The sequence below is a fragment of the Streptomyces sp. NPDC029836 genome (assembly GCF_055574495.1).
The window spans coordinates 167974-222161 of the sequence record NZ_JBVHZI010000005.1 but is presented as its reverse complement, the minus strand read 5'-3'; the positions used below and the strand labels follow the sequence as shown (position 1 = coordinate 222161).

Genomic DNA, 54188 nt, shown 5'->3' with positions numbered 1-54188 from the left:
TGATCGCCTCGGCCCGCTGGGCGACGTCGGCCGGCCCGGGGCTGTGGCGGCGCGGACGACAGCATCTGCCACGCCTCGTCGGGCCGCTCCTCGTCCAGTAGCTTCGCCGCCTTCGCGAGCCACAGGTCGCGGCTCGACTCCAGCCGGAAGTCCACGTACCCGCCGATCCGGAACCGCGAGAGCAGCGGCGTACGCAGCCGGGCGCGCGGCGCGCCGAAGGCGTGCGCCCGGGCGTACATCGCCGGGACGGCCTCACCCCGCCCCAGACCCGCGGCGTGCAACCCGAGCCACGCGTCGGCAGCCCCCGGATCGTGCCCGACGGCCACCCGGAAGGCCAACCCCAGCGAACGCAGGTCCTACGAGGGGGCGCCCAGCACCCATCCAGCACGGTGACGACGAAGGGGCCGACTCCCGCAGGAGCCGACCCCTTCTGACCTGCATGTTCGCCCCGTCAGCGACGTGGTGTTACTGCAGCCGCTCAGACGTTGAAGCGGAACTCCACCACGTCGCCGTCCTGCATGACGTACTCCTTGCCCTCCATGCGGGCCTTGCCCTTGGAGCGGGCTTCGGCGACCGAGCCGCATTCGACGAGGTCGGCGAAGGAGATGACCTCGGCCTTGATGAAGCCGCGCTGGAAGTCGGTGTGGATGACGCCGGCGGCCTCGGGAGCGGTGGCGCCCTTCTTGATGGTCCAGGCGCGGGTTTCCTTCGGGCCTGCCGTCAGGTAGGTCTGGAGGCCGAGGGTGGTGAAGCCGACGCGGCCGAGGGTGGCCATGCCGGGCTCCTCCTGGCCGACCGACTGGAGGAGTTCGAGGGCCTCGTCGTCCTCCAGCTCGATGAGCTCCTGCTCCAGCTTCGCGTTCAGGAAGATCGCCTCGGCCGGGGCGACCAGCGCGCGCTGCTCGTCCTTGAAGGCCTCGTCCGTCAGCTCGTCCTCGTCGACGTTGAAGACGTACAGGAACGGCTTCGTCGTCAGGAGGTGGAGCTCGTGGAGCAGGTCGCCGCGCTCGGTGCCCTTGGTGATGCCCTTCGAGAAGAGGGTGTCGCCGGCTTCGAGGATCTTCTTCGCCTCGACGACGGCCGCGAGGACCGCGACCTTCTCCTTCTGGAGGCGGGACTCCTTCGTCAGGCGCGGCTCGGCCTTCTCGATGGACTGGAGGTCGGCGAGGATCAGCTCGGTGTTGATCGTCTCGATGTCGTCCTTCGGCGAGACCTTGCCGTCGACGTGCACGACGTTCTCGTCCTTGAAGGCACGGATGACCTGGCAGATGGCGTCCGACTCGCGGATGTTCGCGAGGAACTTGTTGCCGAGGCCCTCGCCCTCCGACGCGCCGCGCACGATGCCGGCGATGTCGACGAAGTCGACCGTCGCCGGGAGGACCTTCTGGGAGCCGAAAATGCCCGCGAGGACGGCCAGACGCGAGTCCGGGACGCCGACGACGCCGACGTTCGGCTCGATGGTGGCGAACGGGTAGTTGGCCGCCAGCACGTCGTTCTTGGTCAGGGCGTTGAACAGGGTCGACTTGCCGACATTCGGCAGGCCGACGATTCCGATCGTGAGCGACACGTTGGCGACTTCCCGTAGCTGGAGGGGGCGGCGGCCCGGAGGTGGGCCACCGGACAGTTTACTTTCAGATGAGTGCCACTCGATGTACGCGTGTCCGGGCGGCCGAACGGGGGCCTCACGCCTAGTTTGGTGGGGTGGAGCAATACAGGATGCGTTCGGTACGTCACCCTCAGGCGCCCCAGACGCCTCAGCCGCCCCAGGAGCCCCCGGCGCCCCGGCGTGCGGCGCCCGTCGGCGGCGTGCCCGCGCAGGCACAGCGGTTCCGGCCCCGGGTGCCGGCCGGTCGCCGTCGTCGGATGCCCCGGCCCCGGCTGACGGGGCTCGGCGGCGGGCTGCTCGCGTGCACCGGCACGCTGTTGGCCGCCGGGATCTGCTGGCTGCTCTTCGGGGCCTCGCTGTTCGTGTACGGGCTGCTCTTCCTGCCCGTCGCCGCCGTGACCGCCCTGTGGGTGCGCCCGGCCGACCTGATCACGGCGCCGATCTCCGTCCCGATCGCCTTCGCGGTCGGGGTGTGGCCCGTCTCCGGCGGCTCCGGCGGCTTCGCCGGGGAACTCATGGGCGTGGTGTCCGCGCTCTCCCTGCACGCCGGCTGGCTGTACGCGGGCACCCTGATCGCCGCCCTCATCGCGCTGGCCCGCCGCGCGGTGCTGAGCGACCGCCGCCGCGCCGCCCGACGCGGCACGGCGGCCCACTGACGGCACCGGTCCGTACGCGCTACCCCGCCAGGTCCCGCGCCGCCATCGCCGCGCCGACGATGCCGGCGTCGTTCTGCAGCTTCGCCGGGACGATCTCGGCCCGGATGCCCTCGATCAGCGGGACGAACTTCTCCGGCTTGCGGCTGACGCCGCCGCCGAGGATGAAGAGGTCCGGGGAGAACAGCATCTCCACGTGGGCCAGGTACTTCTCCAGCCGGCGGGCCCAGTGCGGCCAGCTGAGGTCCTCGTCCTCCTTGGCCTTGACCGAGGCGCGGGTCTCCGCGTCGTGGCCCTTCAGTTCGAGGTGGCCGAGCTCGGTGTTCGGTACGAGCAGGCCGTCTCGGAAGACGGCGCTGCCGATGCCCGTGCCGAGGGTGAGCAGGATGACCGTGCCCGAGACGTCGCGTCCCGCCCCGTAGGTGATCTCGGCGATCCCCGCCGCGTCGGCGTCGTTAAGGACCGTCACCTTGCGGCCGCCCAGCCGCGAGGACAGCAGGGACGCGGCGTCGAGGCCGATCCATCCCTGGTCGACGTTGGCGGCCGACCGGGTGATGCCGTGCGTGACCACGCCGGGGAAGGTGACCCCGACCGGGCCCTTCCACGAGAAGGCGTCCACCACCTCGGCCACGCATCCGGCCACCCCCTCGGGGGTGGCCGGATGCGGTGTCAGTACTTTGTGGCGCTCCTGCGCCAGCTCGCCGCGGTCCAGGTCCACGGGAGCGCCCTTGATCCCTGAACCGCCGATGTCCACACCGAAGATCTCCATGGGATCACCGTACGAAGCCCGCGCGCCGGGAGCTAGTCGTCCGGGCCGATGGGCCCGGCGTTCGAGCCCCCGGCCTCAGCCCTGCGAGCCGCCCGCGACCAGCCCGGCCGCCTCGGCGCGCAGGTCGCGGCGCAGTTCCTTGGGCAGCGAGAAGACGATCGACTCCTCGGCGGTCTTGACGATCTCGACGTCCGCGTACCCGCGCCGCGTCAGCCACTCCAGGACCTCCTCGACCAGTACCTCCGGCACCGAGGCGCCCGAGGTGAGGCCGACGGTGGTGACGCCCTCCAGCCAGGCCTCGTCGATCTCGGACGCGAAGTCGACCAGGTGGGCGGCGCGCGCGCCGGCGTCGAGGGCGACCTCGACGAGGCGGATGGAGTTCGAGGAGTTCTTCGACCCGACGACGATGACCAGGTCGGAGTCGGCGCCCATCACCTTGACGGCGGCCTGCCGGTTCGAGGTGGCGTAGCAGATGTCGTCGCTCGGCGGCGAGACGAGCAGCGGGAACTTGGTCTTCAGCGCGTCGACGGTCTCCATCGTCTCGTCCACCGAGAGGGTGGTCTGCGACAGCCAGACGACCTTCGACTCGTCGCGCACCTCCACGTTCGCGACGTCGTCGGGACCGTCGACGATCGTGATGTGGTCCGGCGCCTCGCCGGAGGTGCCGATGACCTCCTCGTGGCCCTCGTGGCCGATGAGGAGGATGTCGAAGTCCTCGTTCGCGTAGCGGATCGCTTCCTTGTGCACCTTGGTGACCAGCGGGCACGTCGCGTCGATCGTCGCCAGCTTGCCGCGCGCGGCCTCCTCGTGGACGACGGGGGCCACGCCGTGCGCGGAGAACATCACGATGGAGCCCTCGGGGACCTCCTCCGTCCGCTCGACGAAGATGGCACCCTTCTTCTCCAGCGTCTGGACGACGTACTTGTTGTGCACGATCTCGTGCCGTACGTAGACCGGCGCACCGTACTGTTCCAGGGCCTTCTCGACGGCGATCACGGCTCGGTCCACGCCCGCGCAGTAGCCGCGGGGGGCGGCGAGCAGGACGCGGCGGGATGCGGGAGCGGGAGCGGGTGCAGTCATGCCCTCCATCGTACGGGGGCCTCCAGCAGGCCGTACGTCCCCCGTCCGGCACACACTTGCCCGAAACCCTGTCCCGCCTATCCCTCGGAGGACGGATGGCGTCCGTCACGGATTCCGGTACGCCCGCGCCCACCGCCCTGCGGCGGAGCCTCGGCTTCCGGGACCTGGTCGTCTACGGTCTGCTCTTCATCGCGCCCATGGCGCCGGTCGGGGTCTTCGGGACCCTGGACGCGAAGTCGCACGGGGCGGTGGCGCTGGTCTACCTGGTCGCGACGGTCGCGATGGCCTTCACGGCGTTCAGCTACGCGCAGATGGTGCGGGTGGCCCCGCAGGCCGGTTCCGTCTTCACGTACGCCCGCAAGGGGCTCGGGGAGGGGCCGGGGCTGATCGCCGGCTGGATGGCGATGCTGGACTACCTGCTGATCCCGGCGGTGGCGTACCTGTTCTCCGGGATCGCGATGAACGCGCTGGTCCCGGAGGTGTCCCGGTGGGTGTGGACGGCCCTCGCGGTGGTGATCACGACCCTGCTGAACCTGTGGGGCGTACGGGCGGCCGCGCGGGTCGGGTTCGCCGTGCTGGCCCTGGAGATCGTGGTGCTGTTGGTCTTCCTGGTCGCGGCGGTGGTGGCGCTGGCGGACGGCGGGGCGCGGCGCGGCTGGCTGTCGCCGCTGACCGGGGACGGCTCGCTCGGCTTCTCGACGGCCGCGGTGCTGGGCGCGGTGTCGGTGGCGGTCCTGTCGTACCTGGGCTTCGACGCCATCGCCTCGTTCGCGGAGGAGGTGACGGGCGGTTCGGCGCGGGTGGCGCGCGCGGTGCTGTTCTGCCTGGCGGTGACCGGGGTGCTGTTCATCGCGCAGACCTATCTGGCGGCGCTGCTGACCCCGGTGTCCTCGGCCGAGCTGGCCGCGGATCCGGGGCTCCAGGGGCCCGCCTTCTACGACACGGTCGAGTCGGCGTCGGGGTCGTGGTTGCACGACCTGGTGGCGGTGAGCAAGGCGATCGGGGCGGCGTTCGCGGCGTTGGCCGGGCAGGCGGCGGCGGGCCGGCTGCTGTTCGCGATGGCCCGGGAGGGCCGGCTGCCGCGGGTCCTGGCCCGTACGTCGGACGGCACCCCGCGGGCGGCGCTGCTGGTGGCGGCGACGGTGACGCTGGTGGCGGCGGTCTGGGCGGCGCGCCGCGACGACGGCCTCGACCATCTGGTGTCGGTGGTGGACGTGGGCGCGCTGGTCGCGTTCACGCTGTTGCACGCCTCGGTGGTGGGCTGGTTCGTGGTGCGGCGCGCGGGGGGTCCGCCCAACTGGTGGAAGCACCTGGTGGTGCCGGTGCTGGGGGCGCTGGTGACCGTCGCCGTGATCGTCGAGGCGTCCTGGGAGGCGCAGGTCGTGGGGGCGGTGTGGCTGGCGGTGGGCCTGGGGGTGCTGGTGGCACAGCGGGGCCGACGGACCCCCGAACGCTCCGACGGGCCCGGCACCGGTGTCGGCTCCGGCGGCTAGCCTGCCTGCATGGGTCTGAATACGTCGGCTGATGCGCCGCTGCCGGTCGGTCAGGTGTCCCGGCTCATCGGGGGCTGGATCGACCGGCTGGGTCAGGTGTGGGTGGAGGGGCAGATCACGCAGCTGTCCCGGCGGCCGGGCGCGGGGGTGGTCTTCCTGACGCTGCGCGATCCCGCGCACGACATCTCCGTCGGCGTGACCTGCTTCCGGCAGGTCTTCGAGGAGGTCGCGGACGCGGTGACGGAGGGCGCGCGGGTCGTCGTCCTGGCGAAGCCGGAGTGGTACGCCCCGCGCGGGCAGTTGTCCCTGCGGGCGACGGAGATCCGGCCGGTGGGCATCGGGGAGCTGTTGGCCCGCTTGGAGCGGCTCAAGCGGTCGCTGGCCGCGGAGGGGCTGTTCGCCCTGGACCGCAAGAAGCCGCTGCCGTTCCTGCCGCAGCTGATCGGGCTGGTGGTGGGGCGGGCCTCGGCGGCCGAGCGGGACGTGCTGGAGAACGCCCGGCGGCGCTGGCCGGCGGTCCGCTTCGAGGTCCGCAACGTGGCCGTGCAGGGGGTGCACGCGGTGCCGCAGGTGGTGCGGGCGGTCCAGGAGCTGGACGCCCGCCCCGATGTGGACGTGATCATCGTGGCGCGCGGCGGCGGCAGCGTGGAGGACCTGCTGCCGTTCTCCGACGAGGAGGTCGTGCGGGCGGTCGCGGCGGCCCGTACGCCGGTGGTCTCGGCGATCGGGCACGAGCCGGACTCGCCGCTGCTGGACCTCGTCGCGGACCTGCGGGCCTCGACGCCCACGGACGCGGCGAAGAAGGTGGTCCCGGACGTCGGGGAGGAGCTGGAGCGGGTACGTCAGCTCCAGGGCCGGGGGCTGCGCGCGCTGCGCGGGCTGCTCGACCGGGAGGATCGGGGGCTCGCGCACGCCCTGGCCCGGCCGGTCTTCGTCCATCCGCAGCGGATGGTGGAGACCCGGGAGGCCGAGGTGGAGGCCCTGCTGGCGCGCGGCCGGCGCACCCTCGGGCACCTGTTGGACCGGGCCGATTCGGAGCTGGCGCACACCCTGGCCCGGGTGGTGGCGCTGTCCCCGGCGGCGACGCTGGAGCGCGGGTACGCGGTCCTGCAGCGGGCGGACGGGCACGTGGTGGGTGCCCCGGGCGAGGTCGCGGTGGGCGACGTGCTGCGGGCGCGGGTGGCGGCGGGGGCCTTCTCGGTGTCGGTCGTGGACGTACCGGCCGAGGCGCAGGAGGCGGACGGGGCGCAGGAGGCGGAAGCGGGCGCGGGAGGCGTCCGGAACCCCGGCGGCGACTCCCTCTGAAGCGACACACTGCGGCAACAAATTCGATGTACGACACACATACGATGGGATCGGGAATGACTGACACCGAAACGGCGCTGGGCTACGAGCAGGCCCGTGACGAGCTCATCGAGGTCGTCCGCAAACTGGAGGCGGGCGGCACCTCGCTGGAGGAGTCGCTGGCGCTCTGGGAGCGCGGCGAGGAGTTGGCGAAGGTCTGCCGGCACTGGCTGGAGGGGGCCCGCGCCCGGCTGGACTCGGCGCTGGCCGCCCGGGACGCGGCGGACGTCCCCGACGGGGACGTCGGCTAGGACGGCCCGGAGTGATCTCGATCACCCCCCTACCAATTTAGTTGAAAATTCACCTACTTTCGCCCTAGAGTCGGAGACACCGCGCTTCACCTCCGTTAAAGAAGAAGGCTTTCCGATGTCTCTCGTTCTCGACGCCGCCGCTCAGGACCTGCTGTTCCGCGAGGCCCGTACCGCCAACACCTTCTCCGACGAGCCGGTGACCGATGAGCAGGTCCAGGCCATCTACGACCTGGTGAAGTTCGGCCCCACCGCTTTCAACGCCACCCCGCTGCGCGTCACGCTGGTCCGCTCCCCCGAGGCGCGCGAGCGCCTCGTGAAGCACATGGCCCAGGGCAACCAGGCCAAGACCGCCACGGCGCCGCTGGTCGCGATCCTCTCCGCGGACAACGAGTTCCACGAGGAGATCCCGCAGCTGCTGCCGAGCTACCCGCAGGCCAAGGACTTCTTCACCGAGCGCCCGGTCCGCGAGCAGAGCGCGCTGGTCAACGCCTCGCTCCAGGCCGCGTACTTCATCGTCGGCGTCCGCGCCGCCGGTCTGGCCGCCGGTCCGATGACGGGCGTGGACTTCGCCGGCCTCCAGAAGGAGTTCCTGGACGACGACCACACCCCGCTGATGGTCGTCAACATCGGCAAGCCGGGCGAGGCCGCCTGGTACCCGCGCAGCCCGCGCCTGGCCTTCGACGAGGTCATCACCACCGTCTGAGCCCCGCCCGGCAGACACCGCAGCACACCGAAAGAGGCCGCCCGCCCCGGAATCCCGGGGCGGGCGGCCTCTTTCGGCTTGCACGTACGCGCACGCGGCCCCTCGCGGGCCGGCGAACGACTACCGCGCGTCCGGACCCTGCTTGAACTCCAGCGCGCCCGCCATCCGCGCCAGCTGTTCGAAGGAGGCCGTCCCGGTCACGACGGTGACCCAGCCCTGCTCCTGCCGTACGAGGGCGTCGTACTTCTCGCCCTCCCAGCGCTCCCAGGCCCGGTCACCGATCTGCTCGGTCCCGCCGGCGGCCTTGGCGCCCTGGGTTACCTTCGCCAGGTACTTCGGCGAGACGTCGGTGGACTGCTCCACCGCCACGTACTCCTTGTCCGAGGCGAGGAAGCCCAGGTGCCAGGCGTTCGCGTTCTTGCGCTCGTACGTCACCGAGGTCGCCCGCCACTGCGCGGGCAGCCCCACGGGGGCCGCCACCGGGTACGGCGCCGCGCGCCGGGCCGTGACGGTCTCCACCCGGTAGTCCACCGTGCGCGTCGGATCGGCGTCGTCGTCGTGCGGGACGAAGATGTAGATCCCCGCCACGACCAGACCGATCACCGCCAGCGACCGGACCATGTCCCAGATCGTCTGCTTGCCCTTCATACCTGCCACGGCACCATCGTCCCGCATCGCGCGGGGGCGATCACCGCCGGGGTGGACGTGTCGGGTGAGCGGGGTAACGGGCCGCCCGAACGCAAGGCGTCCGCTCACGCCAACCCCTTGACCGATATTCCGCTCATACGTGACCCGCTCTGCTCAATATGTCGACGTACCGATAGAGTTCCAGCACCCTCACATCCCGGCCGTCGTCGTACAGAAAGGTGCGCTCCGATGACCGAGCACAACCTGCCGCCCCAGCTCGAAGTCCATCCCGACTCCCCCGACCGCAACCTCGCCCTGGAACTCGTCCGGGTCACCGAGGCCGCAGCCCTGGCCGCCGGCCGGTGGGTCGGCCGCGGCGACAAGATCGGCGCCGACGGCGCCGCCGTCAACGCGATGCGCACCCTGATCTCCACCGTCTCGATGAACGGCGTCGTCGTCATCGGCGAGGGCGAGAAGGACGAAGCGCCCATGCTCTTCAACGGCGAGCGGGTCGGCGACGGCACCGGCGCCGAGGTCGACATCGCCGTGGACCCGATCGACGGGACCACGCTCAACGCCAAGGGCATGCCCAACGCCATCGCCGTACTGGCGGCCGCCGACCGCGGCACCATGTTCGACCCGTCCGCGGTCTTCTACATGGACAAGCTCGTCACCGGCCCCGAGGCCGCCGACTTCGTCGACATCAACGCCCCCGTCGCGGTGAACATCCGCCGCGTCGCCAAGGCGAAGAGCATCGCCGTCGAGGACGTCACCGTCGTCATCCTGGACCGCCCGCGCCACGAGGGCATCGTCAAGGAGATCCGCGAGACCGGCGCCCGCATCAAGTTCATCTCGGACGGCGACGTCGCGGGCTCGGTCATGGCGGTGCGCGAGGGCACCGGCGTGGACCTGCTCCTCGGCATCGGCGGCACCCCCGAGGGCATCATCTCGGCCTGCGCCATCAAGTGCCTCGGCGGCACCATCCAGGGCAAGCTGTGGCCGAAGGACGACGCCGAGCGCGGGCGCGCGATCGACGCGGGCCACGACCTGGACCGCGTCCTGACCACGACGGACCTGGTGTCCGGCGAGAACGTCTTCTTCGTCGCCACCGGCATCACGGACGGCGAGCTGCTGCGCGGCGTCCACTACCGCTCGGAGACCGCGACCACGTCCTCGCTGGTCATGCGCTCCAAGTCGGGCACGATCCGACAGATCGACTCCACCCACCGACTGTCGAAGCTGCGCGCGTACAGCGGGATCGACTTCGACCGCGCCCAGTAGGAGCGGCCGGAGGGAACGGTCGCGGAAGCGGCCGACCCTGAGGGCGGTACGACGGTGAGGGGCGGTCCCGCGTGCGGCGGGCCGCCCTTCTCGCGCGTCCGTACGTCGTACCGCGCACCCGACCGGGGCCGGGGTGCGGCGGGGTCGGGCTCAGCCCGCCGCGGCGATGGGCCCGGACCCGGCGGCGCCGGGCAGCAGTTCGGTGGCGCGCCGCCGGCGCCGGCCAAGTACGACCCGCCGCTCGGCGGCGGTCAGGCCGCCCCAGACGCCGTAGGGCTCGGGCTGGAGCAGGGCGTGCTCCCGGCAGGCGACCATGACCGGGCAGCGCGCGCAGACCCGCTTGGCGGCCTCCTCGCGGGCGAGCCGGGCCGCGGTGGGTTCCTTGGAAGGGGCGAAGAAGAGTCCCGCCTCGTCCCTGCGGCACACCGCCTCCGCGTGCCAGGGGCCGTCCTCTTCCCTCGCCGGCACCCGCGGCTTCGGCACGGCGGCCGCCCGCGTCGGAAGGCTCTGGACGACGGCTGCCTGCAGGGACTGATGCGGCGGATGCGGCACGGTCTACTCCTGACGACGTATACGCGAGCGAGAGACGATGCACCAGTCCCTACCCGCTGGGCGTGCCGCTATGCCGCACGGGCCGTCGGGCGCGGGAGGTTCGACCGAAATACGACGCAGGCCCGAAACCCTCGTGCGGTCCCGGGTCCCGGGTCCCGTTCCCGGTCCCGGCGCTCGGCGCTCGCCGCTCGGCCGGGGTCCCGGCGGCGCTCAGCCCTCCGTGCGCTTGCGGAGCTTGAGGGCCAGGTCGACCAGTCGGGCCCCGGGCTTGGGGCGGGCCTCGATGTTGCCGAGCAGCGAGAAGCCGCGGACGATCACGACCGGCGCCTGCGGGTCGGTGGCGCCGCGCCCCTGGCCGCGGACCTCGAAGTTGCCGAGGACCCCGCTGCCGTAGCCGCGCAGGGTGACGTTCTCCGGGACGATGATCTCGACGTTGCCGAGCACCGAGGTCACGTTGATCTCGGTGATCTGCTGCTCGAAGACGGCCTCGGTCAGGTCGATGTTGATGTCGCCCATGACCGAAACGGCCCGGGTACGGGCGCCCGGGCGCCAGCGGCCCTTGCGGGCGGAGGCGCTGCACACGGCGACGACGGTCTCGGTCCAGCCCGAGCCGGCGGCCGTCACGGGGGCGGCCGCCGCGGACCCGCCGGGAACGGCCGGGAGGTCCCGTACGAGGACGTCCAGCTCACCGACCGTCTTGAAGGCGTAGAGGGAGTCCAGGCGGTCGGAGTGCTCCTCGGCGGTCAGCCGGCCCTCGGCGAGGGCATCGGAGAGGATCTGCGCGATCCGGTCCCGGTCGGCGTCGGAGGCGCGCAGCTCGGAGGGGGCGGCGGCGGGGGCGGCGGGGTGCTTTTCCAGGTCCACGACGCCAGCATAGCGAGACACGATAGATCGCGATACTACTGAGTGAGCCCTACCTCACAGAGTTGGCGCCGCCGGGAGGTCCTACGCTGGACACCGCGCTGCCAATTGGTCGCCAGCGCCGTCTGCCGATTGAAGGAATGCCCCCAATGTCCCTTAGCTCCCGCCCCCCCGGCCCGGCGTTCGCGTACACCGACCTGCTGCCCCTGGGCGAGGACACCACCCCCTACCGGCTGGTGACCGCCGAGGGCGTGTCCACCTTCGAGGCGGACGGTCGTACGTTCCTCAAGGTCGAGCCGGAGGCGCTGCGCAAGCTCGCCGAAGAGGCGATCCACGACATCCAGCACTTCCTGCGCCCCGCGCACCTCGCGCAGCTGCGTCGCATCATCGACGACCCGGAGGCGAGCGCGAACGACAAGTTCGTCGCGCTGGACCTGCTGAAGAACGCGAACATCGCCGCGGCCGGCGTGCTGCCGATGTGCCAGGACACGGGCACCGCGATCGTCATGGGCAAGCGCGGCCAGAACGTGCTCACCGAGGGCGGCGACGAGGCGGCGCTCTCCCGCGGCATCTTCGACGCGTACACCCGTCTGAACCTGCGCTACTCGCAGATGGCCCCGATCACCATGTGGGAGGAGAAGAACACCGGCTCGAACCTGCCCGCGCAGATCGAGCTGTACGCGACCGACGGCGGCGCGTACAAGTTCCTCTTCATGGCCAAGGGCGGCGGCTCGGCCAACAAGTCCTTCCTCTACCAGGAGACGAAGGCGGTCCTCAACGAGGCCTCCATGATGAAGTTCCTGGAGGAGAAGATCCGCTCGCTCGGTACGGCGGCCTGCCCGCCCTACCACCTGGCGATCGTCGTCGGCGGCACCTCCGCCGAGCACGCGCTCAAGACGGCGAAGTACGCCTCCGCGCACTACCTGGACGAGCTGCCCACCGAGGGCTCCCCGCTCGGCCACGGCTTCCGCGACGAGGCCCTGGAACAGCAGGTCTTCGAGCTGACCCAGCGGATCGGCATCGGCGCGCAGTTCGGCGGCAAGTACTTCTGCCACGACGTGCGCGTGGTGCGCCTGCCGCGCCACGGCGCCTCGCTGCCGGTCGCCATCGCCGTGTCCTGCTCGGCCGACCGCCAGGCCACCGCGAAGATCACCGCGGAGGGCGTGTTCCTGGAGCAGCTGGAGACGGACCCGGCGCGCTTCCTGCCGGAGACCACCGACGAGCACCTGCGCGAGGCCGCGGACGTCGTCTCCATCGACCTGAACCAGCCGATGGACGACATCCTGGCGACCCTGACCAAGCACCCGGTCAAGACCCGCCTGAGCCTGACCGGACCCCTGGTCGTGGCGCGCGACATCGCGCACGCCAAGATCAAGGAACTGTTGGACTCGGGCGCGGAGATGCCGCAGTACCTGAAGGACCACCCGGTGTACTACGCCGGCCCGGCCAAGACCCCCGAGGGCTACGCCTCCGGCTCCTTCGGCCCGACCACGGCCGGCCGCATGGACTCGTACGTCGAGCAGTTCCAGGCGGCGGGCGGCTCGAAGGTCATGCTGGCCAAGGGCAACCGCTCGCAGCAGGTGACGAACGCCTGCGGCACGCACGGCGGCTTCTACCTCGGCTCCATCGGCGGCCCGGCGGCGCGACTGGCGCAGGACTGCATCAAGAAGGTCGAGGTCCTGGAGTACGAGGAGCTCGGCATGGAGGCGGTCTGGAAGATCGAGGTCGAGGACTTCCCGGCGTTCATCGTGGTCGACGACAAGGGCAACGACTTCTTCCAGAATCCGGCCCCGGAGCCGACGTTCACCCACATCCCGGTCCGCGGCCCGGGCCTGTAGCAGGGATGCGCCGGAGGGGCCCGCTGCCGATCGGCAGCGGGCCCCTCCGGCGCATCCGCCGATCGGGGTCGGTCCGTCGGCTTCGTCACGGGACGCGGCGCGTCAGGACACCGTCGTCCGGGCCCCGCACAACAGCGCCGCCTCCGCCGGGGTGGCGTCGATGCCGGTGGTGCGGGCCGTGCGGAGTTCCGGGAGGGTGAGCCCGTACAGGGCGCGGACCGCGATGAGCGGGACGCCGTTCGGGCCGCCGACGAAGTGTCACGAAGTGTTCAGCCACGGGTGGAGCATGACGTCCCGGGGTCCTCGGGCGCATCGGGATAACGTCGGCGGCATGACGCAGTCGTTCCCTTCCACCGCCCGTGACGTGCGGGTCGTCGCCCATCGGGGGGCTTCGCACGAGCACCCCGAGCACACCGCCGCCGCCTACCGGCAGGCCATCGCCGACGGGGCCGACGCCCTGGAGTGCGATGTGCGGCTCAGCGCCGACGGGCGGCTCGTGTGCGTGCACGACCGGCGGGTGGAGCGGACTTCGGACGGGCGCGGGGTGGTGTCGGAGCTGACGTACGAGGAGCTCGCCGTCCTCGACTTCGGTGGCTGGAAGGGCGCGGAGCACCGGGGAGCCCGGGTGCTGCTCTTCGAGGACCTGCTCGCGGAGGTGCTCGCCGCGCCCCGGCGCGTCGGGCTGGCAGTGGAGACCAAGCACCCCACGCGGGCCGGCGGCCGGCTGGAGGGCGAACTCGTACGGGTCCTGCGGGCGCACGGCCTCGCGGACGGCGCGGACGGCCGCGTCGAGGTGATGAGCTTTTCCCGCGGCGCCCTGACCCGGCTGCACCGGCTGGCGCCCGGGCTGCCCGCCGTGTACCTGATGGAACGCCGACTGCGGCCCGCGCGGCCCCCGTACGCGACCCACGCGGGCCCGGGCATCGAGTTGGTGCGTCGGGATCCGGGACTGGTGGGGCGGCTGAAGGCGAAGGGGCTGGCGGTGCGGGTGTGGACCGTGGACGAGCCCGAGGACGTGGAGTTGTGCGTACGGCTCGGCGTGGACGCGATCATCACCAACCGCCCCCGGGACGTGCGGAAGCTCCTGCGCGACCTGTGAGACGGCCGCACGGCCGCACGGCCGGAACGCCGGCCCGCCGAACCGGCGGGCCGGACGGTGGATCACCCGGCCGGGGTGCGCCGGCCGGGCGTGGGGGGACGCGGGGACGTGGGGGCGTGCCCCAAGGGCGGGCGGGGGTGTGGTTACGCGAAGCGCTGGTTCGCGGCACCGTTGCAGGGTTGCAGGCGCAGTTGCTCGTGCGCGGCCGCCAGCGTCAGGCACATGCCGGTCGCGGCGGCGGGGCGCAGGGTCGCGCCGTCCCGGACGAACTGCTGGTTGGCGCCGCCGTGGCAGTTCCAGAGGATGAGGCCGCTGCCGTTGCCGTAGCCGCCGGGGACGTCGAGGCAGCGGTCATGGGTGAGTTCGACGCGCAGGGACTTGCGGGCGGTGTCGTACCACCAGCCCTGGTTGCGGCCGCCGTGGCAGTCCCAGCCGACGACCTTGGTGTTGTTGGCGCTGGAGGAGCCGGAGGCGTCGAGGCAGTTGCCGGTCGCCGCGTTCGTCAGGGGTGCGTGGAGGTCGTCCCAGGCGCCGGCCTGGAGGACGGGGGTGCCGGTGCTCGCCGGGTCGGCGCAGGAGGCCTCGCGCAGGCCGGAGTCGTAGAGCTGGGTGAGGCAGGACGCGAAGGCGCCGTGGCCGCGGTAGTTGGGATGGAAGGACTGGCGGGCGGTGTTCTCGTCCCACGGGAAGTGGTCGCCGAGGTCCAGGTAGAGGCCGCGGGCCCAGGGGTCCTCCATGCAGACCTCGTGGCCGTGGAAGAGCCGCGAGTTGTCCAGGTAGAGGGCGCCGGAGTCGCGGGCGGCGGCGCGCATGCCCTTCTCGAAGGTGGGGACGGCGTGGTTGCGGCCCCAGGCGGCGTCGGAGTCGTAGCCGGCGCAGCCACCGGGGAGCTTGCCGGGGAAGTTCGGGTTGTCGCCGAAGTCGGGTCCGATGGGGCTGGGGTAGCCCATGACGACGAGCTTGTAGTCGGATTCGGCGTAGCCCGCGTCGCGCATGACGGTCTTCAGGTCGGCGACGGTCGACTGGACCTTGGGCTTCAGGCCGTCGACGCGGGCCTGCCAGCCGGGGGCGTACTTGGGTTCGCAGGTACCCTGGATGAGTACCCATCGGGTCACGCAGTCGGTCATGACGGGGCCGAACTGCAGGTCGTCGTTGGCGCCGGCGACCAGCACCACCATCTTGATCCTCGTGTTGCGCGCCTTGATCGCCAGGCTGTCGCTCTGGACGAGTTCGTCGGCGTACTGCTTGCTGCCGCCGATCCGGATGTTGCCCGTGTACCCGCCGGAGCAGGCCACGTTGAAGGTCAGGTCGGTCGGGATGCCGGTGCGGTGGATGGCCGCGTCGGGCGAGCGGTGGCACTGGTTGGTGGGCGTGTTCGTCGCGGGGTCGTAGGCGCCGACGCCCTCGCCGGAGATCTCGCTGTCGCCGAGCGAGATGAGCCCGGTCTTGCGCTGGGCGGGCGGCCGGATCGCCGGGTCGCCGTAGATCCGGGTGGCCTCGGCGGCCCGGACGGTTTCCAGTTCCGGCGGCAGGGGGGTCACCGCGGCCGCGGCCACCGGAGCGGCCCGGGCCGCCGGAGCGGCTTGGGCCATGGGGGTGATGGCGGTGACGCCCCCGAGGGCGGCCGCGATCGCCGCGACCGAAGCGAAGGTAGATCTGCATCTGGATTTCGTACGCGCACGTGCCATGAACGCCTCCCCGAAATCGGTGTTACCCACGGTATTTACTGGTGGGTAGGGGAGTTGGGAACACTTTGAACAAGACAATTGCTCAACTTTTCCAGGAGGTCACGCACATGACTGAAGATCAGCAGCCCGAAGCGTTCCGGATCGAGCACGACTCGATGGGTGACGTACGGGTGCCCCTGCACGCCAAGTGGCGCGCCCAGACGCAGCGCGCCGTGGAGAACTTCCCCCTGTCGGGACAGCGGCTGGAGCGCGCGCACATCGCGGCCCTGGCCCGGGTCAAGGCGGCCGCCGCCGTGGTGAACGCCCGGCTGGACGTCCTGGACGCGGACCTCGCGGAGGCCGTCCGGTCGGCCGCCGAGGAGGTCGCGGACGGCCGTTGGGACGAGCAGTTCCCCCTCGACGTGTTCCAGACGGGGTCGGGGACCTCGTCGAACATGAACGCCAACGAGGTGATCGCCACCCTGGCCACCGAGCGGCTGGGGCGCGAGGTGCACCCCAACGACCACGTCAACGCCTCGCAGAGCTCCAACGACGTGTTCCCCTCCTCCATCCACATCGCCGCCACCGCCGCCATCACCGGCGAGCTGATGCCGGCGCTGGAGCACCTGGCGGCCGCGCTGGAGCGCAAGGAGACCGAGTTCGCCGAGGTGGTCAAGGCCGGCCGCACGCACCTGATGGACGCCACCCCGGTCACCCTGGGGCAGGAGTTCGGCGGGTACGCCGGCCAGGTCCGCTACGGGGTCGAGCGGCTGCGGGCGGTCGTCCCCCGGCTGGCCGAACTCCCGCTCGGCGGCACGGCGGTGGGGACCGGAATCAACACCCCGCCGGGGTTCTCCTCCGCCGTGATCGCCGAGGTCGCCCGGGCCACCCGGCTGCCGCTGACCGAGGCCCGCAACCACTTCGAGGCGCAGGGCGCGCGCGACGCCCTCGTGGAAACCTCCGGAATGCTGCGGACCATCGCCGTATCACTCACCAAGATTTCGAACGACCTGCGCTGGATGGCCTCCGGACCGCGCACAGGATTGGCCGAAATCAATCTCCCGGATCTGCAACCGGGGTCCTCGATCATGCCCGGCAAGGTCAATCCGGTCGTCCCGGAAGCCGTTCTCATGATCGCCGCCCAGGTGATGGGGAACGACGCGACCATCGCCGTGGCAGGTGCCGCCGGCAATTTCGAACTCAACGTGATGCTCCCGGTGATGGCGCGGAACCTGCTCGAATCGATCCGCCTGCTCGCCAACGGCAGCCGGCTCCTGGCCGACCGCACGGTGGACGGGATCACCGCGAACGCCGAGCGTGCCAGGGAGTACGCCGAGTCCTCGCCCTCCGTGGTGACCCCGCTGAACCGCTGGATCGGGTACGAGGAAGCGGCCAAGGTCGTCAAGAAGGCGCTCGCGGAACGCAGGACGATCAGGGAGGTCGTCCTGGAGTCCGGCTACGTGGAGCGCGGAGACCTCACCCTCGAACAACTCGACGAGGCACTGGACGTCCTGCGGATGACCCGCCCCTGACCCGGCCCCGAGCTGTTACCGGACAGGGGCCGAATCCGGTCGTTTACCGTCCCCGGCCACCTCGGTGACCTGCACCGCAGCCACCGTACGGGCGCCAGCCCTAAGATCTGCGCATGACAGGTACCTTCCGGCCCGGGGACGGCCCGGCGCGGCACGGAGCGCGCGACGGGGCGCGTGGCACGCACTGGACGCCCGGGGAGCAGATCCTCTGGCGCTACCGCGACCACGCCCCCGGGCTCCAGGGGCCGGTGCACATCTGCCGCCCGGTCACCGTCGTGCAGGACACGGACGAACTGCTGGCGGTGTGGATGGCACCGGGCACCGAGTGCGTCAAGCCGGTCCTCGCCGACGGCACCCCCGTGCACCAGGAGCCGCTCGCCACCCGCTACACCGCGCCGCGCACCACCGTACGGTCGCGCTGGTTCGGCAGCGGCGTGCTGAAGCTGGCCCGGCCCGGGGACCCGTGGTCGGTGTGGCTGTTCTGGGACCGGGGCTGGCGGTTCAAGAACTGGTACGTGAACCTGGAGGAGCCCCGCGCCCGGTGGGCCGGTGGAGTGGATTCCGAGGACCACTTCCTCGACATCGCCGTCTATCCGGACCGCAGCTGGGAGTGGCTCGACGAGGACGAGTTCGCGCAGGCCCAGCGGACCGGCCTGATGGACCCGCACCAGGCGCGGCGGGTGCGGGAGGCGGGCCGCGCGGCGGTCGAGGTGATCGGCGCGTGGGGGGCTCCGTTCTCCGGCGGCTGGCCCGACTGGCGGCCCGATCCGACCTGGGACGTTCCCCCGCTCCCCGAGGATTGGGACCGCACCCCGGCGCATATGACCTCATGAGACCCTTGATGCGCCCCCGGGGTGGAAACGTAGGATCGACCTCCGCCGGTCGCGCGCGGGGCGAAAATCAGGTCCCGTGAACGCAATTGACCTGCGGCGACCGGGACTTGACCGGAGGTCAACGCCGAACGAGAGGTAACGAGCGGGACGCGGAACCAGGGGGCGGAGGTGTCCCCGCCGCTGAGCGGGTATACCGCGACTGACCGAGTTGAGTGCAGCGCACATCCAGCGCAAACGGACGGAATTCCACGCGTGACGGAGTACCCCACCTCTCAGGAGGGCCCGCAGCCCGCCGGTGTCTCCGGCGGGGGTTCGGACGAGGCAGGCCACGGCAAGGCCCCGATCGCGGCCGCCGAGGCCGTACGCACGCATGCGCAGGTTCCGGTCTCCGGCCAGGGCGGCGCCGCCGAGGTACCGCGTCCGCGCGGCACCGGCGCCCCGGGCCCGGGCTCCGGGCAACCCGCCGAAGCCGCCCGGGCCTCCGGGCACGGCGCGGCGGACCCCGGTCCCGGCGGCGCCCGCACCCGCGACGACGAGGCCGCCCGCAACGCCGGCCGGCGTGACGCGGCGGACGCCGGTCCGGGTCCCGCGGCGCCGGCGCGCACCGGTCCGCCGGGCCCCCGCGCCCCGCTCGGAACGGCCCCCCTGCTGCCCTCGGCGCCCGAGGGCCCCTCCTCCGCCGGCGGCGGGACGGCGATACCGGGCTCGGGGACCGGGGAGGTGACGGCGGCGCGGCGCGAGGGCGATCGGCTGCGGTTCGTCGGCGCGGCGACCCGGCGCATCGCCCGCGGCATCGACCTGGACGAGATCGTGCTCGGCCTGTGCCGGGCGACGGTGCCGACCTTCTCCGACGCGATCCTGGTCTACCTGCGCGATCCGCTGCCCGTCGGCGACGAGCGGCCCGTCGGCCCGGTCGTCCTGCGGCTGCGGCGCACCGACCGGCTCCGGCCGATCGACGACCTCACCGACGGCGGGACCGGCGACCCCGCCGGGGCCGCGGGCGCCGCGGGCGCCGCGGGCGAGCTCGACTTCAGTCAGCTTCCGCTCGTCGGCCCGCAGGGCGACCTGCCGGCCGCCGAGCTGTGCGAGATCCAGCCGGGCGGGGCCCTCGCCGAGGTGCTGCGCGGCGTACGGCCCGTCTTCGGGTCGGCCGCCGGGGCCAAGGACGCGCTGCCGGAGCTGCTGGGCTCCGAGCATCCCGTGCCGCGCGGCCAGCGGGCCATCCTGGCCCCGCTGCGGGGCCGCCGGCGCGTGATCGGCGCGGCGGTGTTCCTGCGCACCCCGGACCGGGACGCGTTCGAGCAGAACGACCTGCTGGTCGCCGCGCAGCTGGCGACCCACACCGCGCTCGGCATCGACAAGGCGGTGCTGTACGGCCGTGAGGCGTACATCGCCGACGAGCTCCAGCGCACGATGCTGCCCGACAGCCTGCCCCAGCCCACCGGGGTCCGGCTCGCCTCCCGCTACCTGCCGGCCGCCGAGACGGCCCGGGTCGGCGGGGACTGGTACGACGCCATACCGCTGCCCGGCAGCCGGGTCGCGCTGGTCGTCGGCGACGTGATGGGCCACTCCATGACCTCCGCCGCGATCATGGGCCAGCTCCGCACCACCGCGCAGACCCTGGCGCAGCTGGACCTGCCGCCCGCCGAGGTCCTGCACCACCTGGACGAGCAGGCCCAGCGGCTGGGTTCCGACCGGATGGCCACCTGCCTCTACGCGGTCTACGACCCGGTCTCGCACCGGATCACCATCGCCAACGCCGGCCACCCGCCGCCGGTGCTGCTGCACCTGGGCGGTCGCGCCGAGGTGCTGCGGGTGCCGCCCGGTGCCCCGATCGGCGTAGGCGGTGTCGACTTCGAGGCCGTGGAGCTGGACGCGCCGGCCGGCGCCACCCTGCTGCTGTACACGGACGGGCTGGTGGAGTCCCGGCTGCGGGACGTGTGGACCGGCATCGAGCAACTGCGCGAACGGCTGGCGACCACCGCCCAGCTGACCGGGCTGGACCACCCGCCGCCGCTGGAAGCGCTCTGCGACGACGTGCTGGACATGCTCGGTCCGGGCGACCGGGACGACGACATCGCCCTGCTGGCGGCCCGGTTCGACGGAATCGCGCCGAGCGACGTCGCGTACTGGTTCCTGGACCCGGAGGAGACCGCTCCGGGCCGGGCCCGCCGGTTCGCCCGCCGGGCGCTCGCCCGGTGGGACCTGGAGGAGCTCAGCGACTCCCTGGAGCTCCTCGTCAGCGAGGTCGTCACGAACGCCGTGCGGTACGCCGAACGGCCCGTGACGCTGCGGCTGCTGCGCACGGACGTGCTGCGCTGCGAGGTCGGCGACGACTCCCCGCAGCTGCCCCGGCAGCGGCGGGCCCGGGACACCGACGAGGGCGGGCGCGGCCTGTTCCTGGTCAACCGGCTGGCGCGGCGCTGGGGCGCGACCCGGCTGAGCAGCGGGAAGGTGGTCTGGTTCGAGCTCCCGTTGCCGGGGGCGCAGGACCTGCGTTGACCGGTGTACGCGCGGGAGGGTGCCTCGCTGCGGCGCGAGCCGGGAGGCAGCCACTGATCCCACCGACTCCCGGGGGAGGGCCGCTCGTGAGCCAGGCCGCGCCGAAGGTCCCGTACACGCCGAGCCGGCCCCGGTCGCACGTGTCCCGACCCGGACGCACCACCGCCCCGCGGCGTGATCGCTGCGGGGCGGTGGTGCGTACGGCCATGGGTACGGGCGGGCCGTACCCGGGGCTACTCCTCCTGCGGCGGGTTGGGCCGGGGGAAGATGAAAGACCTCGTCGGATCGGCCGACTTCGTCGGGTCGACGGTCTTGGTCGGATCGACGGTCTTCGTCGGACCGGTCGACTTCGTCGGGTCCGGCTTGGTGCTGCTCTGCGACGGGTTCGGCGAGGTCGCCGGCCGGCTCGGGCTGGTGCTCGTCGTCGGGCTGGTCGCGGGCGAGGTGGAGGGGGCCGGCGGGGACACGCTGCGGCTCGGCGCGACGGGAACGCCCATGCGCGCCTCGGTCAGGCTGAACTCGGCCGTGTCGACGCCCTTGAGCGCGGCGAGGGTGTAGGCCTTCCAGATCTCGGCGGGGAAGCTGGAACCTCCCGCGCGGCCCTTGCCGGCGGTGCCGGTCAGGGTGACCTGCTTGTGCGTGTTGGGGTCCTCACCGAACATCGCGACGATGGTGACCAGTTCCGGGGTGTAGCCCGTGAACCAGGCGGCGACGTTGAGTTCGGCGGTGCCGGTCTTGCCCGCGGCCTGGTAGGCGCCGCTGCGCACCGCCTGGCCGGAGCCCTCGGCGACGACCCCGGTGAGCACCTTGGTGACGGTGTCGGCGGTCTGGCGGGTGATGGCCTGGCCGCCGATCGGGTTGACCGGCTCGAACTCGCCGTCCTTGTGCTCGGCCGACTTGATGATGGTCGGGGTGACCTTCTTGCCGTGGTTGTCGAGGGTGGCGTAGACGGCGGCCATCTCGACGGTGTTGGCGCTCATGGTGCCCAGCGACATGGCCGGCTGGTTCTCGTCCCATCCCTTGCGGTCCACCATGCCGAGCTGGAGCGCCGTCTTCTTCACGTTCCTCGGCTTCGTGTCGACGATCATCTGCGCGTACACCGAGTTGACCGAGGAGTTCGTGGCGTCCTGGACCGTCATCATCGGGTCGCCGTAGTTGATGTCGTCCTGGTTCTGCGGGCTGAACGGGATGTCGCTGCCGACGACCTTGCGCTTGCTCGTGCCGTCGTACAGGGCGTTCGGAGTGATCTCCTTGCCGTCCTGCGTGGTCGCCCCGTTCTCCAGGGCGGAGGCCAGCACGATCGGCTTGAAGGTCGAGCCCGGCTGGTAGTCGTTGCGCAGCGCGTTGCTCGCGGACTTCTCCGTGAGGCCCTGGCCGCCGTACATCGCGACGATCGCGCCGGTCTTGGGGTCGACCGAGGTGGCGCCGGCCTGGACGTTCTGGTCGACGGGGCGGTCCTTGGTGTTCTTCCGGTCGAGCTTGGACTCCAGCTCGTCCTGGACCGCCTTCTCCAGCGCGGCCTGCTTCTTCTTGTCGATGTTGAGGACGATCGTCCAGCCGCCGGCCGCGATGTCGGCGTCGGTGATCTTCTGCTTGTTCAGCTCGACCTCGGCGGCCTGGACCAGGTAGCCCTTCTGCCCCTCCATACCCGGGCGGGGCTTCGGCTTGATCGGCTCCTGGAACTGCAGGGTCTTGCGCTTGGCCTCGTCCAGCTCGCCCATCTCGACCATGTTGTCGAGGACCGCGTTGAAGCGGATCATGACGAGGTTCTTGCCGTTCGGTCCGGCGGTCGCCCAGTCGTACTGGCTGGGGGCCTGGATGACGGCGGCGAGGTAGGCGCCCTGCTCCAGGGTCAGCTTCTCGGCGTCGACGCCGTAGAAGGCCTGGGCCGCGGCCTGGATGCCGTAGGCGTTGCGACCGTAGAAGTTGGTGTTGAGGTAACCGGCGAGGATGTCGTCCTTCTCCATCCGCTGGTCGACCTTGAGGGAGATGATCAGCTCCCGGATCTTGCGGGTGGGCGACTGGTCCTGCGTCAGGTAGTAGTTCTTGACGTACTGCTGGGTGATCGTCGAGCCACCGGCGGTGCCCTTGCCCCGGACGGTGTTGAAGAGGCCGCGGCCCACGCCCATCAGGTCGATGCCGCGGTCCTTGTAGAAGGACTTGTTCTCGATCGCGATGAACGCGTTGCGCACGTCCTCCGGGATCTTGTCGATCGGAAGGTTCTCGCGGTTGATCTCGCCGGTGCGGGCCATGACCGAGCCGTCGGCGTACTTGTACGTATTGCTCTGGAGCGTCGCCGTCTTGTTCGGGTCGGTGGGCTCGTCCACGAGGAAGTAGAGGAGGACGACCGTGCCTATGCCGAGCAGGATCATCACGAAGAAGGCGCCGAGGATCTTCTTCCAGGTGAAGAAGCGGCGTATGCCGGTTGGTCTGCCGGCGCTGCCATTGGCGCGCCCGCGCGGCGTATTCCGCGCACCGCTGCGCTGCTGCGCTCGTCGCGCTTCTGCTCGGCCCATCGCTCCCGCTCCGCTCGATTACCCCCCCGACGTCAGCTCAGAAAACTAACACCGCAGGCTGTGACAAAGGTTGGTCATCCCTGATCAATACCGGTCAATTCGGACGTGAGAATCAGCACCCACTCCAATGGAACCGACGCTCACGATGCCTGAAGGGTTGCGGACTCCGCAAAAAGTGATATCACTTTGATAGACGCTTCGGCCCATCCCGATCGGACGCCGAGCAACAAACGGGGGTATTCCATGACAGCGACAGTGGGCACACGACCGAGCGAGGTACGGGAGTTCGCGGCGCGCAGCGTCGGCGGCGGGGCGGCCCTGCTGGGCGGACTGGTGGGGGTGGTCGCGGGAGCGGCCGTGATCGTCGTCGGCGCGAACGCGTCGACCGTCGCCGCACAGGCCTCCCTGATCCTCCTGGGCATCCTCCTGACCCTCCTCTCGATCGTCGCCATGACCGGGCTCAACACGGTGGCGCCGGGCGAGGCCAGGGTCGTCCAGTTGTTCGGCCGCTACCGGGGCACGATCCGCGACGACGGGCTGCGCTGGGTCAACCCGCTCACCTCCCGCGAGAAGATCTCCACCCGGGTCCGCAACCACGAGACCGCCGTCCTGAAGGTGAACGACGCCTACGGCAACCCGATCGAGCTGGCAGCCGTCGTGGTGTGGCGCGTCGCCGACACCGCGCGGGCCGTGTTCGAGGTGGAGGACTTCACCGAGTTCGTCGAGACGCAGACCGAGGCCGCCGTCCGGCACATCGCGATCGAGTACCCCTACGACTCCCACGACGAGGGCGGACTCTCGCTGCGCGGCAACGCGGAGGAGATCACCGAGAAGCTCGCCGTCGAACTGGCGACCCGCGTCGAGGCGGCGGGCGTGCACATCATCGAGTCCCGCTTCACGCACCTCGCGTACGCTCCGGAGATCGCCTCGGCGATGCTCCAGCGCCAGCAGGCCGGGGCCGTCGTCGCCGCCCGCAAGCAGATCGTCGAGGGCGCGGTCGGGATGGTGGAACTCGCCCTCACCCGCCTCGCCGAGGAGGACATCGTGGACCTGGACCCCGAGCGGAAGGCCTCCATGGTCTCGAACCTGATGGTGGTGCTCTGCGGCGACCGCGCGGCCCAGCCCGTCATCAACGCGGGCACCCTCTACCAGTGAGCCCCGCAGGCGGCGCCCGGCCCGGCGACGAGCCCGAGGGCCCCGAGCCGGGGCGGGGCGGTGCGGAGCCGGGCGCCCCGGAGCAGGGCGGCCGGCCCCGACCCGGGAAGCAGGCGCGCAAGCAGGTGCTGCTGCGCCTCGACCCCCAGGTGTACGAGGCCCTCTCCCGCTGGGCCGGGGAGGAACTGCGCAGCGCGAACGCGCAGATCGAGTTCCTGCTCCGCCGGTCCCTGTCCGACTCCGGCCGGCTGCCGGGCGGAGCCGCCCCGATCAGGCCGCGCGGCCGCCCGCGCAACACCCCCGAGCCCTGAGGGCCCCCTGACGGCTCCCCGCGCCCACCCCGGGGCAAGTCGGCCCCGCCCTCAGTCGGTGGGCCACACCGGCAGCGGACGCACCGCCTCGCGCAGGGCGCCCGCGATGGCCCGGAACTCCTCCTCCCGGGCCGTGCCCGTACGGATGGCCAGGGCGATCCGCCGGGAGGGGGCCGGCTCGGCGAAGTACCCCGTCGACAGGTGTTCGTTGCGGGCGGTCTCCAGTCGCAGCGCGGTGCGCGGCAGCAGGGTCACGCCCAGCCCCCCGGCGACCAGCTGTACGAGCGTGGACAGCCCGGCGGCCGTCGTGGTGACGTCCGCGCCGACGGTCCGCCCGGCCTCGCGGCAGATGTCCAGGGCCTGGTCGCGCAGGCAGTGCCCCTCGTCGAGCAGCAGCAGTTGGAGCCCGCGCAGCTCCTCGCGGGGGATGTCCCGGCGCCCCGCGAGCGGGTGTCCGCGGGGCGCGAGCAGGACGAAGTCCTCGTCGAAGACGGGCAGTTCGGTGACCCCGGGGACGCCGAGCGGGACGGCGAGCAGCAGCAGGTCCAGCCGGCCGCCCGCGAGGCCCTCCAGCAGCGAGGCCGTCTGTTCCTCGTGCACCTGGAGGTCCATGCCGGGGTAGCGGCGCTGGAACAGCCCGAGCGCGGTCGGCAGCAGGTACGGGGCCACCGTGGGGATCACCCCGAGCCGTAGGACCCCGGTGAAGGGGGCCCGTACCGCCTCGGCCTCCTCCAGCAGCCCGCCCAACGCGTCGAGCACGCCCCGCGCCCGCAGGGCGATGCGCTCGCCCGCCGGGGACAGCAGCACCTTGCGGGTGGTGCGTTCCAGCAGCCGCACCCCGAGCGCCTCCTCCAGCGCGGACACGGCCCCCGACAGCGCGGGCTGGCTCATTCCGATCGCCGCAGCGGCGTCCCGGAAATGCAGGTGCTCCGCCACCGCCGCGAAGGCGCGCAGCTGCGCCAGCGTCGGCTGCTTCGGTTGCTTGGACTGCTTGGACTGCTTCGGTCCTCTACTACTGACAGCCACTGATAGGTACCTCCGATCACCCGACACAAGACTAGCTATTTCCGTAATCAATGCAGCTGTGTCAGCATGTGAGATCCGTCCAACCCCTTCGGAAAGCCCCCATAAGGGTCACTTTCCATTTCGCAAGGAGAGTTCGTGCTCACTGTCGGTGACAAGTTCCCCACCTACGATCTGACCGCCTGCGTCTCGCTCGAAGCGGGCAGCGAGTTCGCTCAGATCGACCACAAGACCTACGAGGGCAAGTGGCGCGTGGTGTTCTTCTGGCCGAAGGACTTCACCTTCGTCTGCCCGACCGAGATCGCCGCCTTCGGCAAGCTGAACGACGAGTTCCTGGACCGTGACGCCCAGATCCTCGGCGTCTCCGGCGACTCCGAGTTCGTCCACCACGCCTGGCGCAAGGACCACGCCGACCTGCGTGACCTGCCCTTCCCGATGCTGGCCGACTCCAAGCACGAGCTGATGCGCGACTGCGGCGTCCAGGGCGCCGACGGCTTCGCGCAGCGCGCCGTCTTCATCGTCGACCAGAACAACGAGATCCAGTTCACGATGGTGACCGCCGGTTCCGTGGGCCGTAACCCCAAGGAGGTCCTGCGGGTCCTCGACGCCCTGCAGACCGACGAGCTGTGCCCCTGCAACTGGACCAAGGGCGAGACCACCCTCGACGCCGGCGCGCTGCTGGCCGGTGAGTGACGGATGTCCCTCGACTCCCTGAAGTCGGCCGTACCGGACTTCGCCAAGGACCTGAAGCTGAACCTCGGTTCGGTCATCGGGAACCAGAGCACCCTGTCGCAGCAGCAGCTGTGGGGCACCGTCCTGTCCTGCGCCATCGCGGCCCGCTCCCCCCGCGTCCTGCGTGAGCTGGAGCCGGAGGCGAAGGCGGCGCTGACCCCGGAGGCGTACGCCGCCGCCAAGTCGGCCGCCGCGATCATGGCGATGAACAACGTCTTCTACCGCACCCGCCACCTGCTCTCCGACCCGGAGTACGGGACGCTGCGCGCGGGCCTGCGGATGAACGTCATCGGCAACCCCGGTGTCGAGAAGGTCGACTTCGAGCTGTGGTCGCTCGCGGTCTCCGCGATCAACGGCTGCGGCCAGTGCCTGGACTCGCACGAGCAGGTCCTGCGCAAGGCCGGCGTCGACCGCGAGACGGTCCAGGAGGCCTTCAAGATCGCCTCGGTGATCCAGGCCGTCGCCGTCACCCTCGACGCGGAAGCCGTCCTCGCCTCCGAGTGACCTCCCGCCGCGCGTACGAAGGGGCCCCCGCCGCCGATTCCGGCGGCGGGGGCCCCTTCGTTCACTTCCTGAGCCGGACCATCAGGGCCCGGGCGTCCTCGATCAGGGCCGCCATGACGGTGTCCTCGTCCCGGCCCGGATCCCCGGCCGGGGAGAACCACTGGAGGTTGACCGTGAAGACCGCGCCCCCGTCGAGCACCTGGATGCGGGGCGACTCCACGTTCCGGAAGAACAACGCCCGCTCCCCCAGCCCGGGAACCTCCTGCACCTCGCCGGTGACCGGCCAGTTCAGGGAGGTGATCGGGGGGCCGGCGCCGAACTCCGCCTCGGGGTCCGTCCGCTTGTGCAACTCGACCAGGACCTGGCCGTAGTAGGCCGTCCGGCCCTCGGCCTCGTCGTTCGTCGTGGCGAAGTCGCAGTACGACCAGTCCATCGCCGGACTTTCGGAGTGCCGCCTCGGCCCCTGCTCCTCCAGGGGCCCCGCGAACCCCGAGACGGCCTTCAACTCGGCTTCCTCGCACAGGTCCTCGGAGTGCCGGTAGGCCAGCGGCGGCGCACTGGGGAAACGGTCCTGCACGACCAGTACCCCCGCCCACACCGCGGAGGCCAGCACGACCCCGCCCAGCGCCCAGAGCCAGGACCGGCCGGGCCCGCCCCCGCCCTCCCGCGGCGGCGGCCCGAGCGCCCCCGCCGACTCGGCGGGGCGGTCCGAGGTCCACTCCCCTTCGAGCTCAGGCTCGCTGATCATCCCCGGCCTCCCGCACGGCGACCTCCACCGCGGTCGCCCCGTGCGGACCGGGGCCGCTCAGGGCCGCGATGCCGCGCTGCTCGCGGGAGTACGCCCGCAGGTAGCCGACCACCGTGTTGGTGACGGCGGCCAGCGGTACGGCGACCACCGCTCCGCCGATGCCCGCGACCATCCCGCCGGCCGCCACCGCCAGCACCACCGCGAGCGGGTGGACGCGTACGGCCCGGCCGAGGATGAAGGGTTGCAGGACGTGCCCCTCGATCTGCTGCACCGCCAGCACCACGAGGACGACCATCAGCGCGGTGAACGGTCCCTCCGTCACCAGCGCCACCATCACCGCCAACGCGCCGGAGATCACGGCGCCGACGAGCGGGATGAACGCGAACAGGAAGATGAACACGGCCAGCGGCACGGCCATCGTCACGTCGAGGAAGTAGAGCCCGAGGCCGATGAAGACCGCGTCGATGAGCGCGACGAGCACGGTGCCGCGCACGTACGCCGTCAGCGTGCGCCAGGCGCGCGGACCGGCGCCCGCGACACCGGGCCGGGCCGCGGCCGGGACCAGGCCGAGGACCCAGGTCCAGATCTTCTTGCCGTCGTAGAGCAGGAAGAGCGTGGAGAACATCGCGAGCAGCATGCCCGTCATCACCTCGACGAGCACCGTCACACCCTGCAGACCGGCGGAGGTGATCTCCTCGGTGTTGGTGCCGATGGTCTCGCTGAGGTTCTTCGCGACGTCGTTGATCTGCTTCTCGGTCACGTGGAACGGACTGTCCAGCGCCCAGGTCTTGAGTTCGTTGATGCCTTCGCGAAGCCGGTTCGAGAGGTCGTCGAGGTTGTCCATCACCTGCCAGACGACGAACCAGCCGACCAGCCCGATCACCACGAACCCGAGGATCGCGGTGACGGCGGTGGCCAGGCCGCGCGGCAGCCCCAGCCGGCGCAGCCGGACCACGAACGGCTGGAGGAGCGCGGTCACCAACATGGCGGCGGCGAAGGCGAGGACGACCAGGCGCACTTCGCTGATCACCCTCATCAGCACCCACAGCAGTCCGGCGAGCAGCAGCAGCCGCCAGCTGGCCTCCGCGGCGACGCGCACCCCCCAGGGGATGACGCTGACCGGGTCGGGGCGCTCCGGGGCGCCGCCCGGGCCCGCGCCGACGCGCGCGGGCGTCGCCCGCTCCTCGGCGCTCACCGCGGGGGCGGGCGGCGGCGGTTCGCCGACCGCGCCGCCGGCGGACTCGGCCTCGACCTCGGCCCGCCGTTCGTCCAGGCGCGCCTCCATCCGGCTGAGCCTGCTCCCGAGCCGGCCGAGCCAGCCTGCCGTCTTCGCCATGTCGTTCCCTTCCCCCCGCCCGCCGCGTCGGCGTGCCTCGTCCGGCCGCGCCCCGCACGACCGTACACGCGAGCAGCCCCGCACCGGAGGACGGTGCGGGGCTGCTCGGGGTCGGGCGGACCGACTAGTACCAGTTGTTGGCCTGCCAGAAGCTCCAGGCGCCGCAGGGGCTGCCGTAGCGCTCGTTCATGTAGTTCAGGCCCCACTTGATCTGGGTGGCCGGGTTGGTGCGCCAGTCGGCGCCGGCCGAGGCCATCTTCGTACCGGGGAGCGCCTGGACGAGACCGTACGCGCCCGAGGAGGCGTTGACGGCCTTGTAGTTCCAGGTGGACTCGTGGTTGATGATGTTGGAGAAGCACTGGAACTGGCCCGACGGCACCATCTGCTGGGCCATCGCCTTGACCTGGGCGACCGTGTAGGAGCCCTGGACGGGGAAGTCGGCCGAGTCGCGGGACGCGGACCGGCTGGCGATCTCACCCTCCTCCTCGCGCTCCGCCTTGGCCTTGGCCTCCAGGTCGGCCTTTTCCTTGTCCTTCTTCGCCTTGTCGGCCTTCTCGGCCTCGGCCTTCTTGGACTTGGCGTCCTCGGCGGCCTGGACGCGAGCGGCCTCCTCCGTCGAACGCTTGGCGTCGGTGTCGGCGGCGTGGGCGATGGCGTCGGCCTGCTGCGCGAGGGTGGCGCTCTGGACCTGGGCCTGCTCGTCGACCGGGATTTCAGCGAGGAGAGTCGCGCCGGAAGCGGTCGTCTCGAGATCGTTCGAGGAGGGGTCGCCGGTGGCGACTCCCACGACTGCGCCGACGGTGGTGACCGCGGTGGCCGAAGCCACTGCGAAACCCCGAACCGAGATCCGGCTCACACGGTGTCCTTCCAGCAGCGTCCGCAGTGACCGCGCGGGCGCAAGAGTGCCCCTCGACACTGGCCTCCGTGGTGGTGCGGTCACTGGAGGCGCGGGCCCGTGGGCAACTCCCCTGCGGGAGTCGCCGCGTACTGCTCGGGCGGCATACGGCCAACGGTTGTGGAGTTGTGGTGCTGCGCGTACCTCACGGGAGGTACAGGTGTGCCGTATGCGGGGCCTGACGGGAAACAGACTCTGCCGGACCCCGACGCCGCAGGGCAATTCTCCGTTGCGTGGGAAAGGTCACACCTGCCCTGCGGCAGTCGATTGCGACAAAGGGCTGTGCGACGCGACGCCGCCCGGCTAGGCTCTTGGCCTTTTGCCGGGCGGCGTCAACTGGTGCTGCGGTTAGGGGGCTTTTGGCCCGTTCGGGATCAGAGGTTCTCCAACATCTCGGTGACCAGCGCGGCGATCGGGGAGCGTTCGGAGCGGGTCAACGTGATGTGCGCGAACAGTGGATGCCCCTTCAGCTTCTCGACGACGGCGACGACTCCGTCGTACCGGCCGACCCTCAGGTTGTCCCGCTGGGCGACGTCGTGGGTCAGGACGACCCGCGAGTTGGCGCCGATCCTGGAGAGCACCGTCAGCAGGACGTTGCGTTCCAGGGACTGCGCCTCGTCCACGATGACGAAGGCGTCGTGCAGCGAGCGGCCCCGGATGTGGGTGAGCGGCAGGACCTCCAGCATCCCGCGGTTCAGCACCTCCTCGATGACCTCGCGGCCGGCGACGGCCGAGAGGGTGTCGAAGACCGCCTGCGCCCAGGGGCTCATCTTCTCGGAGGCGTCGCCCGGCAGGTAGCCGAGGTCCTGGCCGCCGACCGCGTACAACGGCCGGAAGACCATCACCTTCTGGTGCTGCCGGCGCTCCAGGACCGCCTCCAGGCCGGCGCACAGCGCCAGCGCGGACTTGCCGGTACCGGCCCGGCCGCCCATGGAGAGGATGCCGATCTCCGGATCGAGCAGCAGGTCGAGGGCGATGCGCTGCTCGGCGCTGCGGCCATGCAGCCCGAAGGCCTCGCGGTCGCCGCGTACGAGCTTCACGTTGCCGTCGGCCGTGACCCGGCCCAGTGCCTTGCCGCGCTCGGACTGGAGGACCAGTCCGGTGTGGACGGGCAACTCGGCGGCCTCCGGGACGTAGAGGCGCTCCTCGGAGAAGAGGAGGTCCACCTGTTCGCCGGAGAGGGCGAGCTCGCTCATGCCCGTCCAGCCGCCGTCGGTGATGGCGAGCTCGGCGCGATACTCCTCCGCCAGCAACCCCACGGAGGAGGCCTTGATGCGCAGGGGAAGATCCTTCGACACGACCGTGACGTCGTAGCCCTCGGCCTGGAGGTTGCGGGCGACGGCGAGGATCCGCGAGTCGTTGTCCCCCAGTCGGAAGCCGGCGGGCAGGACGCCCGGGTCGGAGTGGTTGAGCTCGACGCGCAGGGTGCCGCCCAGATCCCCCAGCGGGATGGGGGCGTCGAGACGTCCGTACCGGACCCGGAAGTCGTCGAGCAGGCGCAGGGCCTGGCGCGCGAAGTAGCCGAGTTCGGGATGGTGCCTCTTTGCCTCCAGCTCGGTGATCACCACGATCGGGAGCACGACCTCGTGCTCGTCGAAGCGGGTGATCGCGTTGGGGTCTGCCAGCAGGACGCTGGTGTCGAGGACGTAGGTGCGCCTGTCGGGCAGGCGGCGCTTTGTGCTGGTCACCACGGAAGGACGTACCCCCTCGGAAGAGGTCGGGCCATGAAGACCGGACCGGTCAACGGCGCCAATGCGCGGGCCGCGTTCCGGCCCTCCCGTCCGACCGTGCGAACCGCACGCGCGTCCTGGTGCAAAGGGCCTCCCGGGCGGACGGCCCTGTGCCGTCCGCTGAGACTCGACACCCGTGGATCGGACGTCGACCTGCCAGGGTTATGCCCTCGAACACGCGCGGCCATGCCACGGCATATGACGGACGCTCGGTGAACCCCTGGTGAAGGCCTTGCGCGGGGGACGAACGGGGGCAGAGGGGATGTTCACGTACGGAGCAGCCGCCGGCCGCCGCGAGGGCGGCGGCGGGGGCGGCGGCGGGAGGGATCAGCTGCCGTAGCGCCGGTGCCGGGCGGCGTAGTCGCGCAGCGCGCGCAGGAAGTCGACCTTGCGGAAGGCCGGCCAGAACACCTCGCAGAAGTAGTACTCCGAGTGGGCGCTCTGCCACAGCATGAACCCGGACAGCCGCTGCTCACCGCTGGTGCGGATCACCAGGTCCGGGTCGGGCTGGCCGCGGGTGTAGAGGTGCTCCGCGATGTGGTCGATGTCGAGGACCTCGGCGAGTTCCTCGAAGGAGGTGCCCTTCTCGGCGTGCTCCAGCAGCAGCGAGCGGACCGCGTCGGCGATCTCCTGACGACCGCCGTAGCCGACCGCGACGTTGACGAGTATCCCGTCGACGTCGTGCGTGGCCTGCTCGGCCTCCTTGAGCACGGACTGGGTCCGCGAGGGCAGGATGTCGAGGTTCCCCACGTGGTGGACCCGCCAGCGGCCGTCCGCCGCGAGGCCCCGGACCGTGTTCTCGATGATGTTGAGCAGCGGGCGGAGCTCCACCTCGGGCCGGTCGAGGTTGTCCGTGGAGAGCATCCACAGGGTGACGACCTCGACGTCCGTCTCGGTGCACCAGCCGAGCATCTCCGAGATCTTGTCGGCCCCGGCCTGGTGGCCCTGCTCCGTCGTGCCTCCGGACGCCTTGGCCCAGCGCCGGTTCCCGTCCAGGATCACGCCGATGTGCTTGGGCGACGCGTCATGGTCGAGGCGGCCTTCCACCCGGCGTGCGTAGAGCCTGTACACCAGGTCGCGCAGCTTCACGATCTTCGAGCCCCTCCGTGCAATGCCCCCGAGCGAATTGCGGTCTCCCCCGAGGCCGCCACATTACTGCGCGGTGGGATGGGGTACCCAACTCGGTCTGTCACAAGTCCGTGATAGGGAGGACATCGTGACTGATACCAATCCCTATCGGGCAGAGCCTTCGCGCTACGACTCCATGGAGTACCGCCGCACCGGCCGCAGCGGCCTCAAGCTCCCCGCCGTCTCCCTCGGCCTCTGGCACAACTTCGGCGACGACGCGTCGCTGCAGAACCAGCGGGCGATCCTGCGCCGGGCCTTCGACCTCGGCGTGACCCACTTCGACCTGGCCAACAACTACGGGCCGCCCCCGGGCTCGGCCGAGCTCAACTTCGGCAAGATCTTCGCGCAGGACTTCGCGGCGCACCGCGAGGAGCTGGTGCTCTCCACCAAGGCCGGCTATTTCATGCACCCGGGTCCGTACGGGGAGTGGGGCAGCCGCAAGTACCTGCTCGGCTCGCTCGACGCCTCGCTGAAGCGGATGGGCGTCGATTACGTCGACGTCTTCTACTCGCACCGCTTCGACCCGGAGACCCCGCTGGAGGAGACCATGGGCGCGCTCGCGTCCGCGGTCCAGCAGGGCAAGGCGCTGTACGTCGGCGTCTCCTCCTACACCGCGGAGCAGACGGCCGAGGCGGCCCGGATCCTGACCGGCATGGGCGTGCGGCCGCTGATCCACCAGCCCTCGTACTCCATGATCAACCGCTGGACGGAGGAGGACGCGCTGCTGGACACCCTGGAGGAGGCCGGCATGGGCTGCATCTCCTTCGCGCCGCTCGCCCAGGGGCTGCTGACGGGCAAGTACCTCAAGGACATCCCGGCGGGCTCGCGGGCCACCCAGGGCAAGTCCCTGAACCCCGAGCTGCTTTCGGACGACGTCGTCCGTCGACTGAACGGCCTGAACGAGATCGCCGCCCGACGCGGGCAGTCGCTGGCGCAGTTGGCGCTCAAGTGGGTGCTGCGCGACGACCGGATGACCTCGGCGCTGATCGGCGCTTCGAGCGTGAAGCAGCTGGAGGAGAACGTGGCCGCGTTGGCGGCGGCGCCTTTGTCGGAGCAGGAGTTGAAGGAGATCGACTCCTTCGCGGTTTCCACCCCCGGCACCAACATCTGGGCCCAGCACGGCTGACCTGCGGCGATGTCGCACGACTGAGGTGGGGGCGCGGTGAACAAAAAACGGGCCGGTCCGTGGGGGGGATACGGACCGGCCCGAGGGGGGGGTTCCACCATAACCCTTCGTAAAGCATGCTGCGTGCATCGGCGCGAAATGATTACGCTCCGAATCCGCCCAGCAGCACTCCGGTGAGCGCACCGGCCGTCATGAAGGGGCCGAAGGCGAAGCCCTGCTTGCGGGTGGCGCGGCCCCTGAGGAGCAGGCCCAGCCCGTACAGGGCCCCGTAGAGGAAGCCCAGGAACGCGCCGACCATCCATACCCCCCACCCGTACCACCCAAGAGCGACCCCCAGGGGGAGCGCCAGCTTGACGTCGCCCAGGCCCATCCCGGCGGGGTTGATCAGGAACAGCACGAGGTACGCCGCCCCGAGCGCGCCCCCGCCGAGCAGCGCGAGCCGCCAGGAGCCCGCGGCGCCGGGGAGCAGGGCGGCGGCGCCGAGGAGGCCGGCGGTGGCGGCGGCGAGCGGCAGGGTGAGCACGTCGGGCAGGCGGTGCACGGCGAGGTCGACGAGGGCCAGCAGGACCAGGACGGGCGCGAGGGCGACGAACACGGCCGCCTCGGGGCGCGGCGCGACGGCGGCGGCGAGGACGGCGCAGAGCGCGGCGGTGCCGGCCGCCGCCGCGGCGGCCCCGGAGCCGGTGGTCCCGTAGCGGTGTTCCCCGAGTGGGGCAGGGCGGCAGCGGGCGGGGCCCAGCCAGCCGGGGATCGGGTGCCCGTCGGGGCAGTGCGCCCGCCAGGACTCCCGCGACGGCACGGAGAGCCGGTAGGCGGCGCGGGGCAGCAGCAGCCCGGCGCCCGCGCCGTAGGAGGCGGCGAGGATGGCCGCGAGGATGCCCATGCCGTGACGGTAGGCGCTGCGGCGGGCCGGCGGGGAGGTTCCGTCGGCCGCACGCGGCCCGTGACCGCTCAGCCCCGACCCCGTGCCCCCTGGCCGGGCGCCCCGCGACCCGGCAAGGTGGCCGCATGGGGAAGTGGGCGGACGGGTACGGGACGCTGCGGGCCGGGGCCGTGACGGTGCGGCTGGAGGTGGCCGCCTCGTACGGGGCGCGCACGCGGGGGTTGCTGGGGCGCGACGGGATCGAGGGAGCCATGCTGCTCGCGCCGGCGGCGAGCGTGCACACCTTCCGGATGCGCTTCCCGATCGACGTGGCGTACCTGGACCGGCACTTGGGGGTCCTCGCGGTCCGCACGATGGTCCCGGGCCGGCTCGGCCTGCCCCGCCCGCGCGCCCGGTACGTCCTGGAGGCGGAGGCGGGCGCGATGGGGCGGTGGGGCGTGCGCGCGGGCACCCGCGTCGAGCTGACCGGGCCCGGGCGGCGATGAACGGGGTCGGGGCGACCCCGACCGCGGCCCCCGCCGCGATGACCGGAGCCGGACGCACCCCGGACGGCCCCCCGAACGGGCCCGGACGACCCCCCGACGGCCCTTGAGCGGCGCCGGCGTCGGCGTCCACCGGGCGGGACGGCGGCGCCACGTGCTGGGGCCACGGGCTCACGGGCGGTAGGTTGGGGCGGTTGAGCTGGGGTGGCAGGGGAGCGGCATGAGCGGTATGAGCGGCATGACGGAGAACGCGCACATCAAGGCGCTGGAGCAGATCATGCCGGCGACGCACGGCGCCGACGAGGACATCGACTGGCAGGCGGCCGAGGCCGTCTGGGGAACCCGGTTCCCCTCCGATTACGTGGCCTTCATGGGCCGGTTCGGCGCGGGCTCCATCAACGGCGAGGCCGGCGTGCTGCTGCCGCTGCCCAAGCCGGGGTTGCAGTGGGACCCGGCGGAGATGGCCGAGGAGACCGGCAACGCCCGTCAGGTGTGGGAGGCCGAGGGCGGTCGGGCCGCCTTCGACGTGGACCCCGAGTCGATCATCGCCTGGGGGGTCACCGGCGGGTCGGACATCCTGTGCTGGCTGACCTCCGATCCCGATCCGGACCGGTGGCCCGTCCTGGTGGTCGGGCGGCACACCGCCGACTCCTTCGCGGTGCACCCGTACGGCATGGCCGAATTCCTGCTGCTGCTGTGCTCCGACGAGTTCGACGTGAGCCCCGTCAGCATCACCTTCTGGGACGCGGGCCACCTGAGCTTCGTGCACTGGCGCAAGGCGCAGCAGCGGTGGCAGGAGGGCCGCAATCCGGAGACGGGCGAGCCCGACCCGTACGCGGGCGAGTTCGCCGACTGATTTTTTCCGGACACCCACAGCCCGTTTCCTTGGCCGGAAACGGGCTTTTTGGTGTGTCTACGCGCGTCCGATTTCTCGATCATTTATCGGAAAACACCAGCCGGAATAGGAGCACTTGGAGCATTGAACATAACTTCCGCCCCCATGGAATCAGCCACCCGGTGGACAGGAGAGAATTCCGGCCAACGGGCCATGGCGGGACACCCCGGCCCCGAGCAACTCATAAGTAATAACGGGACTCAAAAGAAAATCAGGGGAACCCACCGTGCGAAGAAGAATGTTCGGCCCGGCCGCTTCGGCCGCCGTGCTAGGCCTCCTGCTACCGCTGTCCGGCTGCGGAGGTTCCGACAGCACGGCGGGGGACGACGGCACGCTGCGGCTGGTCGCCGCCGAGTACGGCAACACTCCGGCCAACAGCTCCAAGGCCTTCTGGGACAAAGCGACGCGTGATTTCACGGCCGCCAACCCCGGCATCAAGGTCGAGGTCCAGCTCCTGCCGTGGGCGGACATCGACCGCGAGGTCACCCGCATGGTGAACGCCGGCAAGGCCCCCGACATGGCCCTCATGGGCTCCTACTCGGACTTCGCCGCGCAGGGCAAGCTGTACTCCGCCGACGAACTCCTCTCCATCACCGCTGAGGCGAACTTCCTCCAGCCGCTCGCCGAGGCCGGTTCGGTCGGAAGCACCCTCTACGGCCTGCCGTTCGTGGCGAGCAGCCGCCTCCTGTTCTACAACGAGGCGCTTTTCGCGAAGGCCGGCATCCAGTCCGCCCCCAAGACCTGGACGGACCTGAAGACCGACGCCAAGGCGCTCAAGGACAAGGGCGTCAAGTACCCGTACGCGATGCCGCTGGGCCCCGAGGAGGCGCACGCGGAGGCGATGATCTGGGAGCTGAGCAACGGCGGCGGGTACGCCGACAGCAGCGGCAACTACAGCCTGGCCTCCGAGCAGAACGTGGCGACGTTCCGTTGGATCAAGGAGAACCTGATCACCCCGGGTCTGGTCGGTCCGACGCCGCCGGCTCAGCTCAACCGCGCGGACGCGTTCGCCGCGTTCCTGCGCGGCGAGGTCGGCATGGTCAACGGCTACCCGTCCCTGCTGCACGAGGCGACCGCGAAGGGCATCGGGGTCAAGGCCGTGCCCATGCCGGTGTCGGACAGCCTCGGGACCGGGGAGAGCACGCCGACCGTGGGCGTGGCGGACTGGATGATGGCGTTCAAGCAGAACGGCAAGGGCAAGCAGATCGGCACGTTCCTGGACTTCATCTACCAGGACAAGATCCTTTCGGACTTCGCCGACCGCTACCACCTGCTGCCCTCGACGGTCACCGCCGCGCGCAACCCGGCGGGCGGCGGACTCGGCTCCACCGACGAGGCCTTCCTGACGGCCCTGCGCGGCGCGCAGCTGTACCCGGTGAACGACCCGTCGTGGGTGACGGTCAGCGACTCCATCAAGCGCAACATCGGCCGCGCCGTGGAGCCCTCCGTCGATCCGAAGACCGTGCTGGAGGAGATCGCCACGAAGGCGAACGAGGCCGGCAAGAAGCACTGAAGGACCCGAAGGACCCCCCGAACACGGGACCTTCGACTCCCTGCCCCACCCCATCCCGTGCGGCAGAATGGCTGACGGCACTTGATCCAAGGCCGTGGCCCAGTCGCCCGCCGAGCACCCACAAGGTGCGCGGGGCGACCGGCCTCCCTCCTCCCCCCGTGGTCACCGCCTCAGCGCTGCCGCCCGTTCTCCGCGGAGAACGCCGTCCGGTACTGACCGCAGTCGGAGTCCCAGCGCAGCGTGCCCGTGAGCGTGCCGTAGCCCGAGCGGGTCAGCGACCATTCCACCGTGTACTCGCCGGTGTCGCACGCGATCCGCTTGCCCGCCTCGACCTTCCGGCTGCTCGACGCCGGCTGATCCGTCAACTCCCGGTGCACCTCGGCCGCCTTGGCGCCCTTCGCGGTGCGCAGGACGGCGTGCACGACGATCGGGTGCTTGCCGTCCTTGGTGGTCAGCGCCTTCTTCAGCAGCTTGGAGTCGGACACCGACCAGGCGAACTCGTACGAGGGCTGCCAGGCCAGCGTCTTGGGGTCGGGGACCTGCCGTTCGTACTCGCGGGCGCCCTCGGGGCCGGGGCCGGTCACCGTCTTGTACTGGATGCCCGGGTGGAACCGGAAGCGGCCTTCCACCTTGTGCATGTCGTCCTTGGTCCACAGCGACTTCATGGCCTTCTCGCCGCCGGCCGGGTCCTGGAGGTACGAGGTGCTCGGCGCGGCGCCGGCGACGCCCTGACCGAGGGCGGGGGCGAGGGCCGCCGCGGCGGCGACGAGGGCGAGGGCGGCGGTACGGGTGCGGTTCATGCCCCGCCCAACGGGCGCCCGCGGCGGGCCGGAACGACGGGCCGGGCGCGTTCACCCGTACGGAGCGGACGCGGCGCCCCCAGGTGACGAACGCCGCGCCGGCGCGGAACGCGTCCCGGACGCCCCCCGCGACGGGCATCGCGTACGGGTACACGCGCCGCCGGCGCCGATGCGGGGAACGTGTCGGGCGGCGGCGTCAGGCCTGGCCGGTCTCGAAGCGGGTGACGCGGCCGTCGGGGGTGACGTCGAAGCGCCAGGCGGTGCGCATCTCGCCCCAGGTGTCGTTGCGGTAGTCGACGACGAGGGAGCGGCCGTCGGCGGACTCGGACGCCACGGACATGTGGCCGTTGCAGGAGAACACCTCCTTCTCGGTCCACTCGCTGACGTCCCGGTCCGAGCCGTCGTCGGACATGGTCGCGCCGGGAGCGAGGACGGCCTCGAAGGCGGCCCGGTCACCGGCGTTGACGGCGGTGACGAAGGCGCGGACGGTGGGGTCGGTGAGCTGGGCCGGGTCGATCACGGGAGCCTCCTGGTCGGGCGTACGGGCCCTCGTACGGGCCCGCTGCGCGCGACCAGGGAACACCGGGGGCGGCGCCGGGGCGCCGACCCTCACCCGTTCGCCGCCGGACGGCGTGTCAGGGGTCGGGGGCCCGGGGCTCGGTGCGGCAAGGCGTCAAGCCCGGTCGGGGGCGGTGCGGACCGGGAAGCCGGTGGGGCGGTCCTGCTCCCTGAGCCAGGTCAGCACCTGGTCCAGGGCGTCGACGGTCTGCCGGCGGTCGCCGCCCCCGTCGTGGAACAGCACCGTGGGACCGTTGCCGATCCCGCGCTGGACCGCGGCGACGATGGCGGCGGCGCCCGGCTTGCCGAAGTCCTTGGTGTCGACGTTCCAGCCGAGCGGGCGCATGCCGTGGGCCGCCGCGATGCGCCGACTGTCGGGGGTGAACGCCCCGCCCGGGGCCCGGTAGTACTCGACCTTCGCGCCCGCTCCGGCCGCCTCCTCGATCAGCCTCTTCGCGTCGAGGATCTGCGCCCGCTGGTAGGCGACGGGCTTCTTGTCCATGGTCGTGTCGTGGTCCATGGAGTGGTCGCATAGCCGGTGGCCGGCCGCGACGACCTTCTTGACGAGGTCCGGATGGGCCTTGGCCTGGAGTCCGACCATGCAGAAGGTCGCCTTCACGTCGTGTGCGGCGAGGACGTCGAGGACCTCGGGGGTCCAGCGGGGGTCGGGGCCGTCGTCGATGGTGATGTTGACGGCGTTGCCGCCGCCCTCGGAGGCGTGCGCGATGGTCTCGGGGACGGTGGTGGGTGATGCGGGGGCGCCGGGCGCCGCGCCGGGGCCGGTCGGGCGGGCGGCGGGGGCGCGGGAGCCGTCCGTACCGATGAGCGCGGTGACCCCCACCGCGGTCACCACGACGGCCGCGGCCGACGCCGCGACGGCTGTGCGACCCCGGAGACCGAGCTTCTGCGTACGCGTCATGAGTCCACTCCCCATCCGCCCTTGAAGGGTTATGTGGGTCAGGACGCCTTCGGACGCACTGGGGTTCCACCTAATTGCCCTATAAATTGCAGGTAATGAGGACTTTGGCCCTTCATAGGCGCAGATGACACGACAGGCGCGGCAGCCTCGGCAGGCACGACGGCCCCGGCCGCCCCGAGGAGCTCCCGCGCACCTCGGGAACGCGAACGGCGGGCCCGGCGCGGGGGGTCCGTCCCCGTGCCGGACCCGCCGATTCGGTGTCCGTGCTGCGTGCTGCGTGCTGCGTGCTGCGTGCTGCGCGGGTGTACTGCGTGCCGCATGACGTGTGACGCGTACTGCTCGGTGTGATGGTGCCGGGTGCCGGCCGGCGGCCGGCGGCGCGGGTGTCAGTGCGCCGGCGTGTCCTGCGGGGTCGGGCCCGCGCCCCGCAGCGGGACCTCCTTGACGAACCAGGCCGCCACGAAGCCCAGTACGGCGACGGCCGCGCCGAGCAGGAAGGCCGAGTGCGTACCGGCGGCCACCGCGTGCTGGTAGGCGTCGCGCACGGCCTCCGGCAGCTTGGCGAGGCTCGCCGCGTCCAGTTGGGCCGAGCCCGCGGCGGCGGCGGCCTGCGCGCCCTGCCGCTCGACCATGGTGTCGGTGACCTGGGTGGTGAACAGGGAGCCCATGAGGGCGACGCCGAAGGAGCCGCCGAGCGTACGGAAGAGGGTGGCCGAGGACGAGGCCACGCCCATGTCCTTCATCTCGACGCTGTTCTGCGCGACGAGCATGGTGATCTGCATCAGGAAGCCGAGGCCCGCTCCCAGGACGGCCATGTAGACGCCGGAGACCAGACGCGAGGTGTCGGTGTCCATCGTCGCGAGCAGGAACAGGCCGACGACCATGAAGGCCCCGCCGACGATCGGGAAGATCTTGTACTTGCCGCTGTTGGTGGTGACCCGGCCCGCGATGAGCGAGACGAGCATCATCGAGAGCAGCATGGGCAGGAGCAGCAGCCCGGAGTTGGTGGCGGAGGCGCCCTGGACGGCCTGCTGGAAGAGCGGCAGGTAGAGCACGCCGCCGAACATCGCGAAGCCGACGAGGAAGCCGATCACGGACATGAGGGTGAAGTTGCGGCTGCGGAAGATGTGCAGCGGCATGATCGGCTCGGCGGCCTTGGTCTCGACGTACAGGAAGGCGGCGGTCGACGCGATGCCGACGGCGATCAGACCGAGGACCTCGACGGAGCCCCAGGCGTACTCGGTACCGCCCCAGGTGGTGACGAGGACGGTCGAGGTGATGGCGATGGTCAGCAGCGCCGCGCCCAGGTAGTCGATCTTGCTCTTGGACCGCTTCTTGGGCAGGTGCAGCACGGCGGAGACCATGGCGAGGGCCACGGCGCCGAGCGGCAGGTTGATGTAGAAGGACCACCGCCAGCCCATGTGGTCGGTGATGGTGCCGCCGACCAGCGGGCCGCCGATCATGGCGAGGGCCATCACGCCGGCCATCATGCCCTGGTACTTGCCGCGCTCGCGGGGCGGTATGAGGTCGCCGATGATCGCCATGACGCCGACCATGAGACCGCCGGCGCCCAGACCCTGGACGGCGCGGAAGCCGATGAGCTGGCCCATGTCCTGGGCCATGCCGCTGAGGACGGAGCCGATTAGGAAGATGACGATGGAGACGAGGAAGGAGCCCTTGCGCCCGTACATGTCGCCGATCTTGCCCCAGATGGGGGTGGAGGCGGCGGTCGCGAGGGTGTAGGCGGTGACCACCCAGGACAGGTGCTCCAAGCCGCCGAGTTCGCCGACGATGGTCGGCATGGCGGTACCGATGATCATGTTGTCGAGCATCGCGAGCAGCATCGCGATCATGAGGGCCATGAGGACGACGCGCACGCTGCGCGGCTTCGGTCCCGTTTCCACCTCCTCCACGGGTACGGCCGTCTTGACTGTCTCGCTCATGTCCACTCCCCTGGCACCGACACTTCGACTCACACCCGCCGGGAACTTACTTGCCGCCCGGCTAGTTCACTACACTGGGGACGGTAGACGTGTCACTAGCCGGTCGTCAAGTAAGTACATGTGTCGTACGTAAGTGTGGGGAGAACCATGTCCAACAGCTCCAGCGGCGGTCCGCAGCAGCGGCGCGGCAACACGCGCCAGCGCATCCAGGACGTCGCGCTGGAGCTGTTCGCCGAGCAGGGGTACGAGAAGACCTCGCTGCGGGAGATCGCGGAACGGCTGGACGTGACGAAGGCGGCGCTGTACTACCACTTCAAGACCAAGGAAGACATCATCATCAGCGTCTTCGACGACTCGACGCGGCCGATCGACGAGCTGATCGCCTGGGCGCAGGAGCAGCCGCCGACACTGGAGACGAAGCGTGAGGTGCTGCGCCGCTACAGCGAGGCGATGGCCGCGGGCGCGCAGCTGTACCGCTTCATGCAGGAGAACCAGGCGACGATGCGGGAGCTGAGCATCGGCGAGACCGTGAAGCGGCGCCTGTTCACCCTGGTGGAACTGCTGCGCACGGAGGAGGGCCCACTGACGGACCAGGTCCGCTGCGTGAGCGCGCTGTTCACGTTGCACGCGGGGATGATGTTCCTCCAGCACGTGGAGGGCGACCCGGAGGAAACCCGTCAGGCGGCGCTGGAGGTCGCGACGGACCTGATCACGCAGGCGCACCACGAAGGCAAGTAGCCGGTCGCGCGCCTGCTAGCCCAGGCCCGGCACCGTGCGGGCCCGACGAGCGGCCGACGGCTGCCGCAGGGCCGCCCGCCGGGGCCGGCCCGCCCGACGCCGACGGCAACAGCCGCCGGCACGGCCGCAGCCGAAACGCCCGCGCGGAGCCCGTTCGACCGGAACCCACCTACTCGTTCAGGTACCCGGAGGCGCCGGCCCGGGGCAGCCCGGCCACGTGACGTCGCTCGGGCCCAATTGGAGCATCTGAACAGCGCCGCCGAACGAGACAATGTCGTCCTGCGTGTGCTGACCTTCGATGCGGGCGAGTTCCCGGGGGCGGGTCGGACCGTCAACTACCTTGCAGGCCCTGTGCCACGACTCGACACGGTCCAGGTGGACAGCACGCACGGAACCGACTTCCTGCACACGGAAGCCCAACTGGACACATACCGGGCCCAGCTGGACTGGATGGAGAAGCTGAGCCTCTCCCCCGAGGCATGGCGGGACTTCATCCATACCGTGGCCCGCCAGCTCTGAGAGGAATTCAATGGCCGACATTACCTGGGAAGAGGCGTTCTGCGGCTAGGGGGGCAAGCTGCTACCGGCTCGGTACGGACGGGGACGGCAACAGCTACATCGCCGTCGCGGGGGCGGAATCCGCGCACCTCACCGACTCGGCGGAGTCGCTGCGCCAACTGATCCGGGACATCAAGGCCGGCAAGGCCGACCACCTCCTCACCGACTGACGCCCGCGCCCCCCGGCGGCGCGCGGGGCGCCCGGCGCGGCGTAGGGACGGTCAGGCGGGCCGGTCGAGACGGCGTTCCGAGGCGGTGATCGGAACGTCGTTGATGCTGGCCTCCCGGCGGCGCATCAGGCCGGCTTCGTCGAACTCCCACTGCTCGTTGCCGTGGCTGCGCCACCACTGGCCGGAGACGTCGTGCCACTCGTACTCGAAGCGGACGGAGATGCGGTTGCCGGTGTACGCCCAGAGCTCCTTGCGGAGCCGGTAATCCAGTTCCCGCTCCCACTTGTCGGCGAGGAAGGCGCGGATCTCGGCGCGGCCGGTGAGGAAGCGGTCGCGGTTCCGCCAGACCGAGTCCTCGGTGTAGGCGAGTGCGACCCGTTCCGGATCGCGACTGTTCCAGGCGTCCTCCGCGGCCTGGACCTTCGCCCGGGCGGACTCCTCGGTGAACGGCGGCAGGGGCGGACGTACGGCGGCTGAACCCATGGCAGGGCCTCCCGGGATCGATCGGAACGCGGAGAACGAGCGTTCTCACCGTAGAGAACGATCGTTTTCCCGGCAAGCCGAATGCGACTACGCTTTCCCCATGGACTCCCCCGTGCACGACGACGAGGCCCGGACCCGACTCCTCGACGCCGCGGAGGCCCTCTTCTACGCCGAGGGCATCCAAGCCGTCGGCATGGACCGCATCCGCACCGAATCCGGCGTCGCCCTCAAGCGGCTGTACCGGATCTTCCCTGCCAAGGAAGCCCTGGTCACGGCCTATCTGGAACGCCGGGACCGGCGCTGGATCGCCGGCCTGCGCGAAGCGCTCGCCGGCGCCCCAGACCCGGTCGCCGCGGTCTTCGACTGGCTCGCGGACTGGTTCTCGGAGCCGGACTTCCGCGGCTGCGCGTTCCTCAACGCGCACGGGGAGCTCGGCGCGGGGCCCGCCGGCGTGCTGGACGTCGTCCACCGCCACAAGGCGGAGCTTCGGAACCTCCTGGCCGGCCTGACCGGCCCGGGCGACCCGCCCGGCCTCGCCGATCAGCTGCTGATCCTGGTCGAGGGCGCGACGGTGGTGGCGGCCCTCGACCCCGGCCCGGCCCCGGCCCACCACGCCGCCGCGGCGGCCCGCACCCTCCTGGGCCGAGCCCACGCCGCCGCCGTCCGCGCCTAGCTCGCGCCGCGGGGGAAGGTGATCTCCACGCGACGGTTCTTCTTCCGGCCTTCCTCCGTGCCGTTGTCCGCGATGGGGTAGTCCTCGCTGTAACCCCGCACGTCGAAGGTGACCGAGGGGTTCGTGACGGTCTTGACCAACTCGGTCTGCACCGCGTCGGCCCGCTGCTTGGACAGCTCCTTGCCGTGTTCGTAGCTGCCCTGGTCGTCAGTGAACCCGAACACCCGCACGCGGGTGGCCTTCTGCTGGTTGATCTCGTTGGCGATGGCCTGTATCCGGGCCGCCGCCTGGGCGTTGAAGACCGCACTGTTCTCGGGGAACAACACCTCGGACTGCAACGCCATCATGACGGTCTGGTTCGTCTCCTGCCGCCGCTGCTCCCCGCCGAGGTCCTCGACGACCTCGGCGATGTCGAGCACCTTGACGGGCGCGAGCGTCCCGCCTTGCGGGATCTTGAGCCCGGGGGACGCGGAGTCAATCGCCACGGGCGCGGCGGCGGACGGCTCGGTGCCGGGGGGTACGGAGGGCTGGGGGTCATCAGCATGCGCGCTGGTTGCACCCATAAAGTGGACCCCGGCAATGACAAGACCGACTACGGCTGTCGAGGCGGTTGTGCGGTGGATTTTTGTCATGACGTCACCCGGTGATTTTGACGGTGGCCGAGGCGAAGGTGGGAAGACTGAACTCAACCTCGGTCGTAGCGGCGGGCGGTGCGGGGAACTGTGCGAAGAATGGCACGGTCTGACCGACAGCGACGCTGGAGATTCCGGTCGTACACAGGCACCTGGACTCGGTGTCCCGCAGCACGTAGTACCGCTTCTTGCCGACCTTGTCGACCAAAGTGGCCCCCGCCACTGATTCGCCGCTCCCCTTGAGTTCGATGCCTCGCCAGGCCGACGTTCCAACGAAACTTTCGCTGCCGGCGTTCTTGATCTGACCGTTCACAGTGAGGAAACCACCTGCATCACGCTGCAAGGAGTTGATCTCCAAGGTCATCCCGTTCGCCCCCTTCACCGTTGCGAGCACCGTCGCACTGTCCGGACTCTTCTCGGCGCCCGCACTCGATGGAGGTGACTGCGCGCCCGACTTGGCCTGCTCGGACGCTTTCGGGGTTTTGGAGTCCTTGGTGTCGCCGTCACTTCCGCACCCGGCCAATGCGGCAGCCAAAACCGCCGCCACAGCAGCAGCCGCTCCACCACGGACCATTGCCGTCTGCCGAATGCTCATGTGCACTGCTTCCTAGTCGGGTCGTTCACAGTCAGTTCGCCAAGCGCACATCGAAGAGCGCCCGCGCCAATTTCTTCCACGGAGCGGGCTTCGCAAGATCGATCACGACTTCCCTCCCCCCTTTGCACTCGATTTCGACGGCGCGAGCTACCGGCGTCGCCTCTCCCGTCGGCGTGGGGCTCGAGCCCGGGGTCGGAGCTCCCGTCGGAGTCGACGTCGGGCCACTCGGGGGAAGTACGGCAAGGTGACACCGCGGTTCGATCACAGCCGTGGCGGAAGCCGTCCCCTTCATATCTTCAGTCCCCGGGACAACGGAACTCCCCACACTCCGCTCGGTTTCCACGGACACCGTGAACTCAAGTCCGGCAACCACGCACGTCGCCGTAGCATCGTTCCTCTGGGCAAAGGAGTCCGCCTGCGCGCACCCGCGCCCCGGGGCGAAGCGACCACCCTCTAGCAGGTCAACCCACTCCGTTGCATCCAGCATCGCCAAGTCCACGCCTCCCGCCAAGTGGTCACGCGCGTCCTGCGCCGCAGCCAGCGCCGCCGCGTCTGCGGCGCCCTGAGCGTCGCTTCGCGTGACGGAGGCCTGGCCTACGGCAAAAAGCGCCAGCGCGCCAAAAAGCAGGCCGGCAACAACCACGATGTAGACGGGAAAGGCTTGCCCCCTGCTGGAATCGGGCGGGAACGGCATGCCGCTCAGCCAGCTTTGATGTCCGTCACTGCCTTCTTGATGCGTGTGGTGATCTCCGAGCCGATGCCCGAGCCGACGATTGCGCCGATGATCACTACGACCACCAGGATGATGCCCAGGTATTCGAAGGCCGTCTGGCCGCGGTCCTGGTTGGCGTAGCGCTTGCGGAGTCGGGTGATCGCCGTGTCCGTCCAGGTGTTCAGTCGGATCGTGGCCTTCAGCAGCGAGTTGTGTGACATGGGGGTCCCCTCCCGGGCCGGTGCCACTGTTGATGGGCGGACGGTACGGGGAGTTACGGGTGATAACCAAGGGTCCCGGGGCCCAAATGCGGACCCATTGCGTCCTGTGGTCAGCCATGGCCGGTCACCCCCGGGCGGGCGGTTCCCAGCCAGCGGGCTATCGCTTCGCTGCGGGTGGTGGTCCTGAGCTTCGCGAAGATGCGGTTGATGTGGTTCTTGACCGTCTTCTCGCTGATGAAGCAGGCGCCGGCGATCTGCTGATTGTTCATTCCGGACGCGATCAAGTCCATGATCTCGGTCTCCCGCGAACTCAGCCCGTATGGAACGGAGTTGTGCATGCGCTCCGAAGAGGATGCCACATTTCGTTGCGGTTGCGAAGAGGCACGGAGGTCTTCCAGCAAGGTCGTCGCGACCGACGTCGAGAAGTGGGCGCGGCCCGCGCGGATGTCGCGGACCGCGCGGATCAGGTCGTCCGCCGTGAACTCGCCGTGGACCAGGTAGCCGCCCGCGCCCAGGAGCAGGGTTTCGTGGATCGTGTCGGCTTCGCGGCTGTGCGTCAACATCAGGACGGGGGCCAGCGGTACCAGGTGCGGGAGCGCGGAGATGCCGTCGACGCCCGGCATGCGGACGTCCAGCAGGATCACGTCCGGGGTGTGGCGGCGGGTCAGGCTCAGGGCCTCGCGGCCGTCGCGGGCCTCGGCCACCACGTGGAGGTCGTCGGTGGCGGCCAGCAGGGCGGCGAGGCCGGCCCGGACGACGGGGTTGTCGTCGGCGATGAGGACGCGGATCGGCATCATGGCTCAGCCGCCTCCGAGGAGGGCGCCGAAGTCGACGTCCGCACCGTAGACGAAGCCGCACACGAGCAGGATCAGGGTGCCCGGGAGCATGAACATGGTGACCGCGAAGGTGGCCTTGGGGACGGCCCGGGCGGCGCGCCGGCGGGCGTTCTGGGCGTCGGTGCGGCGCATGTCCTCGGCGATGGCGATGAGGGTCTCCACGATCGGGGAGCCGAGTTCCTCGCCCTGTTGGAGGGCGGTGACGAACTGGGCGACCTGCTCGGAGTCGTTGCGGCGGCGCAGTTCGTCGAAGGCCTGGCGGCGGCTGACGCCCATGTCCATCTGCTGGAGGGTGATGCGCACCTCGTCGGCCCAGGGGCCCTCGTACTTGTGCGACACGCGCTCCAGCGCCTGACGGAAGCCGAGCCCGGCGCTGACGACGACGGCGAGGACGTCGAGGAAGTCGGGCAGGGTCCGCTCGATGTTGTCGCGGCGCACCCGGATCGCGGACCACAGGCCGGCCTCGATCCAGAACAGGCCGAAGGCGACCATCAGGAGGGCCGGGACCAGCCGGCCGTTCATCAGCATGGCCAGGGCGCCGAGCCCGCCGAGGAATCCGTACACGGCGCGGCGGGCGGCGTAGCGGTCGATGGTCAGGCCTGACGGGTTGCCGGCCATGTCGATCTGGCGGCGCTTGCGGGCCACCTGCTTGGGGCCCATCAGGCGCAGGACCAACGGGGCCCAGCGGATCCCGAGGCGGTCGACGAGGGAGCCGACGGCGGTGGTGCGGGTGGCGCCGACCTCCAGGGCGAGTGCGAGGTCGGTGGGGAGTTTGACGTCGGCGCGGTAGAGGCGGATGCCGTGGAGGATGCCGAACACGGCGAGGCCGAGGGCCAGGGCGAGGGCGAGGGGCAGCAGCGCGGTCATGTGGTCGTCCGCCTCACACGTCGATCTTCGAGAGGCGGCGGATGAGGACGAAGCCGAGGGCGAAGAGGCCGAGGGAGACCAGCACCGCCACCTGTCCGACGAAGGCGCCCGTCATCCGGTCGAGGGCGCCGGGCATCATCGTGTTCACCAGCAGCAGCGAGCCCACGCCGATCGCGGGGACCAGGTACGCGGTGACGGTGACCTGGGAGAGCTGCGTACGGATCTCCCTGCGGGTTTCCTTGCGCTGTTCCAGGGTGACGGTGAGGTTGCGCAGGCTGTCCACGATGGCGCCGCCCGCCCGCGCGGACAGGACGAGGGTGGAGACGAGGACGACGAGTTCCCGCGACGGCAGCCGGTCGACGATCTCGCCCAGGGCCTCCTCGATGGAGTGGCCGACGGCGAGGCGGTCGGCGACCCGGGAGAGTTCCTCGCCGGCCGGGGCCTCCAGTTCCTCCGCCGCGATGCCGATGGCGGTGCGCAGGGCCAGGCCGGCCTGGGTGGCGTTGGCGAGGATGCGGGCGAGTTCCGGGAGCTGGTTGATGAAGCGTTCGGTGCGGCGGGCGCGCTGCCAGTTGAGGAAGGCGTTGGCTGCCCAGATGCCGATCAGGCCCGCGAGGGGGCCGAAGAACGGCGCCAGCAGGGAGGCGGAGACCAGCCAGACGCCCGCGACGGCCATCAGCATGTAGACGAAGAACTCGCCGGGGGTGAGGTCCATGCCGGTGGTGGCCAGCTTCAGTTCGAGGCGGCGTCCGAACCGGGTTTCGCGCAGTCGGCGGTCCACGGCGGGGAAGCGGCGTCGGCGGCCCGTCGGTTCGGGGGCTCCGCTCGCCGAGAGGCGCTCGATGAGGGCGGCGCGCTGCGCGTGGCCGGAGGCGTAGGCGTGCACGCCGAGGGACACGAGGAGGCCGGCCAGCAGGGTGGCGCCGAGGGTGAGGAGGACGAGGTTGTTCACAGGACGGTCCGGGAGGTGAGCGGGTCGAACGGCTCGTACCGCTCGTCCGACAGGGCGACCCCGAATGCCTGGGGAATCGGCTGACTGTTCATGTAGAGGCGTTCCGCGATCCGGCGCGGCAGCGGGTGGTACGCGAAGTGGCCGTGGACGCGCCCGTCGGCGCCCATGGGCTGGGCGACGTAGCGGCAGACGGTGGTGATGCGGAACGGCTCGCGGCCGTGCGAGTCGAGGATGGAGATCTCCGTGATGCGGCGCGAGCCGTCGCCGAAGCGGGTCAGCTGGACGATGACGTTGACCGCGCTGTTGATCTGGTCCTGGAGCGCTTCGAAGGGGATCTCCACCTCCGACATGGACGCGAGGGTCTGCAGGCGCATCAGGGCGTCCTGGGAGCTGTTCGCGTGGACGGTGGCGAGGGAGCCGTCGTGGCCGGTGGACATGGCCTGGAGCATGTCGAGGGTCTCGCCGCCGCGGACCTCGCCGACGATGATGCGGTCGGGGCGCATGCGCAGGGAGTTGCGTACGAGGTCGCGGATGGTGATCTGACCCTTGCCCTCGACGTTCGGGGGCCGGGATTCGAGGCGGATCACGTGCGCCTGCTGGAGCTGGAGCTCGGCCGAGTCCTCGATGGTGATGACGCGCTCGCCCTCCGGGATGAGTCCGGAGAGGGCGTTGAGGAGGGTGGTCTTGCCGGTGCCGGTGGCGCCGGAGACAATCACGTTCATCTTCGCCTGGACCAGCCCGGACAGCAGCAGGAGCATCTGCTCGTCGAGGGAGCCGAGGCCGATCATCTCGTGCAGGGTGAAGGCGCGCGGGAAGCGGCGGATGGTGAGGGTGGCGCCGGTCAGCGAGAGTGGCGGGATGATGACGTTGACGCGCTCGCCGCTGGGCAGGCGGGCGTCGACCATCGGATTGGCCTCGTCCACGCGGCGGTTGACGGTGGAGACGATGCGCTCGATGGTCTGCATGAGCTGCTCGTGCGAGGCGAAGCGGATGGGGAGCTGCTCGACGCGGCCGGCCCGCTCGACGAAGATCTGGTCCGGCCCGTTGACCATGATCTCGGAGATCGAGGCGTCTTCGAGGAGCGGTTCGAGCACGCCGAGTCCCAGGGCCTCGTCCACGACGCGGCGCACCAGTTGGGCACGTTCGGCGGTGGACAGGACCGGGCCCTCGCGGCTGATGATGTGCCCGAGTACGCGTTCCAGGCGTGCGCGGCGCTCGGCCGGCGCGAGCGCGGACATCTCGGCGAGGTCGATCTCTTCGAGCAGCTTGGCGCGGTACGAGGAAACCAGCCGGCCGTCCTCGCGCGGGCTGTGCCGGTCGTCGGGGGTGTTGACCCGGGAGCGCAGGCTCATGGGCGGGCTCCGATCGGGTTGGGGTCGTCGTTGGGCATGACGGCGGTGGCCGTGGCCGGCTCGGGGTTCAGGCCGGGGATGATCGAGTTGATCCGGATGGAGACGTTCGCGGTGACGGCGTCGGTGTCCTTGGAGACGGTGACGTCGGCGCTCAGGCCGCCGCGGACGGCGGCCCGGCCCGCGGCCTCCCCGCCGGAGCCCTTGCGGGCCTCCACCCGGGCCGCGGTGCGGGCGGCGGTGTCCGCCTGTTCGTGGACGTACGCGATCCAGCCCAGCTGGATCGCGCAGAGCGCGACGAACAGCAGGATCGGTACGAAGCCGATGTACTCCAGGGCCACTTGGCCCCGGTCGGAGCGGATGCGCCGTCTCATGCCCTCACTCCTCCCTCTCCATCGCCGCGCCGGCCGTGCCGTCCAGGGAGCCGAAGTTGAGGCCCGGGAACAGGACGGGGATCTCGACCGTCACCGTCGCCTTGTAGAGGTCCCCTTCCCGGCCGCACTCCGCCCTCGGGCCCCAGGCTCCGCCGATGTGTTCCACCGCCGCCGTTCGGCAGGCCCCGTCGCCCTTGACCGCCCCCGCCCGCGCCGCCTCGTCGGCCGCGTTGCCGACCAGGGAGAAGGCGTAGCCGATCAGTACGCACTCCCACACCGCCGCGACGAGCAGCAGGATCAGCGGGACCATGCCGACGAACTCGACGGCGACCTGACCCCGGTCGGGGTCGGTGCGTGCGGACCGGCGGGCGGCCATCCGTCAGCCCTCCCGGCCGCGGCGCAGCCGGGCCACCGGGCCCGAGGGGCGGACGGCGAGGGCGTGGCCGGGGCCGGCCTTGGGGTCGTCGGGGGCGGGGCCGGCGAGCAGGCCCAGTTCGCCGGCCAGGGTCCACAGGGCCTGTTTCACCGTCGAGCGGTTGTCGAGGTCCTGGACGCGGCCGGCGTCGACGACGCCCTGGAGTTCCTTGAAGGCGGCCGGGACGGGGGTGCGGGCGACCCGGGTCTTGGTGATCTTCTCTATCAGCGCGGGCTGGATCTCGGTGTGCTTGCTCCAGCGGTTGACGACCACGGTGGTGTCCTCGGCCTTGCGCACCTGGAGCCGCTCCCACATGCGGACCATCCGCTTGGCGGCCCGTACGCAGACCACGTCCGGGGTGACGACCAGGACCGCCACGTCGGCCATCTCCACGGCGGTGGCGTTGGCGCCGGTCACCTGGGTGCCGCAGTCGACGACGACGAGTTCGTAGCGGGCGCGCAGGGCGGCGATGACGTGGCGGGCGGCGCGGTCGTCGACCTCCTCGCCGCGTTCGCCCTCGCCCGGGGCCAGCAGCAGCGCCAGGCCGGTGCGGTCCTCGTAGACGGCGTCCTGGAGGACGCGCGGAGAGATGTCCTGGATCCCGGCGAGGTCGGCGACGGAGCGTCGGAACTGCACGTCGAGGTACGAGCCCACGTCCCCGGCCTGGAGGTCGAGGTCGACGAGGGCGGTGCGGCGGCCCGAGGCGGCCGCGGCCAGGGCGAACTGGACGGCGGCGAAGGTGGTGCCGACGCCGCCCTTGGCGCCGGTGACGGTGACGAGCCGGCCGCCGGGCCCGGTGGGCGCGTCGGCGCCCCGGCCCAGGTGGCGGCGTACGCCGGCGGACCACTGGGCGGCGGCCTGGACGCGGGCGGCGAGTTCCTCGTAGCCCAGCGGCAGTCCGACGAGGCCGCGCGCCCCGGAGTCCATGGCGGCGGAGAAGACGCCGGGGCCGGCGTCGGAGGAGAGCAGGACCACGCCGACCGCCGGGAAGCGCAGGGCGACCTCGCGGATGAGTTCCAGGGCGGGGACGGGTCCGATCCGTTCGTGGACGAGGACCACTTCGGGCAGTTCGTCGACGGATTCGGCGGCCATCCGGCCGAGGGTGTCGAGCAGGGAGGTGGAATCGGGGACGGGAGCGGCCGGCTCGGCGTCCGGGAGCTGGCTGAGCAGGGCCACGATGGCGCGGGCGGCGTCCGCGTCACCGGCGGCGGGCAGGATACGAGTGGTCATCCGCGCCTCACTTGTCCCCTTCGAGGGTGTACGTGCGCTCGCTCGGGCCGGGCGCCGAGTCGGTGCCGGGGGCCACGAGGGCCAGGCGCACGTGCTCCGCGAAGGATTCGGCGTACGCGACGCGCTGGGTGTCCTTGGTGGCCAGGGCGAAGGTGATCGGGACGGCCTCGGTCGGGCCGGTGCGGTCGCTGTTCTTCTCCAGGGCGGTGAGTTTGCCGACGCCCAGGACGCGGGCGTTGGCGACGATGATGACCGACCGGGACGGGTCGGTGTCCTTGGCGCCCTTGAAGGTGGCGAGGATGTTGACCTTGGCGCCGGAGGTGATCTTGCCGGCCACGCCCGTCGCTGCGTCGATCATGATGGCGATCTCCTGCTCACCGGGCTGGAGCTGCGGTTTGTCGACGAACATGTCCGTCTGGAGCAGCGACCCCTTCTTCAGGGTGGTGAGCGCGATCTTGTCCTTGAGGGCCCCGAGGTCGGTGACGGCCGTGCCGGACAGCCAGCGCTTGGGGACCGTGACCTCCTCGAACTGGCCGGCGCCGAGGGAGCTGTAGGGGGCGATGTCGCCCTTGACGCGGTAGGCGACGACCTCGGACCCGACCTTCGAATTGACGTCGCCGATGACCACGAGGACCCCGCCGAACGCCGCGAGGGCGCACAGGACCGACAGCAGGAGCAGGATGACGCCGCGGCGCTGGCGTGAGTTCATGAGCCGTACTACCTCGCCGTTCTTCGTTCGTTCGGGCCGGTCAGGAGCTGGATCTGGAGCGGGCGGCCGCTTCGGGCGGCGGCGGCGCGAGCGGGGCGGCGCAGAATCCGCAGCGGTCGCCGATGAGCTCGAAGCCGCACCACCGGCACTCCTCGCGGCGCACGGAGGCGACCAGTTGGTAGAGCACGGAGGGGTCGGGGATGGCCGCGGCGAACTCGACCAGCTTGGGGGTGGCCCACCAGCCGGCGGAGTCGGCCGGCAGCGGGTTCTCCATGACGCCCTGCACCTGCCAGGCGGGAGCCAGTTCGGCCGCGACCCAGTCGGAGGACGACTGCCCGCGGGCGAAGGTGAGGTGGGTGGCGAAGTCGGGTCCCGGCGGCAGCACGCCCTCGCGGGTGCCCGCCGTCCCCTGCGGGCCGAGCTTCGCGAGGTGCGGTGTCGGGTGGGCCAGTACGGCGAACTGGGCGCTCGGCGACCAGGACCGGGCGTGCGCCTTGAGGCCGACGGGGATCCGGTCGAGCTTGGCGACGCTGCCGAGCAGGGCGCCCGCATAGATGTAGTGCGAGAGCAGTCGGGCGGCCGAGGCGATGACGCCGGGGCTGAAGTCGCAGACGCTGAGCTGGCGCAGTTGACGCACCAGCACGGCGGTTCCCAGCGGCGGGAGATCGATGTCGACGAACGCGATCCGGTCGGTCTCCAGGATGGCGCGGACGGTGTGCAGGCGGCGCGCGGTGGCCGCCGGCAGCCACGGCGGTACGACGACCACGAGGTGGCCGTGCCGCTCCA

At 71.1% G+C, this 54188-nt stretch carries 55 protein-coding genes and 2 pseudogenes (1 of these 57 running past the window's edge); 23 read left to right on the top strand and 34 right to left on the bottom strand.

The genetic code is table 11. The features are described from left to right. Positions 1-53: 53 nt before the first annotated feature. Both ACZ4XJ_RS17525 and ychF read right to left on the bottom strand, forming a co-directional pair. Positions 54-326 (bottom strand): annotated as a pseudogene (locus ACZ4XJ_RS17525) (AAA family ATPase); the annotation flags it as partial. 152 nt (positions 327-478) lie between these two features. Next, positions 479-1567 (bottom strand): redox-regulated ATPase YchF, encoded by a 1089-nt coding sequence (gene ychF / locus ACZ4XJ_RS17520; protein ID WP_362877408.1) that lies wholly within the window; start codon positions 1565-1567, stop codon positions 479-481. A gap of 296 nt (positions 1568-1863) precedes the next feature. Here ychF and ACZ4XJ_RS17515 point away from each other — a divergent pair, with 296 nt between their 5' ends. Further along, positions 1864-2262 (top strand): DUF6542 domain-containing protein, encoded by a 399-nt coding sequence (locus ACZ4XJ_RS17515; RefSeq protein ID WP_468496664.1) that lies wholly within the window; start codon positions 1864-1866, stop codon positions 2260-2262. A 19-nt stretch (positions 2263-2281) separates the two neighbouring features. On the opposite strand, the gene ppgK is transcribed toward ACZ4XJ_RS17515, so the two are convergent. Both ppgK and ACZ4XJ_RS17505 read right to left on the bottom strand, forming a co-directional pair. Further along, entirely contained in the window at positions 2282-3028 is a 747-nt protein-coding gene (ppgK, locus tag ACZ4XJ_RS17510; RefSeq protein ID WP_468496663.1) for a polyphosphate--glucose phosphotransferase, read from the bottom strand. A 75-nt stretch (positions 3029-3103) separates the two neighbouring features. Beyond that, on the bottom strand, positions 3104-4117 hold the full coding sequence (locus tag ACZ4XJ_RS17505) for a 4-hydroxy-3-methylbut-2-enyl diphosphate reductase (protein WP_468496662.1): 1014 nt from the start codon (positions 4115-4117) through the stop codon (positions 3104-3106). 86 nt (positions 4118-4203) lie between these two features. On the opposite strand from ACZ4XJ_RS17505, the gene ACZ4XJ_RS17500 reads away from it, so the two are divergent. From ACZ4XJ_RS17500 to ACZ4XJ_RS17485, 4 genes are all read left to right on the top strand, one after another. After that, the gene (locus ACZ4XJ_RS17500) at positions 4204-5601 is read left to right on the top strand and encodes an APC family permease (protein WP_468496661.1); all 1398 of its coding nucleotides are present in this window, start codon (positions 4204-4206) and stop codon (positions 5599-5601) included. A gap of 9 nt (positions 5602-5610) precedes the next feature. Beyond that, positions 5611-6906: an exodeoxyribonuclease VII large subunit gene (gene xseA / locus ACZ4XJ_RS17495; protein ID WP_468496660.1), complete on the top strand. Its 1296-nt coding sequence runs from the start codon at positions 5611-5613 to the stop codon at positions 6904-6906. Between the two features lie 56 nt (positions 6907-6962). Continuing rightward, the gene (locus ACZ4XJ_RS17490; protein WP_362877403.1) at positions 6963-7196 is read left to right on the top strand and encodes an exodeoxyribonuclease VII small subunit; all 234 of its coding nucleotides are present in this window, start codon (positions 6963-6965) and stop codon (positions 7194-7196) included. Between the two features lie 115 nt (positions 7197-7311). Beyond that, the gene (locus tag ACZ4XJ_RS17485) at positions 7312-7899 is read left to right on the top strand and encodes a malonic semialdehyde reductase (protein ID WP_362877402.1); all 588 of its coding nucleotides are present in this window, start codon (positions 7312-7314) and stop codon (positions 7897-7899) included. 120 nt (positions 7900-8019) lie between these two features. Here the strand turns inward: ACZ4XJ_RS17485 and ACZ4XJ_RS17480 are convergent, their stop codons facing one another. Continuing rightward, a complete protein-coding gene (locus ACZ4XJ_RS17480) occupies positions 8020-8547 on the bottom strand; it encodes a DUF4245 domain-containing protein (protein WP_362877510.1) in 528 nt (175 codons plus the stop codon). A gap of 228 nt (positions 8548-8775) precedes the next feature. Here ACZ4XJ_RS17480 and glpX point away from each other — a divergent pair, with 228 nt between their 5' ends. Further along, the gene (glpX, locus tag ACZ4XJ_RS17475) at positions 8776-9807 is read left to right on the top strand and encodes a class II fructose-bisphosphatase (RefSeq protein ID WP_362877401.1); all 1032 of its coding nucleotides are present in this window, start codon (positions 8776-8778) and stop codon (positions 9805-9807) included. A gap of 150 nt (positions 9808-9957) precedes the next feature. Here the strand turns inward: glpX and ACZ4XJ_RS17470 are convergent, their stop codons facing one another. After that, on the bottom strand, positions 9958-10359 hold the full coding sequence (locus ACZ4XJ_RS17470) for a WhiB family transcriptional regulator (protein WP_468496659.1): 402 nt from the start codon (positions 10357-10359) through the stop codon (positions 9958-9960). A 210-nt stretch (positions 10360-10569) separates the two neighbouring features. After that, positions 10570-11223 (bottom strand): DUF1707 SHOCT-like domain-containing protein, encoded by a 654-nt coding sequence (locus tag ACZ4XJ_RS17465; protein ID WP_468496658.1) that lies wholly within the window; start codon positions 11221-11223, stop codon positions 10570-10572. 146 nt (positions 11224-11369) lie between these two features. On the opposite strand from ACZ4XJ_RS17465, the gene ACZ4XJ_RS17460 reads away from it, so the two are divergent. Both ACZ4XJ_RS17460 and ACZ4XJ_RS17455 read left to right on the top strand, forming a co-directional pair. Further along, a complete protein-coding gene (locus ACZ4XJ_RS17460; protein WP_362877399.1) occupies positions 11370-13058 on the top strand; it encodes a fumarate hydratase in 1689 nt (562 codons plus the stop codon). 331 nt (positions 13059-13389) lie between these two features. Further along, positions 13390-14157 (top strand): glycerophosphodiester phosphodiesterase, encoded by a 768-nt coding sequence (locus ACZ4XJ_RS17455; protein WP_468496657.1) that lies wholly within the window; start codon positions 13390-13392, stop codon positions 14155-14157. Positions 14158-14300: 143 nt separating this feature from the next. On the opposite strand, the gene ACZ4XJ_RS17450 is transcribed toward ACZ4XJ_RS17455, so the two are convergent. Further along, positions 14301-15845, bottom strand: a complete 1545-nt coding sequence (locus ACZ4XJ_RS17450; RefSeq protein ID WP_468496656.1) for a ricin-type beta-trefoil lectin domain protein — start codon at positions 15843-15845, stop codon at positions 14301-14303. A 107-nt stretch (positions 15846-15952) separates the two neighbouring features. Between ACZ4XJ_RS17450 and ACZ4XJ_RS17445 the strand changes: the two genes are divergently transcribed. The 3 genes from ACZ4XJ_RS17445 to ACZ4XJ_RS17435 all read left to right on the top strand — a co-directional run bounded on the left by ACZ4XJ_RS17445 (position 15953) and on the right by ACZ4XJ_RS17435 (position 20691). Next, positions 15953-17356 (top strand): class II fumarate hydratase, encoded by a 1404-nt coding sequence (locus ACZ4XJ_RS17445; protein WP_468496655.1) that lies wholly within the window; start codon positions 15953-15955, stop codon positions 17354-17356. A gap of 113 nt (positions 17357-17469) precedes the next feature. Beyond that, the gene (fomD, locus tag ACZ4XJ_RS17440; protein WP_362881337.1) at positions 17470-18189 is read left to right on the top strand and encodes a cytidylyl-2-hydroxypropylphosphonate hydrolase; all 720 of its coding nucleotides are present in this window, start codon (positions 17470-17472) and stop codon (positions 18187-18189) included. A gap of 252 nt (positions 18190-18441) precedes the next feature. Next, positions 18442-20691, top strand: a complete 2250-nt coding sequence (locus ACZ4XJ_RS17435; RefSeq protein ID WP_468496654.1) for a SpoIIE family protein phosphatase — start codon at positions 18442-18444, stop codon at positions 20689-20691. A gap of 233 nt (positions 20692-20924) precedes the next feature. Here the strand turns inward: ACZ4XJ_RS17435 and ACZ4XJ_RS17430 are convergent, their stop codons facing one another. Then, positions 20925-23207 carry a transglycosylase domain-containing protein gene (locus tag ACZ4XJ_RS17430; protein WP_362881339.1) on the bottom strand — a complete coding sequence of 761 codons (2283 nt, stop codon included), beginning with the start codon at positions 23205-23207 and terminating at the stop codon, positions 20925-20927. Between the two features lie 243 nt (positions 23208-23450). Here ACZ4XJ_RS17430 and ACZ4XJ_RS17425 point away from each other — a divergent pair, with 243 nt between their 5' ends. Together ACZ4XJ_RS17425 and ACZ4XJ_RS17420 are read left to right on the top strand one after the other, a co-directional pair. Continuing rightward, on the top strand, positions 23451-24362 hold the full coding sequence (locus tag ACZ4XJ_RS17425; protein WP_362881340.1) for an SPFH domain-containing protein: 912 nt from the start codon (positions 23451-23453) through the stop codon (positions 24360-24362). Next, positions 24359-24673 (top strand): type II toxin-antitoxin system antitoxin, encoded by a 315-nt coding sequence (locus ACZ4XJ_RS17420; RefSeq protein ID WP_362881341.1) that lies wholly within the window; start codon positions 24359-24361, stop codon positions 24671-24673. Before ACZ4XJ_RS17425 ends, ACZ4XJ_RS17420 begins: the two co-directional genes overlap by 4 nt. A gap of 51 nt (positions 24674-24724) precedes the next feature. On the opposite strand, the gene ACZ4XJ_RS17415 is transcribed toward ACZ4XJ_RS17420, so the two are convergent. Continuing rightward, complete coding sequence (locus ACZ4XJ_RS17415; protein WP_468496653.1) at positions 24725-25699, bottom strand: hydrogen peroxide-inducible genes activator; 975 nt, start codon at positions 25697-25699, stop codon at positions 24725-24727. Positions 25700-25834: 135 nt separating this feature from the next. Between ACZ4XJ_RS17415 and ACZ4XJ_RS17410 the strand changes: the two genes are divergently transcribed. Together ACZ4XJ_RS17410 and ACZ4XJ_RS17405 are read left to right on the top strand one after the other, a co-directional pair. Next, positions 25835-26389 (top strand): peroxiredoxin, encoded by a 555-nt coding sequence (locus tag ACZ4XJ_RS17410; RefSeq protein WP_281204983.1) that lies wholly within the window; start codon positions 25835-25837, stop codon positions 26387-26389. Between the two features lie 3 nt (positions 26390-26392). Further along, positions 26393-26932: an alkyl hydroperoxide reductase gene (locus ACZ4XJ_RS17405; protein ID WP_362881343.1), complete on the top strand. Its 540-nt coding sequence runs from the start codon at positions 26393-26395 to the stop codon at positions 26930-26932. A gap of 61 nt (positions 26933-26993) precedes the next feature. On the opposite strand, the gene ACZ4XJ_RS17400 is transcribed toward ACZ4XJ_RS17405, so the two are convergent. The 5 genes from ACZ4XJ_RS17400 to ACZ4XJ_RS17380 form a co-directional block, all read right to left on the bottom strand. Next, a complete protein-coding gene (locus ACZ4XJ_RS17400) occupies positions 26994-27680 on the bottom strand; it encodes a hypothetical protein (RefSeq protein WP_468496652.1) in 687 nt (228 codons plus the stop codon). Beyond that, positions 27664-29016, bottom strand: a complete 1353-nt coding sequence (locus ACZ4XJ_RS17395) for an AI-2E family transporter (protein WP_468496651.1) — start codon at positions 29014-29016, stop codon at positions 27664-27666. Before ACZ4XJ_RS17395 ends, ACZ4XJ_RS17400 begins: the two co-directional genes overlap by 17 nt. 124 nt (positions 29017-29140) lie before the next feature. Further along, a complete protein-coding gene (locus ACZ4XJ_RS17390; RefSeq protein WP_468496650.1) occupies positions 29141-29872 on the bottom strand; it encodes an aggregation-promoting factor C-terminal-like domain-containing protein in 732 nt (243 codons plus the stop codon). A 413-nt stretch (positions 29873-30285) separates the two neighbouring features. Beyond that, positions 30286-31602: a PhoH family protein gene (locus ACZ4XJ_RS17385; protein WP_362881346.1), complete on the bottom strand. Its 1317-nt coding sequence runs from the start codon at positions 31600-31602 to the stop codon at positions 30286-30288. A 366-nt stretch (positions 31603-31968) separates the two neighbouring features. Further along, a complete protein-coding gene (locus tag ACZ4XJ_RS17380) occupies positions 31969-32730 on the bottom strand; it encodes an isoprenyl transferase (RefSeq protein ID WP_362881347.1) in 762 nt (253 codons plus the stop codon). Positions 32731-32857: 127 nt separating this feature from the next. On the opposite strand from ACZ4XJ_RS17380, the gene mgrA reads away from it, so the two are divergent. Then, positions 32858-33895: an L-glyceraldehyde 3-phosphate reductase gene (mgrA, locus tag ACZ4XJ_RS17375; RefSeq protein ID WP_468496649.1), complete on the top strand. Its 1038-nt coding sequence runs from the start codon at positions 32858-32860 to the stop codon at positions 33893-33895. A 142-nt stretch (positions 33896-34037) separates the two neighbouring features. Here the strand turns inward: mgrA and ACZ4XJ_RS17370 are convergent, their stop codons facing one another. Continuing rightward, positions 34038-34778 (bottom strand): A24 family peptidase, encoded by a 741-nt coding sequence (locus tag ACZ4XJ_RS17370; RefSeq protein ID WP_362881349.1) that lies wholly within the window; start codon positions 34776-34778, stop codon positions 34038-34040. Positions 34779-34903: 125 nt separating this feature from the next. On the opposite strand from ACZ4XJ_RS17370, the gene ACZ4XJ_RS17365 reads away from it, so the two are divergent. From ACZ4XJ_RS17365 to ACZ4XJ_RS17355, 3 genes are all read left to right on the top strand, one after another. Beyond that, the gene (locus tag ACZ4XJ_RS17365) at positions 34904-35263 is read left to right on the top strand and encodes a DUF192 domain-containing protein (protein WP_362881350.1); all 360 of its coding nucleotides are present in this window, start codon (positions 34904-34906) and stop codon (positions 35261-35263) included. Positions 35264-35480: 217 nt separating this feature from the next. Next, a complete protein-coding gene (locus ACZ4XJ_RS17360; RefSeq protein WP_362881351.1) occupies positions 35481-36116 on the top strand; it encodes an SMI1/KNR4 family protein in 636 nt (211 codons plus the stop codon). 265 nt (positions 36117-36381) lie between these two features. Next, entirely contained in the window at positions 36382-37668 is a 1287-nt protein-coding gene (locus tag ACZ4XJ_RS17355; protein WP_468496648.1) for an extracellular solute-binding protein, read from the top strand. 170 nt (positions 37669-37838) lie between these two features. On the opposite strand, the gene ACZ4XJ_RS17350 is transcribed toward ACZ4XJ_RS17355, so the two are convergent. From ACZ4XJ_RS17350 to ACZ4XJ_RS17335, 4 genes are all read right to left on the bottom strand, one after another. Next, positions 37839-38468 (bottom strand): hypothetical protein, encoded by a 630-nt coding sequence (locus tag ACZ4XJ_RS17350; RefSeq protein WP_468496647.1) that lies wholly within the window; start codon positions 38466-38468, stop codon positions 37839-37841. Positions 38469-38664: 196 nt separating this feature from the next. Next, the gene (locus ACZ4XJ_RS17345) at positions 38665-38988 is read right to left on the bottom strand and encodes a nuclear transport factor 2 family protein (RefSeq protein ID WP_468496646.1); all 324 of its coding nucleotides are present in this window, start codon (positions 38986-38988) and stop codon (positions 38665-38667) included. A 153-nt stretch (positions 38989-39141) separates the two neighbouring features. Then, entirely contained in the window at positions 39142-39945 is an 804-nt protein-coding gene (locus tag ACZ4XJ_RS17340; RefSeq protein WP_468496645.1) for a polysaccharide deacetylase family protein, read from the bottom strand. Between the two features lie 386 nt (positions 39946-40331). Next, on the bottom strand, positions 40332-41888 hold the full coding sequence (locus ACZ4XJ_RS17335; RefSeq protein WP_362881355.1) for an MDR family MFS transporter: 1557 nt from the start codon (positions 41886-41888) through the stop codon (positions 40332-40334). Positions 41889-42035: 147 nt separating this feature from the next. Here ACZ4XJ_RS17335 and ACZ4XJ_RS17330 point away from each other — a divergent pair, with 147 nt between their 5' ends. The 3 genes and pseudogenes from ACZ4XJ_RS17330 to ACZ4XJ_RS17320 all read left to right on the top strand — a co-directional run bounded on the left by ACZ4XJ_RS17330 (position 42036) and on the right by ACZ4XJ_RS17320 (position 43354). Continuing rightward, entirely contained in the window at positions 42036-42626 is a 591-nt protein-coding gene (locus ACZ4XJ_RS17330) for a TetR/AcrR family transcriptional regulator (RefSeq protein WP_362881356.1), read from the top strand. 12 nt (positions 42627-42638) lie between these two features. Further along, on the top strand, positions 42639-43145 hold the full coding sequence (locus tag ACZ4XJ_RS17325) for a Scr1 family TA system antitoxin-like transcriptional regulator (protein ID WP_468496762.1): 507 nt from the start codon (positions 42639-42641) through the stop codon (positions 43143-43145). Positions 43146-43155: 10 nt separating this feature from the next. Further along, positions 43156-43354, top strand: a pseudogene (locus ACZ4XJ_RS17320) (hypothetical protein). Between the two features lie 51 nt (positions 43355-43405). Here ACZ4XJ_RS17320 and ACZ4XJ_RS17315 read toward each other — a convergent pair. Next, positions 43406-43837 (bottom strand): nuclear transport factor 2 family protein, encoded by a 432-nt coding sequence (locus ACZ4XJ_RS17315; protein WP_362881359.1) that lies wholly within the window; start codon positions 43835-43837, stop codon positions 43406-43408. A gap of 100 nt (positions 43838-43937) precedes the next feature. Here ACZ4XJ_RS17315 and ACZ4XJ_RS17310 point away from each other — a divergent pair, with 100 nt between their 5' ends. Further along, positions 43938-44510: a TetR/AcrR family transcriptional regulator gene (locus tag ACZ4XJ_RS17310; protein WP_468496644.1), complete on the top strand. Its 573-nt coding sequence runs from the start codon at positions 43938-43940 to the stop codon at positions 44508-44510. On the opposite strand, the gene ACZ4XJ_RS17305 is transcribed toward ACZ4XJ_RS17310, so the two are convergent. The 13 genes from ACZ4XJ_RS17305 to ACZ4XJ_RS17245 all read right to left on the bottom strand — a co-directional run. Beyond that, on the bottom strand, positions 44507-45142 hold the full coding sequence (locus ACZ4XJ_RS17305) for an OmpA family protein (protein WP_468496643.1): 636 nt from the start codon (positions 45140-45142) through the stop codon (positions 44507-44509). The genes ACZ4XJ_RS17310 and ACZ4XJ_RS17305 overlap by 4 nt on opposite strands. A gap of 4 nt (positions 45143-45146) precedes the next feature. Beyond that, a complete protein-coding gene (locus tag ACZ4XJ_RS17300; RefSeq protein ID WP_468496642.1) occupies positions 45147-45737 on the bottom strand; it encodes a hypothetical protein in 591 nt (196 codons plus the stop codon). Between the two features lie 31 nt (positions 45738-45768). Next, complete coding sequence (locus ACZ4XJ_RS17295; RefSeq protein WP_468496641.1) at positions 45769-46431, bottom strand: pilus assembly protein TadG-related protein; 663 nt, start codon at positions 46429-46431, stop codon at positions 45769-45771. Between the two features lie 5 nt (positions 46432-46436). Continuing rightward, the gene (locus ACZ4XJ_RS17290) at positions 46437-46670 is read right to left on the bottom strand and encodes a hypothetical protein (protein ID WP_468496640.1); all 234 of its coding nucleotides are present in this window, start codon (positions 46668-46670) and stop codon (positions 46437-46439) included. Positions 46671-46780: 110 nt separating this feature from the next. Continuing rightward, positions 46781-47467: a response regulator gene (locus tag ACZ4XJ_RS17285; RefSeq protein WP_468496639.1), complete on the bottom strand. Its 687-nt coding sequence runs from the start codon at positions 47465-47467 to the stop codon at positions 46781-46783. Positions 47468-47470: 3 nt separating this feature from the next. Further along, entirely contained in the window at positions 47471-48361 is an 891-nt protein-coding gene (locus ACZ4XJ_RS17280; protein WP_362881427.1) for a DUF5936 domain-containing protein, read from the bottom strand. Between the two features lie 25 nt (positions 48362-48386). Further along, positions 48387-49325 carry a type II secretion system F family protein gene (locus tag ACZ4XJ_RS17275; RefSeq protein ID WP_468496638.1) on the bottom strand — a complete coding sequence of 313 codons (939 nt, stop codon included), beginning with the start codon at positions 49323-49325 and terminating at the stop codon, positions 48387-48389. After that, a complete protein-coding gene (locus ACZ4XJ_RS17270; RefSeq protein ID WP_362881367.1) occupies positions 49322-50677 on the bottom strand; it encodes a CpaF family protein in 1356 nt (451 codons plus the stop codon). The genes ACZ4XJ_RS17275 and ACZ4XJ_RS17270 overlap by 4 nt, the downstream gene beginning before the upstream one ends. Continuing rightward, a complete protein-coding gene (locus tag ACZ4XJ_RS17265; RefSeq protein ID WP_468496637.1) occupies positions 50674-51048 on the bottom strand; it encodes a TadE/TadG family type IV pilus assembly protein in 375 nt (124 codons plus the stop codon). Before ACZ4XJ_RS17265 ends, ACZ4XJ_RS17270 begins: the two co-directional genes overlap by 4 nt. 4 nt (positions 51049-51052) lie before the next feature. Continuing rightward, a complete protein-coding gene (locus ACZ4XJ_RS17260; RefSeq protein WP_468496636.1) occupies positions 51053-51424 on the bottom strand; it encodes a TadE/TadG family type IV pilus assembly protein in 372 nt (123 codons plus the stop codon). Positions 51425-51427: 3 nt separating this feature from the next. Continuing rightward, positions 51428-52693 (bottom strand): CpaE/TadZ family protein, encoded by a 1266-nt coding sequence (locus ACZ4XJ_RS17255; RefSeq protein ID WP_362881371.1) that lies wholly within the window; start codon positions 52691-52693, stop codon positions 51428-51430. A 7-nt stretch (positions 52694-52700) separates the two neighbouring features. Beyond that, entirely contained in the window at positions 52701-53402 is a 702-nt protein-coding gene (gene cpaB / locus ACZ4XJ_RS17250; RefSeq protein WP_362881373.1) for a Flp pilus assembly protein CpaB, read from the bottom strand. Positions 53403-53442: 40 nt separating this feature from the next. After that, positions 53443-54188, bottom strand: partial view of a hypothetical protein gene (locus ACZ4XJ_RS17245; protein WP_362881375.1) — the 3' portion only. Its footprint extends 136 nt past the window's final position; 746 of the gene's 882 nt are visible here — the last part of the coding sequence; its start codon lies off the right edge, out of view; it ends in the stop codon at positions 53443-53445.

Coding starts and splice junctions, on each gene's coding strand:
- ACZ4XJ_RS17515 (WP_468496664.1), top strand. CDS start 1,864: ATGCCCCGGCCCCGGCTGACGGGGCTCGGCGGCGGGCTGCTCGCGTGC.
- ppgK (WP_468496663.1), bottom strand. CDS start 3,028: ATGGAGATCTTCGGTGTGGACATCGGCGGTTCAGGGATCAAGGGCGCT.
- ACZ4XJ_RS17505 (WP_468496662.1), bottom strand. CDS start 4,117: ATGGAGGGCATGACTGCACCCGCTCCCGCTCCCGCATCCCGCCGCGTC.
- ACZ4XJ_RS17500 (WP_468496661.1), top strand. CDS start 4,204: ATGGCGTCCGTCACGGATTCCGGTACGCCCGCGCCCACCGCCCTGCGG.
- xseA (WP_468496660.1), top strand. CDS start 5,611: ATGGGTCTGAATACGTCGGCTGATGCGCCGCTGCCGGTCGGTCAGGTG.
- ACZ4XJ_RS17490 (WP_362877403.1), top strand. CDS start 6,963: ATGACTGACACCGAAACGGCGCTGGGCTACGAGCAGGCCCGTGACGAG.
- ACZ4XJ_RS17485 (WP_362877402.1), top strand. CDS start 7,312: ATGTCTCTCGTTCTCGACGCCGCCGCTCAGGACCTGCTGTTCCGCGAG.
- ACZ4XJ_RS17480 (WP_362877510.1), bottom strand. CDS start 8,547: ATGAAGGGCAAGCAGACGATCTGGGACATGGTCCGGTCGCTGGCGGTG.
- glpX (WP_362877401.1), top strand. CDS start 8,776: ATGACCGAGCACAACCTGCCGCCCCAGCTCGAAGTCCATCCCGACTCC.
- ACZ4XJ_RS17460 (WP_362877399.1), top strand. CDS start 11,370: ATGTCCCTTAGCTCCCGCCCCCCCGGCCCGGCGTTCGCGTACACCGAC.
- ACZ4XJ_RS17455 (WP_468496657.1), top strand. CDS start 13,390: ATGACGCAGTCGTTCCCTTCCACCGCCCGTGACGTGCGGGTCGTCGCC.
- ACZ4XJ_RS17450 (WP_468496656.1), bottom strand. CDS start 15,845: ATGGCACGTGCGCGTACGAAATCCAGATGCAGATCTACCTTCGCTTCG.
- ACZ4XJ_RS17445 (WP_468496655.1), top strand. CDS start 15,953: ATGACTGAAGATCAGCAGCCCGAAGCGTTCCGGATCGAGCACGACTCG.
- fomD (WP_362881337.1), top strand. CDS start 17,470: ATGACAGGTACCTTCCGGCCCGGGGACGGCCCGGCGCGGCACGGAGCG.
- ACZ4XJ_RS17430 (WP_362881339.1), bottom strand. CDS start 23,207: ATGGGCCGAGCAGAAGCGCGACGAGCGCAGCAGCGCAGCGGTGCGCGG.
- ACZ4XJ_RS17425 (WP_362881340.1), top strand. CDS start 23,451: ATGACAGCGACAGTGGGCACACGACCGAGCGAGGTACGGGAGTTCGCG.
- ACZ4XJ_RS17405 (WP_362881343.1), top strand. CDS start 26,393: ATGTCCCTCGACTCCCTGAAGTCGGCCGTACCGGACTTCGCCAAGGAC.
- ACZ4XJ_RS17400 (WP_468496652.1), bottom strand. CDS start 27,680: ATGATCAGCGAGCCTGAGCTCGAAGGGGAGTGGACCTCGGACCGCCCC.
- ACZ4XJ_RS17395 (WP_468496651.1), bottom strand. CDS start 29,016: ATGGCGAAGACGGCAGGCTGGCTCGGCCGGCTCGGGAGCAGGCTCAGC.
- ACZ4XJ_RS17370 (WP_362881349.1), bottom strand. CDS start 34,778: ATGGGCATCCTCGCGGCCATCCTCGCCGCCTCCTACGGCGCGGGCGCC.
- ACZ4XJ_RS17365 (WP_362881350.1), top strand. CDS start 34,904: ATGGGGAAGTGGGCGGACGGGTACGGGACGCTGCGGGCCGGGGCCGTG.
- ACZ4XJ_RS17360 (WP_362881351.1), top strand. CDS start 35,481: ATGAGCGGTATGAGCGGCATGACGGAGAACGCGCACATCAAGGCGCTG.
- ACZ4XJ_RS17350 (WP_468496647.1), bottom strand. CDS start 38,468: ATGAACCGCACCCGTACCGCCGCCCTCGCCCTCGTCGCCGCCGCGGCG.
- ACZ4XJ_RS17340 (WP_468496645.1), bottom strand. CDS start 39,945: ATGACGCGTACGCAGAAGCTCGGTCTCCGGGGTCGCACAGCCGTCGCG.
- ACZ4XJ_RS17335 (WP_362881355.1), bottom strand. CDS start 41,888: ATGAGCGAGACAGTCAAGACGGCCGTACCCGTGGAGGAGGTGGAAACG.
- ACZ4XJ_RS17330 (WP_362881356.1), top strand. CDS start 42,036: ATGTCCAACAGCTCCAGCGGCGGTCCGCAGCAGCGGCGCGGCAACACG.
- ACZ4XJ_RS17315 (WP_362881359.1), bottom strand. CDS start 43,837: ATGGGTTCAGCCGCCGTACGTCCGCCCCTGCCGCCGTTCACCGAGGAG.
- ACZ4XJ_RS17310 (WP_468496644.1), top strand. CDS start 43,938: ATGGACTCCCCCGTGCACGACGACGAGGCCCGGACCCGACTCCTCGAC.
- ACZ4XJ_RS17305 (WP_468496643.1), bottom strand. CDS start 45,142: ATGACAAAAATCCACCGCACAACCGCCTCGACAGCCGTAGTCGGTCTT.
- ACZ4XJ_RS17300 (WP_468496642.1), bottom strand. CDS start 45,737: ATGAGCATTCGGCAGACGGCAATGGTCCGTGGTGGAGCGGCTGCTGCT.
- ACZ4XJ_RS17295 (WP_468496641.1), bottom strand. CDS start 46,431: ATGCCGTTCCCGCCCGATTCCAGCAGGGGGCAAGCCTTTCCCGTCTAC.
- ACZ4XJ_RS17290 (WP_468496640.1), bottom strand. CDS start 46,670: ATGTCACACAACTCGCTGCTGAAGGCCACGATCCGACTGAACACCTGG.
- ACZ4XJ_RS17285 (WP_468496639.1), bottom strand. CDS start 47,467: ATGATGCCGATCCGCGTCCTCATCGCCGACGACAACCCCGTCGTCCGG.
- ACZ4XJ_RS17270 (WP_362881367.1), bottom strand. CDS start 50,677: ATGAGCCTGCGCTCCCGGGTCAACACCCCCGACGACCGGCACAGCCCG.
- ACZ4XJ_RS17265 (WP_468496637.1), bottom strand. CDS start 51,048: ATGAGACGGCGCATCCGCTCCGACCGGGGCCAAGTGGCCCTGGAGTAC.
- ACZ4XJ_RS17260 (WP_468496636.1), bottom strand. CDS start 51,424: ATGGCCGCCCGCCGGTCCGCACGCACCGACCCCGACCGGGGTCAGGTC.
- ACZ4XJ_RS17255 (WP_362881371.1), bottom strand. CDS start 52,693: ATGACCACTCGTATCCTGCCCGCCGCCGGTGACGCGGACGCCGCCCGC.
- cpaB (WP_362881373.1), bottom strand. CDS start 53,402: ATGAACTCACGCCAGCGCCGCGGCGTCATCCTGCTCCTGCTGTCGGTC.